The sequence below is a fragment of the Nocardia inohanensis NBRC 100128 genome, assembly GCF_001612945.1.
Classification (GTDB): domain Bacteria; phylum Actinomycetota; class Actinomycetes; order Mycobacteriales; family Mycobacteriaceae; genus Nocardia; species Nocardia inohanensis.
The window spans coordinates 57,328-111,974 of record NZ_BDBK01000012.1 but is presented as its reverse complement, the minus strand read 5'-3'; the positions used below and the strand labels follow the sequence as shown (position 1 = coordinate 111,974).

Below are 54,647 nucleotides of genomic sequence, written 5' to 3'. Positions count from 1 at the left end.
GCACGAGCAGGCGGGCGGCCTCGGTCTGCTCGGCCTGGGGTTCCCCGAATCAGCCGGTGGCGCGGGCGATTACATCGACCTGGCAATCCTGATCGAAGAACTGATCGTCAACGGCGGCAGCCCCGGGCTGTGCGGATCGCTGCTGACCCACACCATCGCCGCACCCCACATCGCGGCTGCCGGTGATCCGGACCAGATCGCGAAGTACGTGACGCCGACCTTGGAAGGCACCAAGATCGGCGCGCTCGGCATCACCGAACCGGGTACCGGCTCCGATGTCGCGGCGGTGCGCACCACCGCCGTTCGCGACGGTGACCATTACATCGTCAACGGCGCGAAGACCTACATCACCTCCGGGGCCCGCGCCGACTATGTGACCACGGTGGTGCGCACCGGCGGCCCCGGGCATCGCGGGCTGTCGCTGCTCATCGTGGACACCGACACTCCGGGCTTCACTGTCGGCCGCACCCTGGAGAAGATGGGCTGCCTCTGCTCGGACACCGCGGAACTGTCCTACGACAATGTCCGGGTACCGGCCGCGAACCTGGTCGGCGCGGAGGGAACCGCGTTCGCGCAGTTGATGACCCGGCTCGACGGTGAACGATTGAACCTCGCCGTGCAGGGCTATTCGACCGCCCAGCGCGCCCTCGATCTCACCCTGCCGTGGGTACGGGACCGGGTGACCTTCGGTGAGCCGCTGGCGCACCGGCAGGTGATCCGGCACAAGCTCGCCGAAATGGCCAGGCAGACGACCGTCGCCCGCGTGTACGTGCGCGACGTGCTGACCCGTTACGTCGCGGGCGAATCCGTCGGCGCGGAAGTGGCGATGGCCAAGAACACCGCCGCCGCGGCCTGCGAATTCGTGATCAACGAAGCCGTGCAGATCTTCGGCGGTATGGGCTACATCCGTGAGAACGAGGTGGAGCGCCTCTACCGCGACGGCCGCCTGCTCAGCATCGGCGGCGGGGCGACCGAGATCATGAACGAGGTCATCGCGAAATCCCTGCCGCTCGCTACCCGCTGACCACCGAAATATTCTGTATCCGAAGGGATTTCGCATGGGCCACTACCGGGCCAATGTCCGCGACCTGGAATTCACCCTGTTCGAGGTCTTCGAGCTGGACAAGATCCTCGCCACCGGCGCGTTCGGCGACCTCGACGGCGAGACGGTGCGCACCATGCTCACCGAGGCGGCCCGGCTGGCCGAAGGTCCGGTGGCCGAGGGATTCGCCGACGCCGACCGGCATCCGCCCACCTTCGATCCGGCCACCCACACGGTCACCATCCCCGAATCGTTCAAGCGCTCCCTGCGCGCCTGGCGCGATGCCGAATGGTTCCGGGTCGGGCTGCGACCGGCGGTAGGCGGGGTGCCCGCGCCCTCGATGGTCGCCTGGGCCATCACCGAATTCCTGCTCGGTGCGCAACCGGGCATCTTCTTCTACCTCACCGGCCCGGTCTTCTCCGGTGTGCTGTACGGCATCGGCACCGAGGACCAGAAGCATTGGGCCACACTGGCGGTCGAGCGCGGCTGGGGTACCACCATGGTGCTCACCGAACCCGATGCCGGCTCCGATGTCGGTGCCGCCCGCACCCGGGCGATCCCGCAGGACGACGGCAGCTGGCATCTCGAAGGCGTCAAACGCTTCATCACCTCCGCCGACGCCGACGACCTGTTCGAGAACACCGTGCACCTGGTGCTCGCCCGGCCCGAAGGCGCGGGACCCGGCACCAAGGGGCTGAGCCTGTTCTACGTCCCGAAGTTCCACTTCGATCCCCGCACCGGGGAGCCGGGGGAGCGCAACGGTGTGTTCGTCACCGGCCTCGAACACAAAATGGGCTTGAAGGTCTCGGCCACCTGCGAGGTCACCCTGGGCGGGCACGGCATACCTGCCAAAGGCTGGCTGGTGGGGGAGACCCACAACGGCATCGCGCAGATGTTCCAGATCATCGAAACCGCGCGAATGATGGTGGGCACCAAAGCGATCGCTACCCTGTCCACGGGATACCTCAATGCCCTGGCCTATGCCCGCGAGCGGGTACAGGGCGCGGACCTGACCGCGATGGCCGACAAGACCGCCCCGCGCGTGAGTATCCTGCGCCACCCCGACGTACGGCGCTCCCTGCTCATGCAGAAGGCGTACGCCGAAGGACTGCGCGCCGTCTACCTGTTCACCGCGGCGCACCAGAACCCCGAAGCGGCACAGGTGGTTTCGGGCGCCGATCCCGACCTGGCGGCGCGGGTGAACGACCTGCTGCTCCCGATCGTGAAGGGCGCCGGCTCCGAACGAGCCTTCGCCATGCTCACCGAATCCCTGCAAACCCTGGGCGGCTCCGGCTATCTCCAGGACTACCCGATCGAGCAGTACCTGCGCGACGCCAAGATCGATTCCCTCTACGAGGGCACCACCGCGATCCAAGCCCAGGACTTCTTCTTCCGGAAGATCCTGCGGGACAAGGGCATAGCCTTCGGATTCCTGCTCGACGCGATCACCGAATTCACGGCGAACGTGAACCCGCTGCTGAGCTCCGAAGCCGAGTCACTCCTCGCGGCCACCACCGACGTACGGGCCATGGCTACGGCACTGACCCGCTACGCCACCGACCCCGACCCCGCCATGGTCTACCGGGTGGGACTCGGGTCCGTGCGCTTCCTACTCGCCGTCGGCGACCTGCTGATCGCCTGGCTGCTGCTGCGCCAGGCCGCCGTAGCGCTGGCCTCCGACACCGTGGACGCGGACTACCGGGCCGGAAAACTGGCGGTAGCACGCTTCTTCGCCGCCGAGGTGCTGCCCGGTGTGGCCGCCGCACGCGGGGTGGTCGAGCACCTCGACCACTCGGTCATGGAACTCGACGACGCCGCCTTCTGAGGTCCGTGCTCGCCCGTCTGCCGTCCGGGGTGCGCCCTGGTCGGCACCGGATGCGACCTGGCGCTGGGTGATCGAGTGCATCCCGATGCACCAGACCACGGCGACGTGCCCCGTCGAGCGGCCTCCGCTCGGGCCCAGGACTGTCACAGCTCCTCGGCCACCCGCCGCGCGATCCGGGCGCCGTAGAGGTCGGGATAGCCGCCCGCTGCTTGAACCGCGGCGCTCCAACCACCAACTATGCCGACGAGGTCATCGAATTCGTCGCCGAGTGCCGCTATCGCCGACCGCATCTGACGATCGGTCGCTACTTCGATGCGCTCCCGCGCGTCCCGGCCGGCGGGGGAGAGATGATCGCCGTCGAGGAGGCCACGCTCGCGCAGGCGATGTGCCGCGGCCTCGAGTTGTGTATCGGTCCAGGCTCTGGTGCGCACGTAGGTGCGGGGTGGCAGACCCCAGCGCGCTTCGCTGAGCAGTCCGATCTCGACGGCATCGAATCCGGCGGAGATCCAAGCGGCGGTGTGGGAATCGCCGCGATACTCCCGCAAGCGGTCGGCCAGCGCCCATGCCCGGCCGAGCGGATCGCCGGGAAGGTCGATCGCGCACAGTCCCGCGAACATCGGCCGACCGGCGAGCCGGAGGGGTTCGACTGCGCGAGTGAGCAATCCGATCACCCTGTCGAGCCCATCGGGGCATTCGCCGAGTATCCGCCGCAGCGAGGCGGTCGCGCCGCGCGCGCGGGCCGCGGCGATAGTCGAGGCATCGGTCAGCGCCCACCCGCGCTCGACCGAAGCGGCGACCACGGCCGGGTCGAACACCGCGAACGCGGCCGCGACGACCGCACCGTGCGCTTGCCCGAGCGCCGCACCGCGACCGGTGTTGTAGGCGTCGCGATTCGAGGTGTGCACGCCGCCCGGCAGCGTCCCGCGCCCGCCGCCGAACCCGAGTGCCGCGTACTCGGCGTTCGTCTCGGCGGAGAAGTACACCTGCCCGGCGAACGGTTCGAGCGCGGCCCACAGCATGCGTGCCCGGCGGCTCAGTTCGGCGTCGGAGATCATCGGCTCATCCCTGACGCGTAGCTGACGATGCGCGCCGACTCCCGCTTGTCCGCATCGGTGAGCGCCGGGTAGCCGCCGACCGCTAGTTGTGTGTTCCACCGGTCCAGCGAACTCACGAGCTCATCGAGGTCGTCGCCCAATGCGGCTGTGGCGGCATGCATTTGGTGATCGGTGGCGATCTCGACGGCCTCGCGGGCTCGCGCGCCCCTCTCGGTGAGACCGTCCTCATCGAGGTGGCCGCGCGCTCGGAGCCGATCGTGCGCCGCATCGAGCTGCTCGTTCGTCCATCCTCGCGACCGGACATAGGACCGTGGGGGCAGCCCGCGGATCAGCTCACCGACCAATCCGATCTCCGCCGCGTCGTATCCGGCCGTGATCCAGGCCGCGGTGTGCGAATCGCCGCGATATTCACGCAACCGGTCGGCCAGCCGCCAGGCGCGGCCGATCGTGCTGTCGGGCAAGCCGAGTGCGCACACGCCCGAGAACAACGGACGGCCTTCGGGGCGCAGTGGTTCCACCGCGCGTGCCAGCAGTGTGGTCACGCGTTCGATACCGGATGGCTGTGGTCCGAGCACCCGCTCGAGCTGTGCGATTGCTCCAGCCGTGCGCGCTTCCGCGATCGTTGCCGCATCGGTGAGCCGCCACCCGAGTTCGACTCCCGCCGTGACGATTCCGGGTTCGAACACCGCGAACGCCGCTGCCACCACCGTCCCTGGGACCTGACCCAGCGCTGCTCCCCGGCTCGTGAAATACGCGGCGGCGTCGGGTGTGCTGACATTGCCGAGCCTTCCGGCCGGGGCGAACCCGAGCCGTTCGTAAGCGGCGTGGCATTCGGGCGCGAAGTACACCTGCCCGGCGAAAGGTTCGATCGCGGCCCGTAGCGCGCGTGCCCTGCGGCTCGACTCTTCGATTGCCATTCGCATCCCATCCATCTGGCCACTAGGGCAGACCGTACGTGCAGTCAATAATTCGGCAAAGCGGCAAAATCCGCGATGAAAACCTGAAAATTTCGCAGACTAGCCAACCGTACGGTCAGTGTGATCTACTGTTGGCCGCCAACTCGAGGTGAGTTGTGGCTCACAACGATGCGTAACTCCTATGGCTTCTCCGCCCGTGGATCCGCGTGCGCATCACCAGTTAGATAGCAGGACCGAATGTTCAAAATTCGCCGCTCTTCGCTCGCCTTGCTGGCGGCCGGAGTGCTCATGATCGCGCTCGCGGGAGTGCTCCGCTTCGTGGCGGTGCCCGTGCTGACCAAGCTGCCGGGCGATACCGATACCGTCGCCCATTACGAGGGCACGGCGACGCTGCTGAATTCGGCGGCATTGAAGAGCGGCGATACCGCCCACGCACTTATGAGCAATGTGCCGATCACCGTGGACCGGCATATCTACGTCTCGTCCACATCCGGCGATACCGCCGTGGTCCACGACGAGGCGGTGATCAACGGCCCGAACGGGCTCACCATCAACCAGAAGCACGTGTACGCGCTCGACCGGGTGACGCTGCTGGAAGCACCCGCGCCCGACGGGGCCGAGGTGGAATCGCATACGGGCGTGACGGTCGCGCTGGCGATGGATCCTCCTGCCGACGACTCGCAGAGCTACTGGGATTCGGGTACCCAGGCGGCGGTTCCGTTGCGCTACAAGGGTTCCGATTCCGTCCACGGCCGCGATGTGCAGCGGTACGAGGCATCTGCCCAGGGCGCGCTGAAGAACTCGATGACGCTGAGCACGCTTCCGGCGCAGCTGCCGAAAGCTCTTGTCGAACAGTTGCTTCCCTCGCTGCCGGCCGGCAGTCAGGACGCCCTGCGGACCGCGCTGCCCACCCTGCCCGACCTGGTTCCACTGGCCTACTCCGCATCCAATGCGCTGAACGTCGCCGTGGACAGCGCACTCGGTCTGCCGATCACCGCCGCCCAGCAGCAGAAAGTGGTGGCAGGGGTGGAAGCGGACGGCAAGCGCATCGATCTGCTGCCGGTCATGGCACTCGATATCAAGACCACGGACGCCTCCGCCGACACCAGCGCCGACAAAGCGCGATCCGCCGGCGAGAAACTCAACCTGCTCGCCGACTACATCCCGCTCGCGGCATTGATCCTCGGCGTCGTCGTGATCGTGATCGGCATCGTCCGCCGTCGTCCGGCCTCCGCCGCGTAAACATGGCGAACTGGCTGCGGCGGTGTGCTTTCCGCATACGGAGGCTGGTTCGGCTGCCCGGCAGGCGAGCGGGAATTCGCACGAGGCTGGTGACGATCGTCCTCGTCACCAGCGTCGTCCTGCTCGCAGTCGGGGTCGGCGGCGCCGCCTACCTGGTGAAAACCGGCCGTGATGCCCAGAATTGGGCCGCCCTGGCCAGCCGCATTCTGGATCCGGCCGCGGCGATGGTGCAGGCGTTCCAGGACGAGCGCCTGCATTCGCTGCGCTATCTGGCCGGCGACGCGGACGCCGTCACCGATCTCAGCGCCGCGCGCGGGCGCACCGATACCGCTATCGCGCAGGTGCGGGTGCTCCTGGATGTGGGCCGGGAGATCGATCGCGACGGGTCGGCCGCGGAGATCTCGGGCTATCGCGAACTGTACGAGAAGTTTCCGGCGCTGCGCGGGTCCATCGATGCGCGCCAGACGACCCAGGAACAGACGTTCACGCTCTTCGGCACGGTGATCGACAGCGCGTTCGCCGCCGCCATGATGGCCGCGCGGGTCGCTCCCGATGCCGCGATCGCCGTGCAACTCTCGTACGCGGTCGCGCCCTTGCGCGCCGCCGAAGCGCTCGCTCGCGCCACGGCGCTGGGGTCGGTGATGCTCGCCCGCGACGGCGCGGACGGGCATCGGATGACCGAGTTCGGCGACTATGTGGGTGAGTATCGCCGGGAGGCGGCGTACGCGGCCTCGGTGCTGCGCGGTCCACGACTCGACCAATTGCGCGGTATCACAACGGGTTCCGACTGGCGGCTGCTCTCCGACCGGGCGGATGGTCTCCGCTCCGGGGATTCGCTCACCGCCGCCGAGGCGGCGCGGTGGCAGGCCGCCGGTGGCCGGGTCGGCTCGGCCCTGATGCGACTCTGGCAGGACCAGAGCCGCGACGCGCACGTGCTCGCCGACGCGCACGGCGAACGTATCGCCACCAGATCCCTGTACGTGGGCGCGGCCATGCTGCTGGTGTCGATTTCGGCGTTTCTCATTGCCCTCGGCATGGCGAACCGGGTGGTGGCCCGGATGCGACGGTTGCAGGCGCACACCCTCGAGCTGGCCGATGAGCGACTGCCCGACCTGATGCGCAGGCTCGCGGCGGGCGAAGCGGTGGATCCGGATCGGGAAATCGCCGGCCCGGATTTCGGAACCGATGAATTCGGCCAGGTGGCATCGGCTTTCGGGCGCGCGCAACTGGCTGCCATATCCGCCGCGGTCGCCGAAGCCAAGACCCGCGCGGGCGTGAACGCGGTGTTCTTGAACATCGCTCACCGCAGCCAGATCGTGGTGCATCGCCAGCTGGCCTTGATAGACCAGGCCGAGCGCACCGAGGAGCATCCCGGCCAATTGGATCTGCTGTTCCAACTGGATCACCTGGCCACCCGGGCCCGCCGCAATGCCGAGAACCTGATCATTCTCGGCGGCTCGCAGCCCGGCCGGCGCTGGCGCAAGCCGGTGCCGCTGACCGACGTGGTGCGCGGCGCGGTCGCGGAAAGCCTGGACTACACCAGGATTCGAACCGCCCGCCTGCCCGACCTCCATATCTCCGGCAACGCCGTCGCCGACCTCATCCACACCTTGGCCGAACTGATGGACAACGCCACCGGATTCTCACCGCCGCACGCACAGGTCTCGGTATCGGGCGCGGTCGTCGGTCGTGGCGTGGCCATCGAAATCGAGGACCAGGGGCTCGGCATGTCGCCGTCCGAACTGCTCGAACGCAACGATCTGCTGGCTCATCCGCCCGACTTCAGCGTGGCGGCCCTGACCGACGACATCCGCCTCGGTTTGTTCGTGGTCGCGAAACTCGCTGCCAAACACGGCATCTCGGTCCGGCTCCGCGAATCGGCTTACGGCGGTGTGCAAGCGGTCCTGCTGATCCCCGCCACTTTGCTCACGGACTTCGGGGGACAGGCCAACGACAGCGACATCCCGGCCGCCCGGATCCGGACGCCGGACAACGCTGGATCCCACGATGATTCGTTCCGTCCGAGCGAGCACCGTCCGGAGCTACCGCAACGCGCCCGCCGATCCGGCCCCGTACCACCCGAATCCGAACCCGAGCCGCCACGCGGACGATCCGCCGACGAGGCCCGCGACCGCATCGCGGCGGTCATGGACGCCACGCGCAAGGCACGTCGCCGACCGGACCGATAGCCGCGCACCTCCGCCCACTCCTCCCGACCAAGGAAGCTGATGTCCACCCCCACCAATCTCGACTGGCTGCTCGACGACATGGTCGCCCGCCTTCCGGGCGTCCGCTATGCGGTAGTGCTCTCCACCGACGGCCTCCTGCTCGGCCGTTCCGACGCCATGACCCGCGACGACGCGGAACGCTTCTGCGCCATGGCCTCCGCCCTGCACGGCCTGGCGCGCGGCGCGGGCCACCACTTCGGCGTCGGCGGCGTCTGCCAGACGCTGATCGAACTCGACCGCGGCGCGCTCTTCGTCACGGCCGCGGGCAGCAACGCCTGCCTGGCGCTGCTCGCCGAGGACGACGCGGACCTCGCCATGGCGGCCTACGAGGCCAATCGAACCGTGGATCGAGTCGGCGCACACTTGTCGACCACCGCGCGTCTCGGCCGGGGGTCTGCCTGAGCGAGGTCGCTCTCGCCTATTGACCGCACGTACAGTCAGCCTTAGCATCGGGTTCAGGCCATGCTTTTCAGCTGCCGACGGCCGCACTCTGTCGCAACCCCGCACGAGCGCCGTCCGGCCTTCGCGTGGATGGCGAATCACGAAGGGAAGTACGACGTGCCGACTGAGGCATACATATTCGAGGCGATCCGTACGCCGCGCGGTAAGGGCCGCAAGGGCGCGCTGCATTCGGTGAAGCCGATCGACCTGGTCGTCGGGCTGATCGCCGAAATGCGAAACCGGTTCCCCGGCTTGGACGAGGATCGGATCGCGGATCTGGTGCTGGGTGTGGTGTCGCCGCTCGGGGACCAGGGCGCGGATATCGCGCGCACCGCGGTGCTGGCGGCGAAACTGCCGGACACGGTCGGTGGGGTGCAGCTCAATCGTTTCTGCGGGTCGGGGCTCGAAGCGGTGAATCTGGCTGCGCAGAAGGTGCGTTCGGGATTCGAGGATCTGGTGCTCGCGGGTGGCGTCGAGTCGATGTCGCGGGTGCCGATGGGGTCCGATGGCGGGGCGCTGGTGGCTGATCCGGTGACCAACTACGACATCGGGTTCGTGCCGCAGGGGATCGGGGCCGACCTGATCGCCACGATGGAGGGCTTCAGTCGCGAGGACGTGGACGCCTATGCGGTGCGTTCGCAGCAGCGCGCGCACGCCGCCTGGTCCGCCGGTTACTTCGCTAAGAGCGTGGTTCCGGTCAAGGACATCAATGGCCTCACCGTGCTCGATCGTGACGAGCACATGCGTCCCACAACGACTGTCGAGGATCTGGCGAAGCTCGCGCCCGCGTTCGCCACGCTGGGCGAGTCCGGCGGGTTCGATGCGGTGGCGCTACAGAAGTACCACTTCGTGGAGAAGATCGAGCACGTCCATCACGGCGGCAACAGCTCAGGCATCGTCGACGGGGCCGCACTGGTCCTGGTCGGTTCCGCCGAAGCGGGCGAGGCGTCGGGTCTGCGGCCGCGCGCTCGCGTGGTGGCGACCGCGACCAGTGGAGCGGACGCGACCATCATGCTGACCGGTCCGATGCCCGCGACCGAGAAGGCGCTCGCCAAGGCGGGCTTGACCGTCGAGGACATCGACCTGTTCGAGATCAACGAGGCGTTCGCGTCGGTGGTGCTGAAGTTCCAGAAGGAGCTGAAGATTCCCGACGAGAGGCTCAATGTGAATGGCGGGGCGATCGCCATGGGGCATCCGCTGGGCGCCACCGGCGCGATGATCCTCGGCACGGTCGTCGACGAGCTGGAACGCCGCAATGGCCGCTACGGGCTGCTCACCCTGTGCGTGGCCGGCGGTATGGGTGTTGCGACGATCATCGAGAGGGTTTGATTCGGCATGTCGGACAACATGATTGCGTGGGAGCGGGACGCCGACGGCATCGTCGTGCTGACCATGGACGACCCGAATCAGGGCGCGAACACGATGAACGAGCTGTACCGGCGGTCGATGGCCGCCACCGTGCAGCGGCTCGAAGCCGAACGTGACGACATCACCGGTGTCGTACTCACCTCGGCGAAGAAGACCTTCTTCGCGGGTGGCGATTTGAAGGACATGATCGAGACCACGCCCGATCAGGCGGAGTCGATGATGGCCGAGCTCGGCGAGATCAAGGGCTCGTTGCGCCGGCTCGAACAACTCGGCGTGCCGGTGGTGGCGGCCATCAACGGCGCGGCGCTCGGCGGCGGCCTGGAGATCGCGCTGGCCTGTCACCATCGCATCGCCGCGCAGGTGCGGGGTAGCCAGATCGGTTTGCCCGAGGTCACTCTCGGCCTGCTCCCCGCGGGCGGCGGCATCATCCGCACCGTGCGCCTGCTCGGTATCCAGAACGCGCTGATGGGTGTGCTGCTGCAAGGTCAGCGGCGAAATCCGGCCGCGGCCAAGGAAATCGGCCTGGTCGACGAATTGGTCGGCACCGTCGACGAACTCGTCCCCGCCGCGAAGGCATGGATCAAGGCCAACCCGGACAAGGGCGTACAGCCCTGGGACATCAAGGGATTCGCCATCCCCGGCGGCGGCCCGTCCGCACCGGCGATCGCGGCGAACCTGCCCGCGTTCCCCGCCAACCTGCGCAAACAGCTCAAGGGCGCGAACATGCCCGCACCGCGCGCCATCCTGGCGGCCGCGATCGAAGGCGCACAGGTCGATTTCGACACCGCCTCGCTCATCGAATCGCGCTACTTCGTCTCGCTGCTCACCGGGCCGGTGGCGAAGAACATGATGCAGGCGATCTTCTTCGACCTACAGGCGATCAACAACGGCGGTTCGCGTCCGAAGGACGTGCCGAAGCGGGAGATCAAGAAGATCGGCGTGCTCGGCGCGGGCATGATGGGCGCGGGCATCGCCTACGTCTCCGCGCGGGCCGGATACGAAGTGGTGCTGAAGGACGTCACCATCGAAGCCGCCGAGCGCGGCAAGAACTACAGCGAACGCCTCGAAGCCAAAGCGCTGGCTCGCGGTACGACCAGCGAAGCCGAGTCGAAGGCGCTGCTGGATCGCATCACACCGACCGCTGCGGCGGACGACTTCGCCGGCGTCGACTTCGTCATCGAGGCCGTCTTCGAGAACACCGAGCTGAAACACACTGTGTTCCAAGAGATCGAGAACATCGTCGACCCCGACGCACTGCTCGGCTCGAACACCTCCACCCTGCCGATCACCGGGCTCGCCACCGGCGTGCAGCGGCCGGAGGCCTTCGTCGGTATTCACTTCTTCTCACCGGTCGACAAGATGCCGCTGGTCGAGATCATCAAGGGCGAGAAGACATCCGACGAGGCCCTGGCGCGAGTGTTCGACTACACCCTCGCCATCCGCAAGACCCCGATCGTCGTCAACGACAGTCGCGGCTTCTTCACCTCCCGCGTGATCGGCACCTTCATCCACGAGGCGATCGCCATGCTGGAGGAAGGCATCGAACCGGCCACCATCGAACAGGCCGGGATGCAGGCCGGATACCCGGCCGCCCCATTGCAACTCGCCGACGAACTCAACCTGAAGCTGATGCAGAAGGTCGCGGCCGAAGCGCGCGAAGCAGCCCTGCGGGGCGACTCGACCCTCCCGTCGGACCACCCCGCGCACCGCGTCATGGAATTCATGCTGGCCCAAGGTCGTCCCGGGCGGCTCGAGAAAGCGGGCTTCTACGAATACGACGAGAGCGGCAAGCGGTTGCGGCTGTGGCCCGGTCTGCGCACGCGATACCTCTCCGATGCGGGCGAGCCGGCGCCGATCCGCGACCTGATCGACCGGATGCTGTTCGTCGAGGCGATCGAGACCCAGAAGTGTTTCGACGAGGGTGTGCTGACCGCCTCGGCCGACGCGAATATCGGTTCGATCTTCGGAATCGGCTACCCGGCGTGGACTGGCGGCGTGCATCAATTCGTCGCCGGCTACAACGGCCAGGGCCGAGCCGCGTTCGTGCGGCGTGCGGACGAACTCGCCGCACGCTACGGCGAGCGCTTCCAGGTACCCGCGTCGCTGCGCGGCTGACGATCGAAATCGAAGGCGCTGCGGTTCGCCGCAGCGCCTTTCCCCGTTACGCGGACGCCTGCGGGCGCAGCGCTCCATGTCGCTCGAGCAGGTCGGTGTCGAGCAGCTGCGCCACTCCGTTTCCGATCGACCAGTCCTCCTTGCCGTTCTCGGTCAGGGTGATCACGACATCTTCGCGGCGTACGCCGGCCGCTTCGAGTTCGTCGGCGATGGCGCGATACAGCGCCTGTTTGAGTTCTGTCGAGCGGCCTCGTACCAGTGCGATCTGTACGAAAACCACGTTGCGGTGCTCGATTCCGAGGTACTGCGGCGCATAGATGAGCGCATCGGCCGGACGCGGTTCGATGATCTGGAAGCGGTCGTCCTGCGGGATGCCGATCGCCGAGACCAGCGCTCGGTGCACTCCGTCCGCGATCGCTCGCCGAGTTTCCGCGGTTGTGTCGTCGCGCAACGAGATTCGGACCAGGGGCATGGGATCCGCCTAACTTTCAAAGTAGTAGTCAGGGAATCTTGGCTGACTTTCAAAACGAAAGTCAATAGGATGACGGGATGGAGTGGCACGAGCAAGACACGGTCAACTGCGGCGTCGGCCGCACTCTCGATGTGGTCGGGAAACCGTGGGTGCTGCTGATCCTGCGTGAGATCTTCCGCGGCCTGCATCGATTCCACGACATCGAGCGGCACTTGGCGATCTCGCCGCCGGTGCTGTCTCGCCGCCTCGAGGCCTTGGTCGGTGACGGCTTGCTCTACTCCACGCCCTACCGGCTGCCGGGGCAGCGCGAGCGACACGAGTATCACCTCACACCGGCGGGGCAAGCGCTCATGCCGGTGTTCGCCGCAATGCACGAATGGGGCGACGCCTATCGTGCCGACGAGCGTGGCCCGGCCACGGTGTACCGCCACCGCGACTGCGGCGCCGAAGTCCGCCTGCACCTCGAATGCGCCGACGGGCATCGGCTTGCGACGGGTGAGGTGGTGGCGGAACCGGGAGCCGGAGCGATCGCGCTCATGCGTGACTGAGGTCGCCGGGTCGAGGGGCCCGCTGATCTGGCTGGTCGGCGCGGGTGCGGGTGGCGGTCGGCGTCTCGCCGGTATGCCTGCGGTAGATGCGCCGGAAGGCGGCCGGATCGGCGTAACCGACCGCGCTCGCGATCACGTCGACGGGGTCGCGCGTGGTCGCGAGCAGGGTGGCCGCCTGTCCGACCCGGAGACGTTGCACGTACTCGGTGACGGAGACGCCGAGATGGTCGCGGATGCGGCGGGTCAGGGTGCGCGTGGAAACCGCTGCCACCCCGGCCAATTCGTCGAGCGAGATTTGCCGAGCCAGATTGGCGTGCACGTGCTGTTGCACCGCACGCAGCGCGGGGTCGGTGGTCCGTAGATGCTCGAGCACCATGTAGCGCGACTGCGACATGCGGGCGTCGAGCACCAGGTAATTGGCCACCTGCTCGGCCAGTGCACCGCCGCCGAGGCGGGCGACCAGCGTCAGCATCAGATCCGTGTGCGCGAAAGCCGCACCGGCGGTGACTGTTTCGCCGCAGTCGACCACCATGCGGTCGGCGCGCACGGTCACATCCGGGAAGCGGCGGGCCAGCAGGGGCGCCAGCCACCAGGTGGTGGTGGCGGCCCGGCCGGACAGCAGCCCCGAGGCCGCCAGCACGAAAACGGCCGAGCAGGAGGCGGCTACCGTAGCGCCGGATGCGGCGGCGCGCCGGATGTTTGCGACGGCCTGCGTGGTCTGGGGCCGCATCAGCAGTTCGTCGACACGCGCTTCGCTGGTCGCTGACGGCCCCGGCAGCACCAGTAGGTCGCCGGGTTCGAACCTCGCTGAGCCGAGCGGGGTTTCGGCATCGACGCTGATCGGTCGCCCGCTGCTGGATCGGACCGGCAGCCCGTCGACCGATACGACGCGCTGCCGCAGCCGCCCGCCCGCTGTCTCACCGGCGATCCCAGCCGCCGTGTCGACGATGTCGAGACCGAGACCGAGCGCACCCTCGAGTACACCGTCCAGCGCGAGATGGGTGATCATGTGGCGAGATTAGACCGAAAAGTGTCGATCCCGCCAATGGTGAGGTACCGGCGTGCTGCGGCAGGGTTGCGGGTGTGCAGCAGACTCCCTCGCAGAATTCCCTCGACGACGACCTCGCCGATTTCGTCCCCCGCTCGATCACGCTCGACGGAGCAACCCGCACGGTGTATGTCGGCGGCACCGGACCGGCGGTCATCATCATGGCGGAAATGCCCGGCATCAGCCCCGATGTGGCCCGCTTCGCCCGCTGGGTGCGCGACGCCGGTCTCACCGTCTATCTGCCGTCACTGTTCGGCCGCGACGGCGCCTATCCGGAAGCCGAGGCCGGTATGGAGGTCTTCAAACGAGCCTGTGTCAGTGCGGAATTCCGGGCCTTCGGCGCGGGCAAGTCCAGCCCGATCGCGGTGTGGCTGCGCGCGCTGGCGGCCCTGGCGCATCACGAATGCGGCGGCCTCGGCGTCGGCGCGCTGGGTATGTGCTTCACCGGGAATTTCGCACTCACCATGATGCTCGAGCCCGCGGTGCTGGCGCCGGTGCTGTGCCAGCCGACGCTGCCGCTGGATGAGCCCGGGGGACTGGAGATTTCGCCCGGTGAGCTCGCGGACGTGCGGGAGCGGCTCGATCGCGACGATCTCGTGGTGCGCGCCTACCGCTTCGAGGGCGACCGCTTCTGCACCGAGCAGCGTTTCGCCGCTTATGCCGCGGCGCTGGGCCCGCGTTTCGAGCCGCGGGTGCTGCCCGGTTCGGCAGCGAATCCGGCTCCGCCGCCGTTCTTCTCGCAGATCGTCGGCTGCCCGCACAGCGTGGTCACCGCGCATCTGGTCGATGCGGCAGGGGAGCCGACCGCCGCGGCCCGCGACGAGATCATCGCCTTCCTCGTGGCCCGGCTCAACCCGGTCGAGCCGTGACCCTCACCGTGCGGGCGCCTGCCGCCGGTTCAGCTCGCCGAGCAGTTTCCAGGTGCGCAGCTCGTCGGCTTCGGACGCCAGATCGGTTGAGGTGAGCACGATTTCGGTGGCTCCGGCATCGTAGTAGCGCTGGATCTCGGCCGCCACGGTCTCCTCGTCGCCGATGACGGCCAACTGCCCGGCCCGGTCCACGCCCTCGAGATCGATGACCCGGCGATAGGACGGGATCTGCTCGTAGAAAGCCATCTGCTCGACCGCCTTGGCGCGGGTGGCTTCGACCTCGGCGGTGACCACACCGGGGACGAAGGCCACGATGCGCGGCGCGGTGGACGACGCCCGGGTGATCACCGGGACGATATGTTCGGCCAGGGTGCTGGGCCCGGCCAGGTAGGGCAGGATGCCGTCGGCCAATTCGCCCGCGGCGCGCAGCGACTGCGGACCCATGGCGGCCACCAGCACCGGTATCCGCGGCTCCGCCCCCGGCACGGCCGTCGGCAACGGCGGTGCCGCGGTGAGGAGTTCGCCGTGGAAGTCCGCGGTGCCGGTATCGAGCAATTCCCGCAGCGCGGTCAGGAATTCCCGCAGCCGGGCGATCGGGCGATCGAACGGAACCCCGAAAGCGCCTGCGGCAAAGGCGGATCCCAGCGCGATACCGAGATGGTAGCGACCGCCGGTGGCGGCCTGCGCCGTCTGGGCCTGCGACGAAACCAGCAGCGGATGCCGGCCCGTCACCGGAATCGCGGACGTGCCGACCTGAAGGCCGGGCACCTCGCGGCCCACGATCGCCGCCAGCGCCGCCGAGTCGTAATCCATTCGCTGTCCGAACCACACCGAGGTCAGCCCGTGTTCGGCGGCGACACGCGCCTGCCGCACCGACTCGTCCACATAATTAACGGCATTCGCGAAGGCGAGAGCTACTCCGAGGGTCATGTACCGAAGCAACGGCGTTGTACGCCAACCTGTTCCGATGCCCGGACATGAAACCTTCGTGATCGCAAACCTTGCTCGGGCGCGTCAGCCTTCCGGGTGTCCGTCGTAGACACGGATCTTGTACTCGGTGGTCTCCAGCGCCAGGCCGAGTTCACGGATCTGCCGCCTGATTCGGTCCTGCTGGTCGAGCATGATGCGGCGGCGTTCCGGAATGGTGCCGGGACCCTGCTCGACGAGCGCGATGTAGCGCTTGAGGTCGGTCATGGTCATGCCCGACAGCCGCATTCGGGTGAGGAAGACGAGGCGGCGCAGGTCGAACGCGGAGTACTCGCGGTACCCGGAGGCGTTGCGCGCGGGCCGCACGAGTCCCTCCTGCTCGTAGTACCGGAGGGTGTGCGCCGACAGGCCGACGAGGCGGGCGGCCTCCGCGACGGTCTTGGGTGTCGGCGAGTCCTCGATCGTGGTGTCGTCGAGCAGTTCGTGCAGCGCATCGATCACCGAGGAGGATGGCCCGTCGCCGGCCGCGAGGATGCGTTCGATCAGCGCTTCGGTCGCCATGGATGCAGCCTACGGCGATCAGAACGCGCGCACCGCGGGCGGCATGTCGGGAAAGTCCGCCGACTCGCTCACCGCCGCCCACTTCTCGACGTCGTCGAGCGCACCGCGGTAGACGCGGGTGAGATTGCGAACCGCCTCGGCGCCGAGCGGAAGTCGCAGTGGCGCACCGGGATTGTCGAGCATGTCGCGGATCACCAGGGCGGCGCGTGCCGGGTCGCCCTCCTGGCGGCCGTCGGCCTCGGCCATGTTCGTGCGCACGGCACCGATGGTTTCGTCGTAGGTCGCGCTCGGCTGCGCTGTTCGGAGTACGTCGGCGGCGTTGAACGCGGTACGGAACCGGCTGGGCTCGACGATGAGGACGCGAATGCCGAACGGCGCCACCTCGCCCGCGAGCGCCTCCGACCAGCCCTCGAGCGCGAACTTCCCCGCCGAGTAGCTGCCGACGGCGGGGAACGACATCCGCCCGCCCTGGCTGCTCATCTGCACGATCGCGCCCGAGCGACGCTCCCGGAAGTGGGGCAGCACGGCACGCACATAAGCGGCCGGGCCGAACAGATGCTGCTCGAGCATGTCCCGCAGTGCGGCATCGGTGATCTCCTCGGCGGCACCGACCTGTCCGGCGCCGGCATTGTTGACGAGCACATCGACCCGCCCGAACACCTCCACCGCGCGCTGCACGACCGCCGCCGCTCCCGCCGTATCGCGCACATCGTGTTCGACGGCGAGGAACCGATCTTCGTAACGCGCCGTGAGCCCGTCGAAGCGATCGAGCTGTCGCGCCGTCCCGACCACCTGCTCGCCGGCCGCCAGCGCCGCCTCGGCGAGCGCGCGGCCGAGCCCCGAGCTCGCGCCGGTGATGAGCCATGTCTTGGTCTCGTTCATCTTGTTCATGGCGCCGACGCTAAAGGTTCGAGCGCGCTCGAAGGCAAGCCGCTTGTCGTGCCGTACCCTGGTGGATGGTTCCGGTGATCGCCGAACCGCTCGAGGCCTCTCTGCGGTCCTGTTTCTCGAATCGTGATGCCGCTCGAATCTCTGGGTGAGGCGAATGTGGCAATCAACGCAGGCAAAACGAGTGATCGAGACTTCGCTGGGGATTCGACGCGCGCGTATCTGAAACAGATCGGGCGCGTTCCACTGCTGTCCGCCGCCGAGGAGGTCGATCTCGCGGTCCGGATCGAGGCAGGGTTGTACGCGGCGGAGAAGCTGCGGGCCGAGTCTTGCGAGCCTACGGGTCCGTCGATCGCGCGCCGCCGGGACCTGACCTGGGTCGTACGGGACGGCAACGCCGCGAAAGATCATCTGCTGGAGGCGAATCTGCGTTTGGTGGTGTCGATCGCCAAGCGCTACAGCGGGCGCGGGATGGCCTTCCTCGACCTCATCCAGGAGGGCAATCTGGGTCTGGTGCGGGCGGTCGAAAAGTTCGATTACAGCAAAGGATTCAAGTTCTCGACCTATGCCACCTGGTGGATCCGCCAGGCGATTTCGCGCGCCATGGCCGACCAGTCCCGCACCATCCGGATCCCGGTGCACATGGTGGAGATCATCAACAAACTCGGGCGGGTGGAGCGCGAGCTGTTCCAGCGGCTCGGCCGCGAAGCGACGATCGATGAGCTCGCCGCCGAATTGAGCGTCACGCCCGCGAGGGTCGCCGAGATCCGGCAGATCGCACGGGAACCGATCTCGTTGGACCAGACCCTCGGTGACGAAGGCACCACCCAGTTCGGTGATCTCATCGAGGATTCCGAGGCCGTGGTAGCCATCGACGCGGTGGCGTTCACGCTGTTGCAGGAGCAGTTGCGAGCCATTCTCGACACCTTGAGCGAGCGCGAATCCGGTGTCATGCGCCTGCGTTACGGTTTGGACGACGGTCGGCCCCGAACCCTCGACGACATCGGAAGGGTGTACGGCGTCACCCGCGAGCGGATCCGGCAGATCGAGTCGAAGACGATGTCGAAGCTGCGCCACCCGTCACGGGCGCGATTGCTCCACGACTACCTCGACTAGCCGGTAGCGGCCGAGAGTTGTAAGCCGGTCTCGATCCGGTCGACGCGGACGCGAGCGTCGATGTGTGGTGACTGCGCGTTCGGTCCGCTTTATGGCGTGTTCTGTCCCCGCGCCAGGGCTGTGGCCGCTCCTAGATTCATGGGGTGCGAGCGATGCGGCTCGTACGCCCACTACTGATCGAATTGGAGTGGCGACGCAATGCCTTTCGCGCGCTTGACAATCGCAAATACCGAGATCCCCGCCGATGTCCGCTCGGATCTCGCGGCCGGCATCACCTCGCTCCTGGAGAAAGATCTGCTCAAGGAGCCCGAAGTCACCGTGGTCCACGTGAACTCGGTCCCGCCCGGCGGCTGGTTCGCCTCCGCCGCCGAGCCGGGCCGCTCGACCGGGGTCCACCTGGAGGTCAGCATTACCGCGGGAACGAACACCGCCGCGGAGAAGGCAGCCTTCATCGAGCATGCCTACGCGCTGGTGTCGGACCGGCTCGGCCCACTGCCGGCCGCCGCGTATGTCGCACTCTACGAACTCGACGGCGAGAGCTACGGATACAACGGCGTCACCCAACTGGCCCGCCGCCGGCACGACCCGACGGAAAAGGACTGAAGCAGCCCCGAGCCGCGCGGGTCCCGAATCGCGGCCGGAGCTGTAGTAGCTTGGCTGATTAGCGTTGCTCTGCCGTTGCTGGAGACAAAAGGGGAGCATTCGATGCCGAACTCGACCGCGGGCGGTGTGCGGTGGCTCGCCGCGATTCTGGCCCTGTGCGTGTCGGCGACGACCGCGGGCGCGGTGGCGGCTGGTGCTGATCCGGGTGTCGCGCATCGGTCACCGGCCGCCGCCGGATTCGGGATGAGCGTGTATTCACCGGCGATGGACCGGCTGGTGCCGCTGCGGGTGTTGCTGCCCGCGGACACCTCGACGCCGCGGCCGACGTTGTATCTGCTCGACGGCGTCGATGGGGGAGAGACGGGGTCGGGGTGGCTCGACCGCACCGACGCCGCGTCGTTCCTACAGGACAAGAACGTCAACGTGGTGCTGGTGATGGCGGGCCGGGCGAGTTACTACACGGACTGGGAGCAGGACGACCCGGCGCTGGGCCGCAACAAGTGGGCGACCTTCCTGACGCGGGAGCTGCCGCCGGTGATCGATGCGACCTTCGGCACGAGCGGGCGCAATGCCATTGCGGGACTGTCCATGTCGGCGCTGTCGGTACTGAGTTTGGCGGTGCGCGCGCCCGGGGTGTACCAGGCGGTGGGCTCCTACAGCGGATGCGCGCAGACCAGTGATCCGGTGGCGCAGGCGTACGTGTCGATGATGGTGTCCCGCTACGGGGCGAACCCGGCCAATATGTGGGGGCCGTCGTCGGATCCGGAGTGGGCCGCCAACGATCCGACATTGCACGCGGACATGCTCCGCGGCACGCAACTGTATGTGTCGGCGGGAACCGGCGCGCCCGGGCCGCACGAGTCATTCGAGGATCGGGACGTCGCGGGCAACCCGATAGCGTTCGCCGATCGCGTCCTCATCGGCGGCGGATTCGAATCGGTGGTCAACGGCTGCACCCATCGGCTCGCCGATGCGCTGGCCACGGCCGGTGTGCCGGCCCAGATCGTTTTCCGGCCGAACGGAACCCATGCGTGGGGGTATTGGCAAGACGCCCTGCATGATTCGTGGCCGATGTTCGCGGCCGCGATCGGCGCCTGAGCGCCCGCGCAGGTGACCGGAGCACCTCGCGCTGTATCCACCGCGCACCACGTGTCGGCGGCGAGCCACCCGGTCCCCGGCTGTCGCCAGGTGTTTGCCACGCGTCGGGAAGGGTATCCGCGCGAAAGAGATGTGCCCATTGTCAGCGCCGATCGATATCGACTGGTGGCGACCAGCGCGGCAGCTCCCGGAGAGGATTGATTGCGATGACGGTCGGTCTCGATGTTCGCTCCGAGCGCGCGCGTACCGCCCGCGCGTGCCGCCCGGGGCAGCCGCTGCCCGAATTCCGCTACAGCAGCGACGAGGACGCGTTATGGTCGCGCGTTTTCGCCACGCTCACCGAGATGCACGAGCAGTTCGGTTGCGCGCACTATCTTTCGGCCGCCCGTCAGGTACGGCTTCGCCCCGACGGCGTACCGCAATTGAGCCAGGTGTCGCGCACACTCGGCGCATTGACCGGCTTTGCGCTGGCACCGGCGATCGGAGCGCTGGCAGGCCGCCAGTTCTACGGGCCACTGGCCGACGGAATCCTGCACGCGACCCCCGATGTGCGCCCGCTGACCGAGCAATCTTTCTCCCCCGACCCCGACATCATTCACGAGTTGGTCGGACACGCGGTGATGCTCGCCGATCCCGACTTCGCCGAACTGTATCGCTGCTTCGGGCGAGCCTCGAACGAAGCCGATTCGGACGAGACCAGGACCGCCATCGCGCGCTTGTTCTGGTTCACCCTGGAGGTCGGCGTGGTCGCCGAACAGGGTGAACCACGAGCCTATGGAGCGGCGATCCTGTCCTCGGTCAGCGAGATGGAGTCCTTCGTGCACGCGGATTTGCGGGAATTCCGAGTCCCGGACATCCTCGCCAGCGGCATCGACGACAGCGTGTGCCAGCCGGTGTTGTTCGTCGCCGAGTCGGTCGAAGCCATGATCGATCAGGTCACCGCCTTCCTCATCACCAACTGATGTCCCTGCCAGCGAGAGTTGAGGATTGACGTTGGTCGACCTATCGAGCACCGGGCAGCGCACCACCTCCAATGCGACCTTCTTCGACCTGTCGGTCGCGCAATCCGAATTGTGGCTGGCCCAGCAACTGCATCCGGCGGTCCCGTTCGCCATCGCCCAATACACCGACCTGCACGGTCGTCTCGACCTCGGACTGCTCCAGCAGTGCCTGCGCCGCGCCGGCCGCGAATTGCAGTCTCCGCAGCTGCGATTCGCGATCGTGGACGGCCGGCCGCGCCAATACCTCGACCACGACCTGGACCCCGGATTCGACGTCATCGACCTCAGCGATCACCCCGACCCCGAACACGCCGCGCAGGTGTGGATGGACCACGACCGTCAACGCGGCATCGACCTGACCGGTCCGGAGGTCACGAAGGCGGCGCTGCTGACCCTGGGCCCCGGTCGATACCGGTGCTACGCGCGCAGCCACCACATCGCCGTCGACGGCTTCGGCGCCGCGGCGGTACTGCATCGGACGGCCGAATTACATTCCGCCGCAACCCGAGGCCGGCCCGCGGCCCCGTGCGAGGCGCTGTCGCTGACCGAGATCGTCGCGCTCGAGCAGAGCTATCGATCCTCGCCGCGCTTCGCGGCCGATCGCGAGTACTGGGGCCGGCAGCTGGCCGGGCTCGGACACCCGACACGGCTCGGCGATCGATACGCCGCGCCATCGGTACGACCGCATACCGCGCACGCACCCCTGGACGCGGCGACGATGGGTGCGCTCGCGGCCGCCGCCGGGCGCTACGGCGCCGGTACGGCCGAGACGCTGGTCGCGGCCGTCGCCGCGTTCCTGGCTCTGATGACCGGTGACACCGATGTCACCCTGTCCCTGCCCGTCGCCGCGCGAACCACCGGGGCACTGCGGCATGCGGCGGGGATGGTCTCGAACGTGGTGCCCTTGCGCGTGCGCCGGGTAGCCCAGAGCTCGGTCGGTGACCTGGTCCAGCAGGTACGCCTGAGCATGATCGGCGCATTGCGCCATCAGCTGTACCGGCATGAGGATCTGCTGCGTGACCACGGCCTCGGCCAGGCCCGTCGCCACGGCTACGGGCCGGTGGTCAATGTGCTGTCCCTGCCCGACGGCATCGGTTTCGGCGATATTCGCGGTCGAACCCATCTGCTCTCGGCCGGACCGGTCGATGACCTGGCGATCAGCTGTTATCGATTCGGCAGCGAGCCCTTCATGATCGACTTTCACGCCAATCCCGGGATGTACACCGCTGATGAGGTGGACCGGTACCACCGGCAATTCCTGGAGTGCCTGTCCCGGTTCCTGCGGGCCGACGGCCACGACAAGGTGTTCGCGGTCACCGCCGACCGGCGCACCATCGCCGCCCCGGAACGGCACGAGCAGCGATTGCTGCCCGAGTTGCTCGCCGCCGGAATCGGTACCGGAGAGCGGATCGCGCTGAGCGAGCCGGGCCGGACGGTGTCCTATCGCGAACTCGACGAGACGACCGCGCGGTGGGCGCGTGAGTTGATCGCGCACGGGGCCGGACCGGAAGTCGTTGTCGCCGTGGCGTTGTCCCGATCGGTGCACGCGGTCATGGCGTTGTGGGCGGTGGCCAGGACCGGGGCGGTGTTCTTCCCCGTGAACCCCGCCGATCCGCCCGCGCGCGTGACCAAACTGATCGCCGATTCCGGTGCGACACTGGGAATCACGCTGAACAAGTGGCATACACCGCTGGCCGACACGGGGGTCGAATGGCTGACCCTCGACAGCGCGGAGTTCATCGACGCCGCCGCGTCCCGGTCGGCCGAGGCGGTCACCGATGCCGATCGCAGCGGGCGGCTGCGTGCGGCTCACCCCGCCTATCTGATCTATACCTCCGGATCCACCGGAGAGCCCAAAGGCGTGCTCAGCACCCACGAGGGTCTGGCAACGCTGGCGCGGGACCTGTGCACCCGCAATCGCATCAGCAGCGAATCGATAGTGCTGCAAGCACATTCACCCTACTGCGACGCCTCGATGCTGGAATACCTCTCCGCCTTCGCCGCCGGGGCCGGACTGGTCGCGCTCGCCCCGGATATCGTCGCCGGTGAACGGCTTTCGCAGGTCATGCGGGACGAGGCGGTCACCCATCTGGTGGTCACACCCGCCATCCTGGCCACGCTCGACCCGGACCGACTGCCGGCGCTGCGCACCGTCACCGTCGGCGGCGACAAATGCCCGCCCGCCTTGGCCGCCCGCTGGGCAGGGCGACTGCCGATGTTCAACTCCTACGGCCCGACCGAAGCCACCGTCGTGGTGACCCAGACCGAACCGCTCGAGCCGAACACCCCGATCACCATCGGGCGGGGATTGCCCGGGGTACAGACCCTCGTACTGGACACCCGGCTGCACCCCGCTCCGCGCGGGGCCCGCGGCGATTTGTATCTCGCCGGTGACGCGCTGGCCCGCGGATATCTGGGACGGCCCGGGATCACCGCACAGTCCTTCGTGGCGAATCCATACGGGCGCAACGGATCACGCATGTACCGCACCGGTGATATCGTCCGCGAGCAGGCCGGGGGCGCGCTGGAATACCTGGGCCGAGGCGATATTCAGATCTCGCTGCGTGGACAGCGCATCGAGCCGTCCGAGGTCGAGCGCGCGCTGGCGGCGGACGCGGCGATCAGCCAGGCCGCGGTACGGATATGGTCATCCGAGGCACTCGGGGATCGGCTGATCGGCTACGTCGTCCCGGCGCGGGCCGAACACTTCGACCGTGCCACGGTACTGGCGCGGATGCGCACCGTCCTGCCGCCGGCGATGGTTCCCGCGGTGCTGGTACCGCTGCGGGAGATACCGATCAATCCCAGCAGCGGCAAAACCGATCGATCCGCCCTGCCCGATCCACAACAACTGCCGCGTCCGGTCTTTCGCGCGCCGGTCTCGCCGCTCGAGCACACCGTGGCGGCGGCGATCGCCGAAGTGACCGGAGAATCCCGAATCGGCCTGGACGACAACTTCTTCGAACTCGGCGGCAACTCGCTACTCGGTGTCGAACTGTGCCGGCGACTCTCGGAGCGGACCGGCGTCGCGGTGCCGATCTCGCTGCTTTTCACCCCGACCGTGCAGACCCTGTCCGCCGCAATCGAATCCGCCGCGCACGGCGCCGACAGCGCAGTGACAGCGGACAGTTCGGCGCTGAACACCGTTCTTCGGTTGCGTAGCAGCGGTTCCGGGACGCCGCTGATCTGCCTGCATTCAGCGGTTCCGCTGGCGTGGTGCTACTCGGGCTTGCTGCGCTACATCACCGATCGGCCCGTCTACGGACTGCAATCCCCGCTGATCTCCGGACATCCCGGGCGATATCGGAGCGTCGAGGAGCTCACCGAGGTGTACCTGGATGAGCTCACGCGCATACAACCCGAGGGGCCCTATCATCTGCTGGGCTGGTCTCTGGGCGGGCAGCTCGCGCACGCGCTGGCCATCGCGCTGCGTGCACGCGGGCAGACCGTGGATTCGCTCGTCATGCTCGACAGCGTGGCCTTCGCCGACGGCGCGCCCCCGCCGCCGGAACCCACCATCCGCGACCTGGTCACCCACCTTCAGGGCAATGAGGCGGCCACCCCGGACACCCGGCCGCTCACCCTCGACGAGGCGGTCGATCTGCTCGCGGACAGCACCGGGCCCGGTCGTGGATTGACCCGCCCGCAACTGCAAGCCCTGCACCAGGGGTACGTCGACTGCGTCGCAATGTCCACCAACCATCGCCCCGCGCGCTACGACGGCGATCTGCTGTATTTCTCTGCCCGCCAGGGTATTACCGGCGAGCTGACCGGTGAGATGTGGCGACCCTACGTCACCGGACAGATCACCCAGCATTTCCTCGACCTCACACATGCGCAAATGACCAATCCCGAGGCGCTCGCGGTGATCGGGCCGATCCTCGAGGCCGCGCTACATCGGCAAGCCGAAGGGGAGCTCCGGTGAACAAACCCTCCGCCGGTCTCATCGCTGCGCTGATCTCGGCCGCGTCCTCGATCCTGGTGACCGCGCGCCCGGTGACGGTGTTCGGACTGCGGCTGCCGCGGCCGGTCCTGGCCGCCACCGCCGCACTCTCATTGGCGATCGCCGCCAACGAGAGCGCCGGCAAGCCGGTGATGTTCCTGCGATGGTCGTACCTGCGGTTCCTGTTCGGCCTACCGCATATGGGCGCTACCTGGCAGGTCGGTGACGGCCGCGAACAAGCCCTGGCCGACTACGTGTGCGCCCATGCGCGCAAAGGCGATATCGACGATGTCATCCGAGCGATCGACGAGTTCTGCTACACCAAGAGCTATCTGATCAATATCGGTGACGAGAAAGGAATGATCCTCGACCGCGCCGTCGCGGCGGCACACCCGCACCGACTGCTCGAGCTCGGAACCTACTGCGGTTACAGCGCATTGCGCATCGCGCGCGTCATGCCCGCCGACGCCACCCTGTACTCCATCGAATTCAATCCGGCCAACGCCGCCGTCGCCCGGCGAATCTGGGACCACGCGGGCATCGGCGACCGCGTCACCGTCATCGTCGGCACCCTCGGCGATAACGAGCACACCCTCACCGCCCTGCGCGACACTCACCAATTCGCCCCCGGCACACTCGATTTCGTCTTCCTCGACCACGAGAAGGACGACTATCTCCCCGATCTCCGCCGAATCCTGGACCGCTCCTGGCTACACCCCGGCTCGGTCGTCGTCGCGGACAACGTCAAATACCCGGGCGCCCCGCGGTACCGCAACTTCATGCGCTACAACGAAGGCACCCACTGGCGCACCCGAGAACACCACACCCACGCCGAATACCAGAAGCTTCTCAAAGACCTCGTCCTCGAATCCACCTACCTCGGCTGACCACAACGCGCGCGGCCTACTCTCGGTACCGACCGTGAAAACCGGAGCAAAACCTGAATCTGGAGGCCGCTTAACGCAACCGCAACGCGCTGACCTTGACGTTCGGCGGGTTCAGGGCGTATCAACCTGGGTACTGCTACCGATGTAGTACCTGAGGCGACGCTGCGGAATGAGGTGGTCCAGGTGTCGATGCCATCTTCGTTGTCGTCGCGCCTTTGGCAGGTGCGGCCCTGGAATACCAATCCGCTGATGCGTGTGTCGGATCGGCTGGAGTTCCTGGTGCGGGCGCTGGCGGTGCTCGTGGTGGTGGCGGCGGTGCCGTTGGCGGGGGCCATCGGGACCGTCAGCTATACGGGGGCCGCGGAGCGGATCGCTACCGAGGATGCGGGGAAGACTTGGCTGGAAGCGCGGTTGACTTCGGATGCGCAGCGGTTGCGGGAGGCCGATCGGTACGGGGCGCATCAAGAGCGGTATACGGCTGCGGTGCAATGGGATTCCGCGGGGAAGAGCGGGAGTGCGACGGTGGATGTGCCGGGGCCGCAGACGGCAGGGAGCACGGTTTCGTTGTGGATCGGGCGGGATGGGAAGCCGGCCGCCGCGCCGGCACGGGCGGGGTCCGCGGCCGCCGAGGGTGTGGGGACCGGGTTGGCGGTGCTGGTCGAGAGTTGGTGTGCGGCTGCGGCTTCGGTGTGGTTGACCGCGACGGTGCTGGATGCGCGGCGCAATGCGCGGTGGGAGCGCGAGTGGAAGTTGCTGAACCGGCCGATCGGTAAGGACACGTTGTAGAGCGGGGTCAGTATTCGTCGTGTACCAGGTTGCGCGGCGGTTTTCCGGCCAGGTAGTCCTGGAGACCTTCCACGGCGATGGCCCAGCCGCGTTGCATGCTGCCGCGGCTGCTGCCGCCCACGTGCGGGGTGAGCAGCAGGCCGGGAGCGTCCCAGAGCGCATGCCCGGCGGGGAGCGGCTCCGGGTCGGTCACATCGAGAATGGCTCGTAGCCTGCGGTTTCGCAGTTCGGTGAGCAGGTCGTCGGTGCGGACGACGGGACCGCGCGCGGCATTGACCAGGATCGCGCCGTCGGACATGTGGGACAGGAACTGCGCGTCCACCATGCCGATGGTCTTGCTGGTGACGGGCACCATGAGCACCACGGCATCGAAATGCGGTAGCAATTGCGGCAATTCGTCCACACCGTGCACGCCGTCGCGGGCGTGACTGCCGACCAGCGTCACGGTGGTGTCGAACGGGGCGAGCAGGCGGCGCAGTTCCTCGGCCAGATTGCCCGCGCCCACAATGAGAATGCGCTTGCCGTGCAGGGTGTCGGTCTGGTGCTGGGTCCAGCGGTGCTCGCGCTGCGCCAGCGCGAACTCGGGGAATTCCCGGTACACCGAGAGCAATCCGGTGATGGCCCACTCCGCGGTGCTGGCCCCGTGCGCACCGCGGGCGATGGCCAGCTGAACCCCCTCGGGCAGCTTGCCCACCCACGCTTCGGCGCCCGCGGTGAGCAGCTGCACCAGGCGCAGTTTCGGTAGCTCCCAGGTCATCCGGACAGCTTCGGGGCCGACGAGGAAACCGGGTATCAATACCTCGGCCTCGTCGGCCCCAGCGGGCAATGGTTCCGCCATTTTGAAACGCAGAGCCCGCACGCCTTCCAAGCGCTCGACCGCCGCGAGCCCGTAATCATCCGGAACCAGCACCGTCACCGTCATGGCTTCGACGCTAGCGGATGCGGTCCGCGGCGGTCGTGCGCGTCACGCGCCTACGACGGCGCTAGTAATACCAGCGCCTGCCTCCGACCGGACGGCCGACCTGGCCGAGCAGCATCAGAATCAGGCCGACCACCAAGGCGATGATGCCCAGGGTGGTTAGCAGGGGAACGCCGAGCAGCCACCCGGCGACTATCAGGATCAGACCCAGAATAATCATTTCGAATTCCTTGCGTGTGGAGCTGTTCGGCTACTTGGCGACGGTCTCGGCCTCGGCTGCCGATCCGCCCGGTCGATGCATGAACTTGTTGAACGACCAGGTCGGTTTCTGTGCCGGCACAGGTGTTTTCGGCGCGTGCTGCCCCGAGGCCGGCGTTTCGGGGAGCGGTTTGGCCAGTTCCTTACGCGCCGCGGCCATCTCCTTCTTGGATTGCCGCAGTTCGCGTCGGGCCAGCATGCCGCGCCGGGACGAAGCCCAGGTGCCGGCGAGCAGCATGATCAGCCCGCAGGTCCCCACGGCCCCGATCAGAATCCCGTAGGCGAACAACAGTCCCGACGACCCCGTATAGGTGTGGTCGAAGACCGTGAACCCATTGGTGAGCGTATGGCTGTCACCGGTATTGGCCTGAATACCGGCCACCCCCACGGCTACGGCGCCGATGAGGGCGATGAGCCCGATGATGATGAACATATCGAGGCGATTCCCGCCGATCGAGACCCCAAACCCCCGGTCCGGCGCGTCGGTTTGGGCACGCCGGTTTCGGTCTATGGCTCGAACGTATCCGCAACCCACTACCGAGGAGGAACCCGGCATGGGCACCTACACCTACGAACTCCCCAACTACGCCACCGAGGCGGACCTGGCCGAACGCGCCCTGTACGGCATGGATTCGGTGAGCAATGTCAACCGCGACAACGCTTCCGAGACCATCACGGTCAACTCCACGCTGACCCACGGCGAGGTCCTCGACGCGATTCGGCAGCAGGGTATTTCGGCCAAGTAGATGCGACAGCGCGCCGGGCGGCGTGGCGGAACACGGATAACGGCTATCAACTGGCAAACTCGCGGGCATGTCCCTGTTGCCCGGATGCCGGCGGGGGAAGTAGCCCACCGTGGCAGCGCCGCGCCGCCCGGTTCCCGCGCCCATGCTGGCCGTCGGCGGTGCGCCGCCGGGCGGGCCGGAGTGGGCGGTGGAGATGAAGTGGGACGGGGTGCGGGTGATCGCCGCCTGCGCGGGCGGGGAGTGCGCGCTCTACAGCCGCAACGCCAATGACGTCAGCGGCAGCTATCCCGAGCTGGTCGCGAGCCTGAAGGCGCTGGCGGGCAAGGGAACTCTGATTCTCGACGGAGAGATCGTCGCCCAGGATCCCGATGGCGCGCCGTCGTTCGGCCGTTTGCAGCGGCGTATGCATGTGGCGCGGCCGGGGGAGCAGTTGATCGCGGAGGTCCCGGTCCGGCTGTTCGCCTTCGACGTGCTCGCGATCGGCGACCGGGAGCTGACCGGCGAGCCCTATCTCGACCGGCGTGAACGCCTGGCCGAACTCGACTTCCGGACCCCGCTGTCGGCGCCCCCGCACTGGATCGGGATGGATGCCGGTGAGTTGCTGAAGGTGGCGGGGGAGCATCGCCTGGAGGGCATCGTCTCCAAGCGCGTGGATTCGGTGTACCTGCCGGGCAAGCGTTCCGGCTGGTGGGTGAAGACCCCGCTCCGCCATCGCACCGAGGTGGTGGTCGCGGGCTGGACCCCCGGCGCCGGCGGGTTCGGCGCCACCTTCGGCTCACTGGTGCTCGGCGCCTACGACGAAACCGGCCGCTTCGTATTCATCGGCTTGGCGGGGACCGGCTTCACCCACACCGCGCGCCGGATAATCCGCGCCACCCTCGACGAGATCGAGCTTTCCGCCTGCCCTTTCGCACAGCGGCCACCGGAAGCGATTGCGGGGCGCTGGCATTGGGTGGAACCGATCCTGGTCGGCGATGTGGAGTACCGCGAATTCTCCGGCGAACGACTGCGCATGCCGAGCTGGAAGGGACTGCGCACCGACAAGACCCCGGAGCAGGTGACCGTACCCCGGATCGACCCGCGCCCGGCGGGTTGAGTATTGCCCGGCGAACCACGGGTTGCGGCAACACAATTGGCGTATTCGTACGGTTTCGACCACAATCGGAGGAATGGGCGGCGATGGGGCACGAAAGCTGCGCGCGCTCTCGGCTGCCGATTCGCTTCGACGGCTCGCGAGTGCGCACTACGGTCGAATTGTGTATGCGCGGCGCGGAACTCCGATAATCCGGCCGGTCAACCACATTGTGGAGGAAGACGCGGTGGTGGTGCGGGCGCATCTGGGCGCAGGCATATTGCGGGGTGACGGGCAGGTAGTGGCGTACGAGGTGGATTCTTTCGACGAGAAGACGCGGCGCGGCTGGAGCGTGATCGTGACCGGGGTGGCGCGGGTGGTGGACGATCCGGAACAGGTGAAGCGGTACGAATCGCTGCTGGATCCGTGGATCAAACTGCCGACCGATCACGTGATCCGGATCGAGACCGAAGTGGTGACCGGGCTCGAGCTGGTCGACGACTGGAGTTGACCGGTCGGTCGTCCGACACCCGCGGGGGTGGACTGTGACGCCCGATACCTTCCGGTAGCGTGACACGCCGTTGGGCCGAGCTCGGCAATCCGCCGGCAAGCTCGGCGCGGCCCCGGTATCCGGCCTACGAGAGCCCGGACGCTGTGCGGCCGCACGCACGTGAAGGGAAGAGCATGACAGCCTTTGACAGGCAGCAAACGGAGCCGGCGCTAGCCGAGGCGACACCCGAGGACGAGGGGTACTCCCGGGGTCTGTCGCCGCGCACCATTCAGATGATCGCGATCGGCGGGGCCATCGGCACCGGCCTGTTCTACGGGGCGGGCGGGGCCATCGAGCAGGCCGGACCGGCCCTCATCCTGGCCTATCTGGCCGCGGGCCTGGCCATCTTCGTCATCATGCGGGCACTGGGCGAGCTGCTCACCTACCGGCCCGTCACCGGCAGCTTCGCCGAGTACGCGAACGAATTCCTGGGCCGCTTCGCCGGCTTCGCCACCGGCTGGACCTATTGGGCGGTCTGGGTCAGTACCTGCATGGCCGAGATCACCGTCGCCGGTAAATACGTGCAGTACTGGTTCGACATTCCGCAGTGGGTGACCGCACTCGTGGTGCTGGGCATCATGTTCACCGCCAACCTGGTTTCGGTGAAGCTGTTCGGCGAGGGCGAATTCTGGTTCTCCGCCATCAAGGTGACCGCCATCGTCGCCATGATCCTCATCGGAATCGGCGTGCTGCTCTTCCATTTCGGGCATGCGGCCAATCCGACCGTCACCAACCTGTGGGCCGACGGCGGAGTGTTCCCCAATGGATTCGGGCAGGCGCTGCTGGCCTTGCAAATCGTGGTATTCGCCTATGTCGGTGTCGAATTGGTAGGCGTCACGGCCGGCGAGGCCCGCGATCCGAAGCAGACGCTGCGCAAGGCGATCAATACGCTGCCTTTCCGAATCGGTCTGTTCTACATCGGCGCGCTGATCGTCATCATGTCGGTCTCCAGCTGGCGCAATTTCCATGCCGGGCGCAGTCCGTTCGTGGAGGTGTTCGAGCAGATCGGTATTCCGGGCGCGGCGGGCATCATCAATTTCGTGCTGCTCACCGCGGCGCTGTCCTCCTGCAACTCAGGCATCTACTCCACCGGCCGCATGCTGCGCAGCCTCGCCCAGCGCGAGGAGGCCCCGGCCGGGCTGGGCACGATGAGCAAGCGGGCGGTGCCGGCCACCGGTATCGCGGTCTCGGCGGCGGTCATGGTGATCGGCGTGGGCGTCAACTACTTCTCGCCGGAGAAGGCGTTCGGGTACGTCACCTCGGTCTCCACCATGGGCATCATCTTCGTGTGGGGCATGATCCTGGTCTGCCATCTGATGTACCGGGCCAAGGTCGCCAAGGGTCTGCTGCCGGCCAGCGACTACCGGCTGCCGGGCGCGCCGTTCACCAGCGTGCTGGCGTTGATCTTCCTGGGGCTGGTCGTGGTGCTGCTGTTCTGCAACGAGTCCGGGCGCACCGCCATCGTCGTCGGCGTGGTGTGGGCGGTGCTGGTCTGCATCGGCTATCCGCTGCTGTCGCGTAAGCATGTGAAGGCGTAACCGCCTGCTTCCCAGCGCGGTTCGCGCGAAACGAGTACGCCCGCCGTAACGGCGGGCGTACTTTGCTTTGCAGAGGGTTCGGCTGCGAGCGCCCTCTGCCGAAGCGATTGCAGGAGCGCGCATGAACGATCCTCGACGGTATGTGGTGATCGGGGGCGGGCTCGCGGGTCTGGCTTCGGCGGTCTGGCTGGCCGAGGCGGGGAAGCGGGTCACGCTGCTGGAGCGGCGGGGACGGCTGGGCGGGCGCACCCACGCGCTGGAAGTGCCGGCGCTGCGCGATATTCCGGACAACGGGCAGCATGTGATCGCCAGCGGATACGACCATCTGTTCCGGTACCTGACCAGTGTGGGGACCCGGCAATACGTGGCGTTCCCGCATCGAGGCGTGCTGCGCTGGCCCGGCGGGCGCACCACCATCATGGGTACCAAGGGGATTCGGGCGTTGCGGAGCCTGTTCGGCGCGCATCCCGACGCGAGCATCGCGGATCGTTTACGGGCCGCCGCGGCGACCACACGGATGGGTTTCGAATGCCTGCGCCAGCCCGCCGATCTGGCGGAGATCAGCACCGAGCAGTGGTTCCAGCGGCTCGGCATGCCGGCCACCGCCCGGGAGGCGCTGTGGGATTGGCTGGCGCTGGGCATCGCCGCCGAACCGGTCGCGCAGGAGTCGGCGAAGGTGTTCGCGGATGTGCTGGCGACCGGAATCCGGTTGGGCCTCAGGCATCGTGAACCCGTCAGCATCGGCTATCCGACCACCGATCTGGACACCCTCTTCGTCGATGGTGCGCTGCGGGTGTTCGAACGGTACGGCGTCGAGGTGCGCTACCGGGCGGTGGCGCGGCGCGTCCTGATCGAGGACGATGCGGTGACCGGGGTGCGCCTGGAAGAGGGCGAGGTGGTGCCCGCCGACGCGGTGGTGTGCGCGGTGCCCAATTCCTATATCGGCGGCCTGCTCGACCAGCTGCCCGAACACGACGAGATCTACGCGGCCGCCGACAAATTGGGGTACACGCCGATCGTCAGCACCAATCTGTATCTGGATCGGCCGCTCGGCACCGAGGGGGCGATGGAGGCCCTGATCGGTGGCGCGGGCGTCATCGACGAGGTGTTCGACCGGCAGCGAATGCACGGGCGCGGCACCCTGAACGGCTGGCTGTACTGCCTGACCACCAGCGGCGCGTACGAGCAGATCCACAAACCGCACCACGAGGTGATCGACGAGCAACTGGCCCTGCTGCGCCGCTACTATCCCGCCGCCGCCGAGGCGAAAGTGCTGCACGCCCAGGTGGTTCCGATGCCGCGCGCCACCTTCTCGCAGGTGGTCGGCACGGATGGGCTGCGGCCCGCGCAGCGCACGTCGGTGCCGACGCTGGTGCTGGCGGGGGATTGGACCCGTACCGACTGGTCGGCCACCATGGAGAGCGCCGCCCAGAGCGCATCCCGCGCGGTGGATCTCCTGCTCGCCCTGCCCGCGCCCGCACTCGCATTCGACTCGCACACCGACCGAGCCGAATGATCGATGCGGGTCAGCGGAAGAAGTTGAGTACCAGGCGGGTGATGTCGGACAGGAAGCGTTCGCGCGGGATCGGCGGGCCGTCCAGCAGATAGCGGATGGTCAGGTGCTCGACCGCGCGCACCAGCATCCACGCGGCGGCATCGGAATCGACGTCGGCGGGCACCGCGTCCGCGCGCATGCTCAGCGCCACCCGCGCCAATTCGCCGATCTGCTGTTCGAAGGCGAGCACGGTCGCCCCGGTGGACAGGCGCGGGGTCTGCTCCACCACCGCGCGCAGCAGCTCCCGGTCGTCGCCGAGCGCGTCCAGGAGTTCGGAAATGGTCTCGGGCACCGCGACTTCCGGCGGGCGGGTGAGGTTCGCGAGCACCCGACCTCGGACCCGGTCCGCGAGGCGCGCGGTATAGCGTTCGATCACCGCCGCGACGATCGAGTCCTTGTCCGGGAAGTACTGATACAGCGACCCGGGACTGATCCCGGCCGCCGCGGCGATGCGATTGGTGGACGCGCCGTCGTAGCCGTGCGCGATCAGCACCGCCTGCCCGGCATCGACGATGCGCGCCACCATGGCACGGGACCGATCCTGCTGCGGCGCCTTCCGCGGCGGCGCCGGCGCTTTCCGCGCTGTCGCAGGCGATTTCGGGGTCCGACGTTTCGGGGTCATAGCGTTCCAGCGGCGATTCGAAATGCGAATTGAATGCGAGCGATTATTCGTGTCAGCGTGAAGGCATGGTGTCACACAGCGCAACGGCGCGCGACCCACGACCGGATCCGGAGCCGCTCGGCCCCGATTCGCTGACGTGGCGGATCTTCGGATCGGTGTTCTACGCGCCGACCGGACTGTTCATCGGCATGGTGCAGAACATGCACCCCGGGCTGGGGGCGGGCGTGGAATTCCACTCCGAGATCCAGGACGAGTTCTATCAGCGGGTGGCGCGGTCGCTGTATCCCATCGCCGGGGTGGTGTACGACGGGCCGCGCGCACGGCAGACCGCACGCGAGATCGTCGGGTATCACCGCACCATCAAGGGGGTGGACGGGCAGGGGCGCAAATATCACGCGCTGGATCCGGGGACCTTCTATTGGGCGCACGCGGTGTTCTTCATGCAGACGGTGCGGGCGGCCGAACTGTTCATGGGCGGGCTGAGTGACGAACAGCGCGAACAGCTCTGGCGCGAGCACTATCAGTGGTACGAGCTGTACGGCATGAGCATGCGGGTGGTGCCCGAGAGCTGGGCGGAGTTCCGGAAGTACTGGAATGACATGTGCCGCGACACTCTCGAACCGACCAAGGCGGCGTGGGATGTCTACCGTCTCGCCGAGAACGCGCCGGTGCCGCCGTTCCCGGTGCTGCGGCAGCTGCCGCAACCCTTGTGGCAGTGGGTGCTTCGACCGGCGGGAGCGCGGTTCTATCAGTTCATGACCGTCGGCATGTGCGATCCGGCGATTCGGCGCACCATGGGGTTCACCTGGACCGAACGCGACCGAACGCGGTTCGATCGGATCTGCCGGGCGCTGACGATGCTGAACCGGGTGACGCCCGACGAGGTCCGCTACGCCCTGCCTCGGGTGCGTGCCGCGCGCCGGCGGGTGGCCGGGAAGCGACCGGCGTGGATGCCACCGCCCGAGGCCCCCGAAATGTTCTGGCCCGCACCGGAACACCGCGACGACCCCAAGCATTACTGCCCGGTGCACGCGAACCCCGGACGCGATGCCCTCACCGAATTCCGTCAACTGACAGGGTTCTGACGATGCACGAGTACGACTATTACTACCGCCCCGGCATGGCATTGCGCCCGCCGCCGCCCCGGGCGGTGCCGTCGGAGCTGTGGCTGGAACCGCGCAAGGCCATGCTCTCGCCGTGGCTGGAGGTGCGGCCCGAACCCGTCGAAACTCCGCGCACCCGATTGATGGCCGACCATCTGTGGCAGGGCGACGAACCCATGGACCGCGTGGTGGCCTCGTTCCGGCAGCTGGGGTCGGCGGGTGGGCGGCGCATGTTGAATCAGGCTCTCGCACAGGGCATCGACAGCGTGGCGGATCCGACGCCGGAGCTGGTGGAGCTGTTCGCGCGCCTGGACAATCCACCGGACTGGTACGACCCGGACCTGTGGGAGTACGGCCGCCGCCGCTGGATCAACGTCTCCACCGCCGGGAAAATGGCCATGGGCATCCAGGATTTCATGGGCACCTTCGTCGGTGCGGAGGTCGCGTCGGCGGTGGGCGCGACGGGCCGCTTCGTGCGCGATCCCTACCGGCGCGGCCTGGAGAGCGCGGTCTGGTTCCGCAATGTCACCGCGCCCGGTGCGATGGACCGCCGTTCACCGGTGTTCGCCGACACCATCCGCGTGCGGCTCATGCACGCCCAAGTGCGCGCCATGCTGCGCCGCCGCTGGGGTGACGAACACTTCGCCCGGCACGGCAGTCCCATCTCCAATGCCACCACCATGGGCGCGGCGGTCACCTTCGGGCTCAATCCCATCTGCTTCGACCACGTGCACGGAAGGCGTTCCACCACCGCGCAATTGGATGCGGTCATGCACTACTGGGCGTATATCGCCTACATCTTCGGCGTTTCGGAGGCGCTGATCCCGCATTCGGCGGCCGAAGGCATGGAGATGGCCGACTATATGGTCGCGACCGCCGGGGTCGCACCGAGCTGGACCGCGATCATGACCGGCGCGGCCACCGCCCGCTTCACCGACGCCACCGCGGCGGGGCGACTCCGGATCGCCGCTACCGCACCACTGTTCGGCATGCTCGCCTATTACAGCAGCCCGGCCTTGGTGCGAACCCTGCTCGCGGACACGCCTTTACGCGCTGTCCCGGTGCAACCGTGGTCGGCCCTCACCGGGCTGGCGGCGAGTGCGGCCGTGCGGCTGCGCGCGATGGACGATCACCTGCCGGGCGCGCGCGCCCGTCGTATCCGCCGGGCCCGCGAAATCGACCCGTTCTGGGAGCGCAATACCCGCGTCGCGCGCTTCCTGGCCGCGCGGGCCGGCATTCGCGGCACGCCCTACGACCATCACGACGCCTCCGCCGACAGTGTGCCGCGCTGCCCGGTCTAAGCCCCGGACCCGCCCTCGATGCTCAGGTAGACGACCATGAGCGTGAACAGGAACCAGCCCGCGCCCTGCCAGATCGGCCAGGCCCGCCCGGCCCGCCACTCGCGCAAGGTCATCACGAACGCCCCGATACCGCCGAACAACAGCACCAGCCCGGGACCGAGCCCGACCGTCAGCCGGGCCGCGGCATCGCACAGCATGACGTCGTCGAGGCATTGCGCGCGCTGTGAAGCCCACACCAGCGTGACGACGGCGACCAGCGCGGCCACCGCCAGCACAGCCAGCACATAGCGCACGGCGCGCCGGAAGACCGGCGGATCGTTCCAGCTCTTACCGACGTCATCGGACACCGCGCACACCTCCTCGCTGAGAAAGTACCCGTTCAGCGCGTTACGAACCGGTAGGCAGGTTTCACCGCGCGACCGCCGCCCGCCCATCCCGAATGGACCGCTGCAAGAACAACGCCGTCGCGGGCCCTGGAATGGCGGCCAGAATCAAGCACGCCGGCATGAACGCGGGAAGCGCGTGAACCCAGTGCGGCATATCCCGATGCTGCCAGGCCGGACTCGGGCCGTACTACCGGATTCGTGCGGCCGCGCGGGGCGGGAGCCACCTTCTCAGTGACGTCCGGGCACGGCGAGGTAGTCCGTGCCGCCGACGTAGACGGTGTGTCCGGCCGCCGTGCCGGTACTGGTGGCGTCGGCGACGGCGGTGGCGAATTCCTCGACGGTCGGCAGTGCGCCTTCGTCGCGGCGTGCGGTCACCGCATCCGGATCGCGGCGCTCCAGCAGGCGGACGATGATGGTGCCGTCGATCATGTCGCCGGAGACGACCGCGAAACCGATTCCGCGGCGGTCGAATTCGGGGATCATGCCGCGCAGGACGTCTTCGCCGGCTCGTTTGCTGGCGGCGATCGGTTCGTAGCCGGTGGGGACGGGGCGAGTGGGGGAGAAGTGGGCTTGGTGGCTGGTGACGAAGACGATGCGGCCGCCCGAGGGGAGGTGGGGGAGGGCCAGTTCGGTCAGGCGGGCCTGGGCGTCGCGGTTGATCGACATGGCGTAATCGGGGGCGGCGTCGCGTTCGAGTCCGCCGGATGCGTTGAGCACCAGCACATCCAGTCGCCCGAACTCGGCGACCACGGTGTCGATGAGGTTGCGCGCGCCGTCCGGGGCGCTGATGTCCGCGCCCGCGAGAGAGGCGCTGCCGCCCGCCGCGACGATCTCCGCTCGCAGCGTCTCGGCGCGTTTGCGCTTCTCGCGGTAGTTGATGACCACGTGGTCGCCGCGGGCCGCCAGGACGCGCGCCGTCTCGGCCCCGATACCGCGAGAAGCCCCGGTGATCACCACGATTCGCCGCCCGCCCTCCACCGTCGTGTCGCTGCCGTGCATGCCGCTTCCTCCTACCCACCCGACCACTTCTAATTCAGAACCAATATGGTGGTTCGAAATGAGAAGCGCAACTCAGCCGCCGCTCGCGGCCATGGATCTGCTCGGTCAGCGGTGGATGCTGCGCATCGTGTGGGAGCTACAGCCCGGACCGCAGGGGTTTCTGGGGCTGCGGCGGCGCATGGACAACTGCTCGTCGAGCATGCTCTCGGTGCGGTTGCAGCGGTTGCAGGAGGCCGGCGTGCTTGTCAAGCGCGAGGACAAGGCGTACGAATTGACCACGGCCGGAACCGAACTCGCGACCGCGCTGGAACCGCTGTGGCAGTGGTCGAGGGAGCGCCTGTGAAGCGCCGATGGCTGCGGCGCAGGCTGCTCGTCTGGTCGGCCGCGGTCGTCGTCCTGCTGCTGGTGGTGGGCGCGGGGCTCTACGTACTGATGAATTCGCGCACCTATCAGGTGGCGGGCCGGCTGATCTCGCGGGCGGAGACCGACGAGAAAGTGGTCGCCCTGACCTTCGACGACGGGCCCACCGGGCACACGCCCGAGATCCTGAAAGCGCTGGCGGACGGGGGAATTCCGGCCACCTTCTATCTGATCGGCAGCGAACTGGCCGACCATCCCGAACCGGGCCGGGCCATCGCGGCCGCCGGGCACGAGATCGGCAATCACAGCTACCACCATCGGCGCATGGTGTTCGTGACCCCGGGCACCGTGCGCGAGGAGATCGAGCGCACCGACGCCGAGATCGCGAAAACCGGTTATCGGGGCCCGGTCACCTTCCGCCCGCCCTATGGCAAGAAGCTCATCGCGCTCCCGCGATACCTGTCCGCGCACGACCGCACCACCGTCATGTGGGATGTGGAACCGGACTCTGGCAAGCGCCCGACCACCGACGAGATCGTCGCCGAAACCCTGGACCGGGTCCGCCCGGGCTCGATCATCCTGTTGCACGCCATGTACGACGGCGGCGCCGCCGCATTGGCCGCCATTCCGCGCATCGCGGCCGAACTGACCGCACGCGGCTATCGCTTCGTCACGGTCTCGAAGTTGCCGGGGATATAGCCGATGCGCCGGTGAATCCGAGAACTGTGCAGTTGACTTGATAACCACATACACTGTCTGGGACGTAAACAAGGTTTGGAGAGGTGCACGATGGGAGAGCGGACGGTAGTCGCCGACGTCGCCGACGAACTGGCGCGTCGCGTGGCATCCGGGCAGTACAGCCCCGGGGGACTGATGCCGTCCGTTCGTCAGGTGGCCGACGAGTTCGAATTGAATCGCGCTACGGCACAGCTGATTCTGGGCCGCCTGGAATCCTACGGTTTCGTGGACGCGCACCGCGGCAAGGGTTTCGTGATCCGCGATGTGCGCGCCGAAGGCGGCGTGGACGTGTACCGGCGGCTGTTCCGGCTCTCCATGCCGGATCCCGAGACGGCCGCGGATATGTTCGGCCATATCGTCGACGAGGAACGCGGCATCGCCCTGGAGGCCCTGCTGGCCTACACCGGCAGTGAGCGCGAGATCGACCCGGCCGAATTCAAGACCGATATCGACGAGCTGGAAACCCTTGCGCGCGGTGCGGATCCGGACCCGGAGCAGATGCTGCGCCTGGAGCTGGGCCTGCTGCGCCGGTTGCTGACCGCGCTGGGGCTTTCGGTGCAGCGCGCGGTGCTCAACTCCATCGGCGAGATGGTGCTCGAGGTGCCGGAGGCGGTGCGAGCCTACTTCGCGGTCTCGCCGGACCTGCACGTGCTGGTGTGGCGGGCACTGGTCGCCGTCTGGGAGTCGGACGCCGGCCCGAGCGAGGCGCAGCTGGCGCTCTTCGAGGATCTGTTCGGCATGTACCACCAGAAGGTGGTGGCCCGCTTCGAAGAGCTGGTCGGTGTGGACTCGACCGGCGGCGAAGTACTGCCGCAGGTCGCGTCCGCCTGAACTTCGAGCGATCCGCCGGATAACCGACGGATCGGTTTCGTCTCAGACAACATGGGCTCGGGACCGGGCGCCTAGACGCCGATGGCGGCATTCATGATGGTGCCTGCACTGGTGGCGACGATCCCGCCGATGAGCGCTCCGGCTACCTGTTTCGGCGACTGGAGCGCCCCGCCGCTCCACTTCTCCCAGGCGAACCGGCCGCCCGCGTAAATGATTGCGAGCGTGCCGGATAAGAGCACGAACCAGGTGAAGTAGCGGACCAGCCGCAGCAGTTTGTCTGCGGCGGGCGGTGTTTCGGGTGTCGGATCGAAGACCTGGGCCAACAGGTCGTGCGCGGTGGTGGCAGCGGTGAGAAGCATCTCGGCGCTCTTCCGTGTGACGGCAGTTCCCTCTCCGGGGTACCCGCCACTCGCCTACTTGCGCAAGCGGATTCGGACGATCAGTCGACGTCGTTGTCCGCGGAGAGATACGCGATGGCGGCTAAATACTGCCGGCAGGCGAAATGCTGATCATGTTTGCGCAGAATGGCGCGGGCCGAGCGATAAGTAAGACCACGCGGTTCGATTTCGCAATCGTCACCGGGGATATCAGTACAAGGGGCGAGCATCTGGGTCATTTGATGCCTCTGGCCGTTGGGATAGTGCTCCGAGTTTAGGAGTCCGCATCGTGCAAATGCAAGTACATCTGCACGATCGGTTCGCCGCGTCGGGGGAGCATTCGTCTCGTTCGGTGTTGTTGTGGCATCAGGGTTTACGCGCCACGCCGCCATAGGCCGATATGTCCGAAACGGGGGCGCTGGACTCCGATGTCGAGGAGACTACCGGTCGCCAGCGGGGTAGTGGAACGAACCCCGGTTCCAGTAATTCCAGGCCCTCGAAGACCGCGCGCAGTTCTTCCTTCGGCCGCGGGTCGTAGGGCAGGCCACCGGACTTGGCGTACTCCGCGCAGAGCCGCACGTAGGCGTCGCTGTCCACGGTGCCGTCCCAGAAGACCAGATAGCTGCCGGACGGCAGCTCCGCCATGGTCTCGCGGACGATGCGCAGCACTTCGGCGTAGCTCTCCGCGTGCCCGAGTACCCCCATGAACATCACCGCGACGGGGCGGGTGAGATCGAGGACTTCGCGCGCCCGGTCGAGAATCCGGCCGGGAGAACGGAAGTCGGCCTCCAGGCAGGCGGCGACGCCCTGGGCGCTGCTGGCCTGGGCGCGCACGTGCGCCACCACGAGCGGGTCGTTGTCGACGTAGAGCACCCGGGATTCGGGCGCCTGCGCCTGGGCCACCTCGTGGGTGTTGTCCATGCTGGGCAGGCCGGTGCCGATGTCGAGGAATTGGGTGATGCCGTGTTCGCCGGCGAGCAGGCGCACCGCACGGGTCAGGAAGCGCCGGGATTCGACCGCCATGGTCGCGATCTCCGGATCGATGGCCAGGCTGGCATCGCCGACCGACCGGTCGATCTCGTAATTGTCCTTACCGCCCATCCAGTAGTTCCAGACGCGCGCCGAGTGCGGAACATCGGTCCGAATCGCGGGGTGACGGGTTTCAGGCATGGCGGGAACTCCTCGACGACAGCTTGCGCGCGTGTTAGGTCCGATCTGTCAAGTGACAGTACAAGATTCGAGTACCGGGCATCCGGCGCTTGGTTGGCGGGACGTGGAATTTATGGAACCGACCAGTCCGGTTTGTCCTTTTCGCTTCGCAACTTCGCACGGACCTGCGGTTTTCCAAGATCAAAGCTGTTGTGTTGCAAAGGATGTGACGCAGACAAGCCATCGATGCCGGGCAATCTGCGTGCTATCGTCATGTTGCGGTTGCAACTGTAAGAACATTTGACCGAACATTTGCAAGTACTGGACCACCGTCTGCGGGCGGTACTAGCAAGGAGTCTGCAATGACCGAAACATCCGCAACCCGGATCGATCCCTCGACACTCGCGTGGCGTAAGAGCACTTTCAGTAATCCCAGTGGTAACTGTGTAGAACTGGCAGAGCTCACCGATGGTCAAGTGGCCATGCGGAACTCGCGGGACCCGCTCGGGTCGGTGCTGGTCTACACCCGCCCCGAGATCGACGCGTTTCTGCAAGGCGCCAAGAGCGGAGAGTTCGACTACTTGGCACGCTGAGCGGTAGCATTGGCAATCGGCGCGGTGGTTCCGACGTTACGGTTGTGAGTCCACTGCCGGCATACCCGAGCAACGGAGTGGAAACTCATGGTCGCAGAACCCGTAGCACACGGACTGGCGGATTCCGCTGTCGCCGAACGCGGTCCGACCGCAGTACGGATCGCTGTCGGTAGCCAATTGCGGAAGCTGCGGGAATCCAAGAACATCACGAGGGAAGCCGCGGGTGACCATATTCGCGGCTCCCACGCCAAGATCAGTCGGCTCGAACTCGGCCGGACCGGATTCAAGGAGCGTGACATCCGGGATCTGTTGAGCCTCTACGAGGTCAACGATCCCGGCGAACGCGCGCAGATCATGGACCTGGTCCGCAAGGCCAACGAACCGGGCTGGTGGCATCGCTACAGTGACCTGTTGCCGCAGTGGTTCGAGACCTATCTGGGTCTCGAGCACGCGGCCAAGTCGATCAGAACCTATGAGGGGCAACTGGTTCCGGGTCTGCTCCAGACCCAGGACTATGCCCGCTCCATGGTTTCCCTCGGTCATGACGCCGACGGCGAGCGACGCGTATCGCTACGCCGCCGGCGCCAAGAGCTGTTGACGCGCCCCGGCGCGCCGAGCTTCTGGGCCGTGCTGGACGAGGCGGTGCTGCACCGCCCGATCGGCGGACAGAGCGTACTGCGCGACCAGATCTCGTTCCTGATCGAGATGTCGAACCTGCCCAATATCACCATTCAGGTGCTGCCCTTCTCGGCGGGCGGGCATGCGGCCGCGGGGAGTTCGTTCACCATGCTGCGCTTCGCGGAGCCCGAATTGCCCGATATCGTGTACCTGGAGCAACTGACCAGTTCGCTTTACCTGGATCGCCGCCAGGATCTCGAGCTCTACCGTCAGGTCATGGATCAGCTCAGCGTGCAGGCGGAGCCGCCGGAACGCTCGCGCAAGCTCATGGAGAAGCTCGCCGCGCAGGCGGAGTGATGCAGGCGGAGTGACGGAGTGCGATAGTTCGCGCGGAGAAATCCGCGAATGCGGAAGAAGTGCAAGCTGATTGCCCAGGGGAGCCTGGCATCGCCATAAGTGAAAACGGCATAACGGGGCCCCGTGAGGGGCCCCTGCTGGTTATTGCGACCTCATTGCCGAATGAAGCTGGACGCGATCCGCCAGAATGCATCGGGCTGCATCATGTGCAGATCCCAATCGTTCACCATGGCATGTGCGGTAGTGACTATCCGGTCGATATCGAAATCGTACCGGGTGGCCGCTCCAGTGGATTCGACCTGCCTGATGACGAAAGCGGTTGCCGTCTCCCGGGAATAGGATTGTGCCGGTGTGCTTCTCTCGGCAAACCCAAGTCGGCTGAGGTTGATTGGCTGATTCATGCGAACGCCCCTGACGCCAGGCCGACGGCTAAGCGATGGCGAGGAATCGCCGGTGATTCACCGCTCGGCGCTCTGGTTGTCCCCTATTGATGCCTTGCACTTGCAGGAACGAGTCTATGACCGTGCTATGCGCAAATGCAAGTGCATCTGCAACCTCGAATACGCAGGCAGAGCGGTGTTTTGGGGATGCTAAAAGTTTGCGCCGGGGGCGGCGGCGAACGCTATTTCGGAACGAATACTCCGGTGAGGTCCGCCTTCTTGATCGGCGTATCCGGGTTGGCCTGCGCCTCACACATGAGTTTTATGGTGGCGATGGCGGTATCGACGGTGTCGGAGTCCGGTTCGGTGGTCCGGTTCTGCTCTTGTTCCAGGAATTTGCGGGTAGTCACCCGCTGCTTTTCGGCGTCCTGCTGAACGAATTCACTACAGGGTGTGTCGCCGCCCTTGTTCACGACCTTCTCGGCTTCGGAGCAGCCGGCGAGCGCCGCACCGGCCACTCCGATGGCCAGTGCGAGCGCCGCGGCGGCGCGGGGAACGGTGCGCATGACGGTTCTCCTAGAACCCGGCCAGACCATCGGCCAGGCTGTCGATTTCGAGGGCCTGGATGGCATCCTGGCGTACGTCCGGGCATTGGCTGGTGGTGACCTGGTCCACCACGCTCCGATCGCGCATGACGGCGACATTGATGCCGTTGTTGCGCAGCGCCCAATTGTGCACGGTGCCGTTGAACGCGACCCGGCCGATCGTCGGCCCCTGATCGCGCCATTTGGAGACCTCGGGCTTGATCATCTCGCAGAGCTGCTGGGCCGCCTCGGTCGAGACCGCGGGTGCGCCGTCGGAGGTGATGACCGGCGTGCGTTCGGTGACAGTCGTTCCGGGCGAACCGGATTCGGTGCTGTTGGAACAGGCGAGGGCGGCGGTCAGCAACCCCGCGGCGAGCAGCGCGCCGCCGGCCCGGCGTCGAATTCTCATCACTGCTCCTCCTGGTCGAGGCGTTCGATCCGGCGATGCTCGAGCACCACCTGGGTGATGCCGGAGCCCAGCAACAGCACGCTGACCACGCCGCCGATGAAGGCCCAGCCCTCGAAGCCGTAGCCGGCGGCCGTCAAGGTCAATGCCACGGCGACGATTCCGAGGCCGGCCAGAATCAGCCCCGGCCAATTGCGGCTGTCCTCGAGCGCCTCACCGGCGTGCGGCCGGATGGTGCGATGGTGGTCGGGCCGATAGCCGTCTGCGTCCTCATCGGAAAGACCGAGTGCGGCGGACCGGGAATTGTCGTGTGCGGCAGGCATCATCGCTGTCCTCTCTGTGCGGGTCCTGATAACGGGCGGGTACCCGGTACCGGCAGCGATAAGCGCCTCGGCGGTCGCCGCCGTGGTGCCGGGTGCGTCGGCCGCCTCGGGATCAGGTGGCCGAGGCCGGTTCCCGAGCCGGCTGCGACGCCGGGTCGGGATGGGTGGTGTGAGCCGACGGCGGGTGCAGGTCGTATACGGCGAAGGCCGCCCGGATCACCGGCTGGGCCACGTTGCGCACCCGGGTGCCGCCGGGGGTGGTGCCGCGCTCGCAGCCGTGATGGGCGTGCCCGTGCACCGCCAGCTGCGGCCGGCAGGCGTCGATGGCCTCACCGAGCAGATAGGAGCCCAGGAACGGATAGATCTCGAGGGGTTCGCCGTGCAGGGTGTCGCCGATGGGGGAGTAGTGGGTGAGGGCGACCGTCACATCCGTAGTCAAACCGGACAGAGCGGTATGTAGACCATCGGCGAGATCGACGGTGTGCGAGGCGAACTCGCGCATCTGCCGTTCGCCGAACACGCTCGCGCATTTGCCGGCGAATCCACCGCCGAAGCCCTTGGTTCCGGCCACACCGAGCGTCAACCCCCGCACCGGCACGGTCGCCGTGGAGCCCTCCAGCACCGTGATGCCATGGTCGGTCAGGAGTGCGGTGATCTCCTCGGGCGCATCGCCGTGATGGTCGTGATTGCCGAGCACCGCGATCACCGGCACCGCCAGATCCGCGAATTCGGCCGCCACCACCCGGCCCTCCTCAACGGTGCCGTGCCGGGTCAGATCACCGGCCAGCAGCAGTACGTCCGCGCAGTCGGGCAGCTCCTCCAGCGCGGGGCGCAGGCTGCCGCCGGAATCGGTGCCCAGATGCACATCCCCGACGGCCGCGACCCGCACGCAGGCATCACCGGGCGTGGCGGTCCCACCCGGATCCGGCCCGTTCAACTCAGGTCCTCGTGCTCGGTGGGCGCGTTCGAGTTGATCACCCGAACGTCGTTGTGCACCCGCAGTTTCGGTGCGAGCTCGTGTACCACCGCCTCGAGTTCACGGCGGCGCGCCGTACCCATCACCTCGCCGCTGAGCACCACCACATCGCCACGCAGGGTTACCTGCACGCCCAGTTCGGCGGTGCGCGGGTCCTCGGCGAAGGCGCGGCGCAGATTCGCGACCAGATACTGCGGCAGGATCGCCTCGGTGCGCCGTTCGATCGGATCGGTCATATCGGAAGCCTCCCGTTGCTCGGTGATTCCGAGATCGTCGAGCAGGCCCAGGAAGGCCCGCGCGTACGGCGACATCTCGGTTTCGGTGCGCACCCGCGCCCAGTCCACCTGCTCGCGCAGATCCCGGGCGATGTGCAGCAGCCGGGTGAAATCGAGGCGGTGCGGGTCGAGCACCATGAGTTTGTCCACCAGCAGATCGGTCCCGCTGACCACCGGCGCCGCCGTGGGCCCGATGCGCAGCCAGGCCGCCCGCCCCAGCAGTTCGTCGGTGACGGTCCGGTAATTGGGCCGGAAGATCAGGTCCACCAGGGTGTCCCCGTCGTAGACCTTGGTCAGCCAGTCCTCGGCCGGGTCCACCGGCCGCAGCCCCGCCGCGGTGAGCGTGGCCCGCGCCCGATAGGCGTCCACCGGCTTGACGAAAATGTCCACATCGTGGTCCGAGGCCGGTCCGCCGCGCGCGTAGACCGCGCAGCCGCCACCCACCGCGAAGGGAATCTCGTTGTCCAGCAACGTATTCACCACGCGGGTCAGCGTGTCGAGCAGGCGCTCGATGGTCTGGACCATGCCGTAGGCATACCCGCCCGGCGACGGGCTAATCGGCGCGCGATTGGGCGGGCGCGGGGTGGGTAAGGCGTGTTTACGAAGGGATGCCGATATGCCGAAGAGCATGGACCGGGAGTGGGATCGGGCGGTGCGGCACGAGACGGAAACCGAACAGCTCGATCGCAATTGGAACACCTTGATCCAAGAGACCAGGGTGGTACAGACCGGAGTGCAATTGCTCACCGGATTTCTGCTGACCGTGCCTTTCCAATCGCGTTTCCAGGAACTCTCCGATTGGCAGCGCGGGCTTTATCTGGCGACCGTGCTGGCCTCCATCGGCGCCACCATTTTCCTGGTCGCACCGGTATCCGCGCATCGAATCCTGTTTCGCCGCCACCGTATCGACAAAGTGGTCCAGTCGGCGCACCGCTACGCGATCACCGGGCTGGCATTGCTGGCGGTGGCCCTGGTCGGGGTGGCGGTATTGATCTTCGATGTGGTGACCGGCCCGGTATCCGCCGCGCTCGCCGGCGGCGGACTGGCGCTGCTGTTCGCGCTGTGCTGGGTGATTCTGCCATGGCGGCAGCGTGCCGGTATCCCCGGCGAGCGGACCGGAAATTCGGATGATGAAGTACCGCAGCGTGTTTCGAGTCCGATTCGCCGGGTACCGCCGCAATGTCAGTTGAACACCGACACCGTGGAGGTGAATCTCTTGTCCGAGCACGAGAAGAGCGGATTCCGTGAGGGCTTCGAAGGCACCGTGGAAGACGCGAAGGGCAAGGCCAAGGAAGCCGCCGGTACCGTCTTCGGCAATGAGAACTTGCGCGACGAGGGCCGCGTCCAGCAGGAGCGCGCGCAGAATCAGCGCGATGCGGCCAAGCACGAGGCCCAGGCCGAGAAGGATCGTGCCGAAGCCGAGCTGGAAGAAAAGCGCCAGCGCGCCTACCAAGAAGGCCGATAACGCTTAAGCAAGGCCGATAACCCCTAGCAAGGCAATGCCCGGCGGCACTCCCGCCGGGCATTCGCTTGTCCGCCTTCCAGACAGCGGGGTGTGGGAAACGCCACCCGGCCCGGACGGGACCCGCTGTTGAAACGGGTTTCAGCGGTGTGTTAGCTCTGGGAACAGTGATTTCGATCAGCTGAACCGGACAGGAGCCGTACACCGCGATGGATGTGCCCGCGTATTTCGACGAGGTGGACGGTGGTTTCCAGCCGACCCGGTTCTCGGCCAGCCAATGGTCCGCCGCGCAGGTGGTCGGCCCCGCCCTCTGCGGGTTGATGGCCCGCGAACTCGAGCGCGCACACGCCACCGACGGTTTCGTGCCGGTCCGGCTGACCGTGGACATGTTCAGCGCCGCGCGTTTCGAGCACACCGTGCTGCCCACCGTGCGGGTGCGCGACGGCAAGCGGATCCGGGTCGCCGATGTCATCGTGGAGCAGAGCGGGAAGATTGCCGCCCGCGCTTCGGCGGTACTGCTGCGCCCCTCCGAACAGCCGCCGGGCACGCTGTGGCGGCGCGATCGGGAACCGCAGCCGCCGTCGGTGGAGCAGGCGCCGCCCTCGGCGCTGCCCCGGGTACCGCTGTTCGGCAGCGCCGGCGACTGGTCCCCGCTGCCCACCGAGCACCAGAACGACAGCCGGAAACGCACCTGGCAGAACCCGATTCGCGTGGTCACCGGCGAGGAGCTGTCACCGTTCGTGCGGGCCGCCATCGTCGGCGAAGCCACCAGCATGATGACCAACTGGGGCGATGCCGGGATCGGCTTCATCAATACCGATATGACCCTGGCCCTGGTCCGCATGCCCGAGGGCTACGAAATCGGCGTGGAGGCGGACAGTCACTTCAGCGAGCGGGGTCTCGCGGTAGGCACCGCCACCCTGTTCGACCGGCGCGGCTCCTTCGGCAGCGCCATGGTGACCTCGGTGTCCAACGCGGGCCGGCAGATCAGCAACGCGCAGTTGGATATCGCCGTGTCGGCGCGTATCTAGGGGTTTGCCGGCGCGCCGATTCGCGGAACCTTGTGACAGATCCCGCCGCGCATGACAGAATGTGAATCAGGTTGAGACTGCAGCCGCCCCGGTTCACGCCCGGGACCGCTCCCACTGGCGAGCGCGGTAGTGGTATCGCCTTCCGGCATATCGTCGACGCGCTGCTATTCTTCCGCCCTCGTAGGTGCGGTACCCATGCGCAGACCGGACATTCCCTCCCAGGAGGTTAGTCATGTCCGCAATTGCCGTTCTCCAGCGTGGCGTCGAAGACGACGCCGCCGCCTCAGGTACGAAACCCGATCGCCCCGACCATCATCCACCGTCGCGCCACGACTCGGCGCGTTCCCACGCCGTCGTGCGAGTGGAGGGTGAACTGGACGCCGCGGTGCTACCCGAATTCATCGAGGCACTGGAGCGGGCGGTGGCATCCGGTCCGTCTGCGGTGGTCGTCGACTTCCGTCAAACCAGCTTCCTCAGTATCGGCGGCGCCTCGGCACTGGCCGCGGCCAAGCAGTCCGCCGAAGCGGCCGGGGTGGATCTGCGAGTGGTGGCCTGCCGCCGGGAAATCGAGCGCGTGCTCGAGGTGACCGGCATGCGGCAGCTGTTCTTCTCCTACAGGTCCGTTCAGGCCGCATTGGAGGCATAGTTGCCGATGAAGGTCGGGTGGGACCGGGCCGGTTCCGGTCCCACCGATCCACTGCCGGAGCGCGGTTCCGGGGCGGATACTCGTGAGGTGACAACAGGTGGTGAGCTTTCGTCCCACGAAGCTCAGGCGATCGATCAAGTGATCGGCAGCGGACACGCCCAGCACGTCGGCAGTTTCCGCTTCTGGTTCGCCGACGAACGCTGGGAATGGTCCGACGAGGTAGCGCTCATGCACGGCTACGCACCCGGGACCGTGGAACCCACCACCGCACTGCTGCTCGAGCACAAGCATCCCGAAGATCGAGAGCAGGTGGCCACCTCGCTGGCCCGGGCGCTGGAGAACGGTGATCCGTTCTCCAGCCGGCATCGGATCTTCGATACGCGCGGCACTGTGCACCACGTGATCGTGGTGGGTGACCATATGGTTGACGAAAAAGACAACGTGGTCGGTACGACCGGCTACTACATCGATGTGACCGACACTCTCGCCGAACATCGGCAGGAGACCTTGGACGACACCCTGCCCGAGCTGTACCGGGCCCGCGCGGTGATCGAACAGGCCAAGGGCGCGCTCATGCTCGTCTACGGAATCAATGCCGAACAGGCATTCCGGGTGTTGACCTGGCGTTCGCAGGAGACCAACACCAAACTTCGCGTCCTGGCCGGGCAATTGGTAGCCGAGCTGACCGCCATGGGCGGCACCGCGGTCGAATTACGCACCCGCTTCGATCACCTGTTGCTGACGGTTCACCAGCGACTCGAGTCGTAGCCGGCCGAGAAACTTCCGGCGTGACGGGTTTCCCCGCCCCGGCGGGGGGTATCGCGGCGATAATGCGACGGACGAACGGATCAAACAACGGCCGGGCGCGGCGTATCTCGTCACGGTCGCTCGGCGACGGAGTAGCGGAGATACGCATGACGGAGTGGATTTCCCGGCCGGCCACCGACACCAGTACTGTCGGGCTTCGGGTACCAGCGGAGCTCGACCAATTGACCATGCTGCGGGCGCTTGCCGAAACCGTGGCGCTGATCGCCGATTTCGCGCTCGACGAGGTGACCGATATCCGGGTCGCGCTCGACGAGGTGGCCACCGCGCTCATCGTGGCGGCCGTGCCGGGCAGCTATGTCGCCTGCGATTTCGACTTCGACGAACAGCGCATGCAGGTGCGGGTCGGCGGCACCTGCACCGGCCCGGATGCCCTGGACGAGAACGGCTTCGGCTGGCATGTCCTCGACACCATCACCGAAGACCTGACCGCGCACCATCAGCCCTACGATCCGGCCTCCGGCGGGTACCCCACGGTTGTCGAATTCAGCCGTTTGCGAGGTAGCGCCGATGACGGATCATGAGCCGAAGCCGCGCGCGCCGGCGCGCTCCCGCAGCCGCGGCGACAGCTACGACAATATCGAACCGATGTTCAAGGAGCTGGCCGATATCGATCCGGCCGACCCGCAGCGAGAACGGGTGCGGGAGAAGCTGATCGGGCGCTGCATGCCGCTCGCCGACCATATCGCGCGCAAGTTCTCCGGGCGCGGGGAATCCTTCGACGACCTGCTCCAGGTGGCCCGGGTCGGGCTGGTCCAGGCGGTGGACCGGTTCGATGTCACGCGCGGTTCATCGTTCCTGTCCTTCGCGGTGCCCACCGTGATGGGCGAGGTGCGGCGGCACTTCCGCGACAACACCTGGGCGGTGCGGGTGCCGCGCCGTACCAAGGAGATCCAGCTCTCCATCGGCGGGGCCATCGATACCCTCTCGCAGCGGCTGGGCCGGCTGCCCAAGGCCCGGGAGATCGCCGCCGAACTCGAGGTGGACCTGGTCGAGGTGACCCAGGCGCTGATCGCCGGCAATGCCTATCAGCTGGCCTCCCTGGACGCGGTCGGGGGCGACGACAGCGAGAACACGCCGCTGTCGCTGATGGAGGTGCTCGGCGAGGTGGAGCCGCGCTACGACCGGGTGGACGAGTTCATGGCGGTCAAACCGCTCATCGGCGAACTGCCCGAACGCGAGCAGCAGATTCTGATCATGCGATTCTTCGAGGCCAAGACCCAGACCCAGATCGCCGACGAGCTCGGCATCTCGCAGATGCATGTGTCCCGCATCCTCGCCAAGACCCTGAGCTGGTTGCGCGAGGAGGCATTGCGGGACTGATCCGCTCACACCGGATTCGGCGGGGCGGGCGGCGGACTCGGAACGGGCGGAACGGGTTCCGGGCGCGGCTGCGGGGGAATCGGTTCCGGCTGCGGCTGGCCGGGAATCGGCTCGGGCTGCGGCAGCGGTGGTGTCGGCGGCGTCGGCGGGATCGGATTCGGCACCGGATGGGGTTGCGGGGCAATGGGTTCCGGTTCGGTGATGCGAACTGGCATGGCGTCCTCCTTCGGGCCGCGTTCGAATGCGGCGGTCAGTATTCGTGGAGCAGCGCGCCCACCCCGTCCGGCAGGGTCAGGCGGCCGGTGAGCGGCAGGATCTCACTGCCGCCCGCGAGCGCCGCGATCGGCAGCGCCTCGTCGGCGCGGCGGACCTCGGCGGGGCCGTCGAGATCGTGTGCGCTGGTCGCCACGTCGGTGTGGGCGGCGCCCCGCAACACCCGGCGGTCCTCGAGCGAGGCGCCGTCGATGAGCAGGCAGGACACCCGGACTTCGCGCAGCGCGGCGGTGGTTTCGGCAATGCCGCCGGTGGTGGGTCCGCCGAAGCGGCCGCGCTCGCGGCGATAGCGCTCCAGGACCGCGTCGCAATGGGTCTCCGCGGTCTCGGTGACGACCTTGCGGATCTGTTCGCGGACGGTTTCGGTCTCGCCGTCCACTTCGACCAGGCGGCGGTGCTCGCGATCCGGCGCGTCGCCGTCCACCGTGGTGCCCGCGCCCAAACGGATCTCGATCGCGGTGCGCAGCCCGGCCCGTATGGTCGGCTCGCCGCCGACCAAAATCAGCATGGCGTTCACCCGATCGGCGAGTTCCAGGACGCGCACTGCCACGATGTCGAGGGTGCGGCGGATGGCATCAGGTCCGCGATCGCGCATGGAGCGCTGCCCGCGCGCGCCGCGAGTGGGCAGCGGGGGCTGGCCGAGGCGGCCGGTCAGGTGGGCCACCGTATCGCCGTTGCGGTCCACACCGGACAGGCGCGCACCGGCGCGATCCACCAGGGCGGCGACGTGCGGGATCATGGGCGCGCGCTGCTCCAGCAGCGGCAGCAGGTTCGGCAGCGGCGAGACGCGAACGATATCGCGGGGCGGCGGGGCGGGCAGCTGCTCGTCGACCAGCACCGTGCGCTGATCGGCGATGAGTGCTCGCCCCGACCGTCCGGGCGCCGGCGGTCCCGCCGCCACCACGATCCCCAGCGCGCCGAGCTGCTGCTCGGAAGCGCCTGCCGCGCTGAGCTTTTCGCGAATCGAGCGATATCGGTGCTCCAGCTGCCGCTCGGTGTCCTCGGTATCCTGCGAGGTGTCGAAGTACACCGAGGCGAACGGGCCGGGCCGATCGATCAATTCCCGGAGACTTGTCCTGGCCACATTGGGCGGGTACCCCCGCATTTTCCGGGCAATCCTGCAAATCTCTTCCGGCACGGAGTTTTCCACTCGGTGTGCTCCAGCGAACCGGACATTCGGACTGGTCGTTCGGGCGAAAATTCGGGGGTTCGGCGGCCGACACCCGTGAAAAACCACCCCGTGGCGATCTGCGCGCCCCGGCGCGGGCGGCCGGAGCGTTCGGCTCGATCCGAATCCCGGTCGGGTACGGTGGTCGGCAAATACGTGGCATCCGGGTCGACGCGGGCCGGAGCGGCCACGGTACCGCGAGGCCGAGGCCGGGTTCGCGGCGTCGCCGCGCGGCAATCGGCACGGACCGGTCTCGATGTGGCTTCGAACCGACCACTACCGGGTGTCGCGCCGGGGCGCCCGATTAGGCTCGGGTGCGCTCGGGATGAGGGGGACGTCCAACCGTCGATCTTGTTGGGGGTGCTGTGCTTCGATGGCTGCGAATTCTCGCCGCTGCCTTGATGTTCGGGTGTATCGCGGCGCAGGCGCAGGCACAGCCGGTCGATACCGGGGGCGGACAGCAACCGCCGGGATCGCCGAATCCGCCCGCGCTCGATCTGCCCGGCTTACAGCAGTGGATCGACCGGCTGGTGCCCGCGCCGCCGCTGCTGCCCGCCTCGCAATTGCCCCTGGTGGCGGCCGGTGGGCTGGCGCCGGACCTGGCGGCGTTCCGGGCCGCGACCATGCCCGCCGCCATCGGTGACTGGTTCGTCGACGACTGGCCGGAAGGGCTGGACGAGCTGGCGCCCGGCGATGTGGTGGCGTGGCGGGATGTGACCGCGACGGCCGCGCCGACGCTGCTCACGCCGGTGCAGCAGGTGCTGCAATTGAAGTACCGGACCACCGATTCGCACCAGCTGGCCTCGTATGCCGTTGCGACGCTGGTGCTTCCGATCGGGCAGTGGGAGGGCCCGGGCACGCGCCCGGTGGTGCTGAACAATCTGCCGATCAATGCGCTCGGGCGGGACTGCAATCCCAGCTACACGCTCTCGCACGGCTTCAACAGCAAGACGAACCTGGCGGAGTATCTGCTGCCCACCACGCAGCTGGCGGTGCTGCGCGGGTACGCGGTGCTGATCGTGGATCACGAGGGGCCGCGGATGGCCTACGCCGAACCGTACGTGGCGGGGCACGCGATCCTGGACGGGATCCGGGCGGTGCGCAATCAGCTGCCGATCCAGTTGGGGGAGAGCCGATTCGGCATGATCGGGTACTCGGGCGGGGCCATCGCCACACACGGGGCGGTCAAGCTGATGAACGAGTACGCGCCCGAACTCGCCGATGTGGTGGTGGGGGCGGCGCTGGGCGGGGTGCCCGCGGATTTCGAGATCCTCTCGCGCAGCATGAACGCCAACCTGGCGTCGGGGGTGTTCATGGCGGCGACCTTCGCCATCGGCCGGGAGCGACCCGAAATCCTGTCCCGCATGAACCATCTGGCGCAATGGGCGGCGGTGTCGGCGCTGAAGGACCTGTGCATGTCCTCGTACTCGTGGCCGGGCTTGCTGCAACTGCCCATGGACATCGCCGCGAACTTCCCCGACCCGCTGCGCAGTTCGCTGGCGGAGGAGATCTATCAGCTCAGCCGCATCGAGGGCCGGAAATCGGCTGTGCCGCTGTACATCTACAACGGCGAGCAGGAGTTCTGGGTGCCGGCGGAGGGGGCGAAGAAGCTCTATGCCGAGCAGTGCTCGCTCGGTGCGACGGCGATCTATCGCAGCGTGTTCGGTGAGCACATCATCGCGGCTTTCACCGGCTACCCGGATTCGCTCTCCTGGCTGGATCAGCGACTTCAGGGCGTGCCCGCACCCAACGAATGCTGAACGGCCGGTTCGGGATTCGCGGGACGAGAGCTTGCGCGCCCGTCCCGCGAGATCCCTATTACATCGGGTAGAGGTTGTGCTTGCGCGGGTTCGGCTTGCGCACCGCGCCCTTGTCGCGCAGCAACCGCAGCGCCTTGCGGATCTCGAGGCGGGTGGCCGACGG

At 67.4% G+C, this 54,647-nt stretch carries 59 protein-coding genes and 1 pseudogene (2 of these 60 only partly in view); 35 read left to right on the top strand and 25 right to left on the bottom strand.

The window, feature by feature from the left end; all coding sequences use genetic code 11:
• A protein-coding gene (locus tag NI1_RS23170) for an acyl-CoA dehydrogenase family protein (RefSeq protein WP_067824603.1) crosses the window boundary here: on the top strand, positions 1-1,024 show its 3' portion. 125 nt of this gene lie to the left of the window's left edge; the window shows 1,024 of its 1,149 coding nt (coding positions 126-1,149); its start codon lies off the left edge, out of view; its stop codon occupies positions 1,022-1,024.
• Positions 1,025-1,058: 34 nt separating this feature from the next.
• Positions 1,059-2,867 (top strand): acyl-CoA dehydrogenase, encoded by a 1,809-nt coding sequence (locus NI1_RS23165; RefSeq protein ID WP_067824601.1) that lies wholly within the window; start codon positions 1,059-1,061, stop codon positions 2,865-2,867.
• Between the two features lie 143 nt (positions 2,868-3,010).
• On the opposite strand, the gene NI1_RS23160 is transcribed toward NI1_RS23165, so the two are convergent.
• Both NI1_RS23160 and NI1_RS23155 read right to left on the bottom strand, forming a co-directional pair.
• The gene (locus tag NI1_RS23160) at positions 3,011-3,922 is read right to left on the bottom strand and encodes an SCO6745 family protein (RefSeq protein WP_067824598.1); all 912 of its coding nucleotides are present in this window, start codon (positions 3,920-3,922) and stop codon (positions 3,011-3,013) included.
• Positions 3,919-4,839 (bottom strand): SCO6745 family protein, encoded by a 921-nt coding sequence (locus tag NI1_RS23155; protein ID WP_174564520.1) that lies wholly within the window; start codon positions 4,837-4,839, stop codon positions 3,919-3,921. The genes NI1_RS23160 and NI1_RS23155 overlap by 4 nt, the downstream gene beginning before the upstream one ends.
• A 237-nt stretch (positions 4,840-5,076) precedes the next feature.
• Here NI1_RS23155 and NI1_RS23150 point away from each other — a divergent pair, with 237 nt between their 5' ends.
• The 5 genes from NI1_RS23150 to NI1_RS23130 all read left to right on the top strand — a co-directional run bounded on the left by NI1_RS23150 (position 5,077) and on the right by NI1_RS23130 (position 12,233).
• Positions 5,077-6,081, top strand: a complete 1,005-nt coding sequence (locus NI1_RS23150; protein ID WP_067824595.1) for a porin PorA family protein — start codon at positions 5,077-5,079, stop codon at positions 6,079-6,081.
• An 89-nt stretch (positions 6,082-6,170) separates the two neighbouring features.
• Complete coding sequence (locus tag NI1_RS23145) at positions 6,171-8,270, top strand: sensor histidine kinase (protein WP_169815619.1); 2,100 nt, start codon at positions 6,171-6,173, stop codon at positions 8,268-8,270.
• A gap of 39 nt (positions 8,271-8,309) precedes the next feature.
• Positions 8,310-8,711 (top strand): roadblock/LC7 domain-containing protein, encoded by a 402-nt coding sequence (locus NI1_RS23140; protein ID WP_067824593.1) that lies wholly within the window; start codon positions 8,310-8,312, stop codon positions 8,709-8,711.
• Positions 8,712-8,867: 156 nt separating this feature from the next.
• Entirely contained in the window at positions 8,868-10,079 is a 1,212-nt protein-coding gene (locus tag NI1_RS23135) for an acetyl-CoA C-acetyltransferase (RefSeq protein WP_067825261.1), read from the top strand.
• A gap of 6 nt (positions 10,080-10,085) precedes the next feature.
• Positions 10,086-12,233, top strand: a complete 2,148-nt coding sequence (locus tag NI1_RS23130) for a 3-hydroxyacyl-CoA dehydrogenase NAD-binding domain-containing protein (protein WP_067824591.1) — start codon at positions 10,086-10,088, stop codon at positions 12,231-12,233.
• Positions 12,234-12,279: 46 nt separating this feature from the next.
• Here the strand turns inward: NI1_RS23130 and NI1_RS23125 are convergent, their stop codons facing one another.
• Positions 12,280-12,705, bottom strand: coding sequence for a tautomerase family protein (locus NI1_RS23125; RefSeq protein ID WP_067824589.1), 426 nt, complete (start codon positions 12,703-12,705; stop codon positions 12,280-12,282).
• A 77-nt stretch (positions 12,706-12,782) separates the two neighbouring features.
• On the opposite strand from NI1_RS23125, the gene NI1_RS23120 reads away from it, so the two are divergent.
• Positions 12,783-13,253 carry a winged helix-turn-helix transcriptional regulator gene (locus NI1_RS23120; protein WP_067824587.1) on the top strand — a complete coding sequence of 157 codons (471 nt, stop codon included), beginning with the start codon at positions 12,783-12,785 and terminating at the stop codon, positions 13,251-13,253.
• Here the strand turns inward: NI1_RS23120 and NI1_RS23115 are convergent.
• Positions 13,240-14,262 (bottom strand): GlxA family transcriptional regulator, encoded by a 1,023-nt coding sequence (locus NI1_RS23115; protein ID WP_067824585.1) that lies wholly within the window; start codon positions 14,260-14,262, stop codon positions 13,240-13,242. The genes NI1_RS23120 and NI1_RS23115 overlap by 14 nt on opposite strands.
• A gap of 74 nt (positions 14,263-14,336) precedes the next feature.
• Between NI1_RS23115 and NI1_RS23110 the strand changes: the two genes are divergently transcribed.
• Positions 14,337-15,170: a dienelactone hydrolase family protein gene (locus NI1_RS23110; RefSeq protein WP_067824583.1), complete on the top strand. Its 834-nt coding sequence runs from the start codon at positions 14,337-14,339 to the stop codon at positions 15,168-15,170.
• Between the two features lie 3 nt (positions 15,171-15,173).
• Here NI1_RS23110 and NI1_RS23105 read toward each other — a convergent pair whose 3' ends face one another.
• The 3 genes from NI1_RS23105 to NI1_RS23095 all read right to left on the bottom strand — a co-directional run bounded on the left by NI1_RS23105 (position 15,174) and on the right by NI1_RS23095 (position 17,549).
• Positions 15,174-16,100 carry a TIGR03564 family F420-dependent LLM class oxidoreductase gene (locus NI1_RS23105; protein ID WP_067824581.1) on the bottom strand — a complete coding sequence of 309 codons (927 nt, stop codon included), beginning with the start codon at positions 16,098-16,100 and terminating at the stop codon, positions 15,174-15,176.
• An 84-nt stretch (positions 16,101-16,184) separates the two neighbouring features.
• Positions 16,185-16,658: a MerR family transcriptional regulator gene (locus NI1_RS23100; RefSeq protein WP_067824580.1), complete on the bottom strand. Its 474-nt coding sequence runs from the start codon at positions 16,656-16,658 to the stop codon at positions 16,185-16,187.
• 18 nt (positions 16,659-16,676) lie between these two features.
• Complete coding sequence (locus NI1_RS23095) at positions 16,677-17,549, bottom strand: SDR family NAD(P)-dependent oxidoreductase (protein ID WP_067824578.1); 873 nt, start codon at positions 17,547-17,549, stop codon at positions 16,677-16,679.
• A 201-nt stretch (positions 17,550-17,750) separates the two neighbouring features.
• On the opposite strand from NI1_RS23095, the pseudogene NI1_RS23090 reads away from it, so the two are divergent.
• From NI1_RS23090 to NI1_RS23060, 7 genes and pseudogenes are all read left to right on the top strand, one after another.
• Positions 17,751-18,662 (top strand): annotated as a pseudogene (locus NI1_RS23090) (RNA polymerase sigma factor); the annotation flags it as partial.
• Between the two features lie 213 nt (positions 18,663-18,875).
• A complete protein-coding gene (locus NI1_RS23085) occupies positions 18,876-19,265 on the top strand; it encodes a tautomerase family protein (protein ID WP_157535281.1) in 390 nt (129 codons plus the stop codon).
• 102 nt (positions 19,266-19,367) lie between these two features.
• Positions 19,368-20,363, top strand: coding sequence for an alpha/beta hydrolase (locus tag NI1_RS23080; protein ID WP_067824574.1), 996 nt, complete (start codon positions 19,368-19,370; stop codon positions 20,361-20,363).
• Between the two features lie 206 nt (positions 20,364-20,569).
• On the top strand, positions 20,570-21,325 hold the full coding sequence (locus tag NI1_RS23075) for an amino acid hydroxylase (protein WP_067824572.1): 756 nt from the start codon (positions 20,570-20,572) through the stop codon (positions 21,323-21,325).
• 25 nt (positions 21,326-21,350) lie between these two features.
• The gene (locus tag NI1_RS23070; protein ID WP_245663369.1) at positions 21,351-25,289 is read left to right on the top strand and encodes a non-ribosomal peptide synthetase; all 3,939 of its coding nucleotides are present in this window, start codon (positions 21,351-21,353) and stop codon (positions 25,287-25,289) included.
• A gap of 170 nt (positions 25,290-25,459) precedes the next feature.
• Positions 25,460-26,194 carry an O-methyltransferase gene (locus tag NI1_RS23065; RefSeq protein ID WP_067825257.1) on the top strand — a complete coding sequence of 245 codons (735 nt, stop codon included), beginning with the start codon at positions 25,460-25,462 and terminating at the stop codon, positions 26,192-26,194.
• Between the two features lie 189 nt (positions 26,195-26,383).
• Entirely contained in the window at positions 26,384-26,980 is a 597-nt protein-coding gene (locus NI1_RS23060) for an Rv1733c family protein (RefSeq protein WP_439957296.1), read from the top strand.
• 7 nt (positions 26,981-26,987) lie between these two features.
• On the opposite strand, the gene NI1_RS23055 is transcribed toward NI1_RS23060, so the two are convergent.
• From NI1_RS23055 to NI1_RS23050, 3 genes are all read right to left on the bottom strand, one after another.
• Positions 26,988-27,902: a 2-hydroxyacid dehydrogenase gene (locus NI1_RS23055; protein ID WP_067824568.1), complete on the bottom strand. Its 915-nt coding sequence runs from the start codon at positions 27,900-27,902 to the stop codon at positions 26,988-26,990.
• A 61-nt stretch (positions 27,903-27,963) separates the two neighbouring features.
• Positions 27,964-28,119 carry a DUF6131 family protein gene (locus tag NI1_RS38550; protein ID WP_169815618.1) on the bottom strand — a complete coding sequence of 52 codons (156 nt, stop codon included), beginning with the start codon at positions 28,117-28,119 and terminating at the stop codon, positions 27,964-27,966.
• A gap of 30 nt (positions 28,120-28,149) precedes the next feature.
• A complete protein-coding gene (locus NI1_RS23050; protein WP_067824566.1) occupies positions 28,150-28,590 on the bottom strand; it encodes a LapA family protein in 441 nt (146 codons plus the stop codon).
• A 121-nt stretch (positions 28,591-28,711) separates the two neighbouring features.
• Here NI1_RS23050 and NI1_RS23045 point away from each other — a divergent pair, with 121 nt between their 5' ends.
• From NI1_RS23045 to NI1_RS23025, 5 genes are all read left to right on the top strand, one after another.
• Complete coding sequence (locus NI1_RS23045) at positions 28,712-28,903, top strand: hypothetical protein (protein WP_157535279.1); 192 nt, start codon at positions 28,712-28,714, stop codon at positions 28,901-28,903.
• 109 nt (positions 28,904-29,012) lie between these two features.
• Positions 29,013-29,999 carry a non-homologous end-joining DNA ligase gene (gene ligD, locus NI1_RS23040; RefSeq protein WP_067824562.1) on the top strand — a complete coding sequence of 329 codons (987 nt, stop codon included), beginning with the start codon at positions 29,013-29,015 and terminating at the stop codon, positions 29,997-29,999.
• Between the two features lie 73 nt (positions 30,000-30,072).
• Positions 30,073-30,486, top strand: a complete 414-nt coding sequence (locus tag NI1_RS23035) for a pyridoxamine 5'-phosphate oxidase family protein (protein WP_067824561.1) — start codon at positions 30,073-30,075, stop codon at positions 30,484-30,486.
• Positions 30,487-30,659: 173 nt separating this feature from the next.
• A complete protein-coding gene (locus NI1_RS23030; RefSeq protein ID WP_067825255.1) occupies positions 30,660-32,063 on the top strand; it encodes an amino acid permease in 1,404 nt (467 codons plus the stop codon).
• Between the two features lie 121 nt (positions 32,064-32,184).
• Positions 32,185-33,579 (top strand): hydroxysqualene dehydroxylase, encoded by a 1,395-nt coding sequence (locus NI1_RS23025; RefSeq protein ID WP_067824558.1) that lies wholly within the window; start codon positions 32,185-32,187, stop codon positions 33,577-33,579.
• 10 nt (positions 33,580-33,589) lie between these two features.
• On the opposite strand, the gene NI1_RS23020 is transcribed toward NI1_RS23025, so the two are convergent.
• Positions 33,590-34,144: a TetR/AcrR family transcriptional regulator gene (locus NI1_RS23020; protein ID WP_067824556.1), complete on the bottom strand. Its 555-nt coding sequence runs from the start codon at positions 34,142-34,144 to the stop codon at positions 33,590-33,592.
• Positions 34,145-34,305: 161 nt separating this feature from the next.
• On the opposite strand from NI1_RS23020, the gene NI1_RS23015 reads away from it, so the two are divergent.
• Positions 34,306-35,325 (top strand): oxygenase MpaB family protein, encoded by a 1,020-nt coding sequence (locus NI1_RS23015; protein ID WP_067824554.1) that lies wholly within the window; start codon positions 34,306-34,308, stop codon positions 35,323-35,325.
• 2 nt (positions 35,326-35,327) lie between these two features.
• Positions 35,328-36,644, top strand: coding sequence for an oxygenase MpaB family protein (locus tag NI1_RS23010; protein WP_067824553.1), 1,317 nt, complete (start codon positions 35,328-35,330; stop codon positions 36,642-36,644).
• Here the strand turns inward: NI1_RS23010 and NI1_RS23005 are convergent.
• Together NI1_RS23005 and NI1_RS23000 are read right to left on the bottom strand one after the other, a co-directional pair.
• A complete protein-coding gene (locus NI1_RS23005) occupies positions 36,641-36,991 on the bottom strand; it encodes a hypothetical protein (protein WP_067825253.1) in 351 nt (116 codons plus the stop codon). The two genes, NI1_RS23010 and NI1_RS23005, sit on opposite strands and share 4 nt — an antisense overlap.
• A gap of 267 nt (positions 36,992-37,258) precedes the next feature.
• Positions 37,259-38,029 carry an SDR family oxidoreductase gene (locus tag NI1_RS23000; protein ID WP_067824551.1) on the bottom strand — a complete coding sequence of 257 codons (771 nt, stop codon included), beginning with the start codon at positions 38,027-38,029 and terminating at the stop codon, positions 37,259-37,261.
• Between the two features lie 58 nt (positions 38,030-38,087).
• On the opposite strand from NI1_RS23000, the gene NI1_RS22995 reads away from it, so the two are divergent.
• The 3 genes from NI1_RS22995 (at position 38,088) to NI1_RS22985 (ending at position 39,958) form a co-directional block, all read left to right on the top strand.
• The gene (locus tag NI1_RS22995) at positions 38,088-38,372 is read left to right on the top strand and encodes a winged helix-turn-helix transcriptional regulator (protein WP_067824549.1); all 285 of its coding nucleotides are present in this window, start codon (positions 38,088-38,090) and stop codon (positions 38,370-38,372) included.
• Between the two features lie 11 nt (positions 38,373-38,383).
• Positions 38,384-39,088, top strand: a complete 705-nt coding sequence (locus tag NI1_RS22990; protein WP_067825251.1) for a polysaccharide deacetylase family protein — start codon at positions 38,384-38,386, stop codon at positions 39,086-39,088.
• A gap of 90 nt (positions 39,089-39,178) precedes the next feature.
• The gene (locus tag NI1_RS22985) at positions 39,179-39,958 is read left to right on the top strand and encodes a GntR family transcriptional regulator (RefSeq protein WP_067824547.1); all 780 of its coding nucleotides are present in this window, start codon (positions 39,179-39,181) and stop codon (positions 39,956-39,958) included.
• 71 nt (positions 39,959-40,029) lie between these two features.
• On the opposite strand, the gene NI1_RS22980 is transcribed toward NI1_RS22985, so the two are convergent.
• From NI1_RS22980 to NI1_RS22975, 3 genes are all read right to left on the bottom strand, one after another.
• Positions 40,030-40,317 (bottom strand): hypothetical protein, encoded by a 288-nt coding sequence (locus NI1_RS22980; protein WP_067824545.1) that lies wholly within the window; start codon positions 40,315-40,317, stop codon positions 40,030-40,032.
• 80 nt (positions 40,318-40,397) lie between these two features.
• A complete protein-coding gene (locus tag NI1_RS38105; protein WP_157535278.1) occupies positions 40,398-40,574 on the bottom strand; it encodes a hypothetical protein in 177 nt (58 codons plus the stop codon).
• 127 nt (positions 40,575-40,701) lie between these two features.
• A complete protein-coding gene (locus tag NI1_RS22975) occupies positions 40,702-41,505 on the bottom strand; it encodes an SAM-dependent methyltransferase (protein ID WP_067824543.1) in 804 nt (267 codons plus the stop codon).
• Between the two features lie 341 nt (positions 41,506-41,846).
• Between NI1_RS22975 and NI1_RS22970 the strand changes: the two genes are divergently transcribed.
• Together NI1_RS22970 and NI1_RS22965 are read left to right on the top strand one after the other, a co-directional pair.
• Complete coding sequence (locus tag NI1_RS22970) at positions 41,847-42,077, top strand: DUF397 domain-containing protein (RefSeq protein WP_067824541.1); 231 nt, start codon at positions 41,847-41,849, stop codon at positions 42,075-42,077.
• Positions 42,078-42,164: 87 nt separating this feature from the next.
• A complete protein-coding gene (locus NI1_RS22965) occupies positions 42,165-43,052 on the top strand; it encodes a Sco1979 family transcriptional regulator (RefSeq protein WP_067824539.1) in 888 nt (295 codons plus the stop codon).
• Between the two features lie 152 nt (positions 43,053-43,204).
• Here NI1_RS22965 and NI1_RS22960 read toward each other — a convergent pair whose 3' ends face one another.
• The 6 genes from NI1_RS22960 to NI1_RS22935 form a co-directional block, all read right to left on the bottom strand.
• Positions 43,205-43,453: a hypothetical protein gene (locus NI1_RS22960; protein WP_067824537.1), complete on the bottom strand. Its 249-nt coding sequence runs from the start codon at positions 43,451-43,453 to the stop codon at positions 43,205-43,207.
• A gap of 221 nt (positions 43,454-43,674) precedes the next feature.
• Positions 43,675-43,998, bottom strand: a complete 324-nt coding sequence (locus tag NI1_RS22955) for a hypothetical protein (RefSeq protein ID WP_067824535.1) — start codon at positions 43,996-43,998, stop codon at positions 43,675-43,677.
• Between the two features lie 10 nt (positions 43,999-44,008).
• A complete protein-coding gene (locus NI1_RS39490) occupies positions 44,009-44,425 on the bottom strand; it encodes a hypothetical protein (protein ID WP_067824533.1) in 417 nt (138 codons plus the stop codon).
• Positions 44,425-44,745 (bottom strand): hypothetical protein, encoded by a 321-nt coding sequence (locus NI1_RS22945; protein WP_067825249.1) that lies wholly within the window; start codon positions 44,743-44,745, stop codon positions 44,425-44,427. Before NI1_RS22945 ends, NI1_RS39490 begins: the two co-directional genes overlap by 1 nt.
• A gap of 112 nt (positions 44,746-44,857) precedes the next feature.
• Positions 44,858-45,634, bottom strand: coding sequence for a metallophosphoesterase family protein (locus NI1_RS22940; protein ID WP_067825247.1), 777 nt, complete (start codon positions 45,632-45,634; stop codon positions 44,858-44,860).
• A 44-nt stretch (positions 45,635-45,678) separates the two neighbouring features.
• Positions 45,679-46,521 carry a hypothetical protein gene (locus NI1_RS22935; protein WP_067824531.1) on the bottom strand — a complete coding sequence of 281 codons (843 nt, stop codon included), beginning with the start codon at positions 46,519-46,521 and terminating at the stop codon, positions 45,679-45,681.
• A 91-nt stretch (positions 46,522-46,612) separates the two neighbouring features.
• Here NI1_RS22935 and mbp1 point away from each other — a divergent pair, with 91 nt between their 5' ends.
• The 6 genes from mbp1 to NI1_RS22905 all read left to right on the top strand — a co-directional run bounded on the left by mbp1 (position 46,613) and on the right by NI1_RS22905 (position 51,283).
• Positions 46,613-47,461: a microaggregate-binding protein 1 gene (gene mbp1, locus NI1_RS40155; protein WP_067824529.1), complete on the top strand. Its 849-nt coding sequence runs from the start codon at positions 46,613-46,615 to the stop codon at positions 47,459-47,461.
• 206 nt (positions 47,462-47,667) lie between these two features.
• Entirely contained in the window at positions 47,668-48,489 is an 822-nt protein-coding gene (locus NI1_RS22925) for a thioesterase family protein (protein WP_067824528.1), read from the top strand.
• Positions 48,490-48,721: 232 nt separating this feature from the next.
• Positions 48,722-49,135: an STAS domain-containing protein gene (locus NI1_RS22920; protein WP_084523575.1), complete on the top strand. Its 414-nt coding sequence runs from the start codon at positions 48,722-48,724 to the stop codon at positions 49,133-49,135.
• An 87-nt stretch (positions 49,136-49,222) separates the two neighbouring features.
• Positions 49,223-49,903, top strand: coding sequence for a PAS and ANTAR domain-containing protein (locus tag NI1_RS22915; RefSeq protein WP_067825245.1), 681 nt, complete (start codon positions 49,223-49,225; stop codon positions 49,901-49,903).
• Positions 49,904-50,049: 146 nt separating this feature from the next.
• Entirely contained in the window at positions 50,050-50,484 is a 435-nt protein-coding gene (locus NI1_RS22910; RefSeq protein WP_067824525.1) for an ATP-binding protein, read from the top strand.
• On the top strand, positions 50,471-51,283 hold the full coding sequence (locus NI1_RS22905; RefSeq protein ID WP_067824523.1) for an RNA polymerase sigma factor SigF: 813 nt from the start codon (positions 50,471-50,473) through the stop codon (positions 51,281-51,283). The genes NI1_RS22910 and NI1_RS22905 overlap by 14 nt, the downstream gene beginning before the upstream one ends.
• A 5-nt stretch (positions 51,284-51,288) precedes the next feature.
• Here the strand turns inward: NI1_RS22905 and NI1_RS22900 are convergent, their stop codons facing one another.
• Positions 51,289-51,498 carry a hypothetical protein gene (locus NI1_RS22900; RefSeq protein WP_067824521.1) on the bottom strand — a complete coding sequence of 70 codons (210 nt, stop codon included), beginning with the start codon at positions 51,496-51,498 and terminating at the stop codon, positions 51,289-51,291.
• A 35-nt stretch (positions 51,499-51,533) separates the two neighbouring features.
• Positions 51,534-52,661, bottom strand: a complete 1,128-nt coding sequence (locus NI1_RS22895; RefSeq protein WP_157535277.1) for a baeRF2 domain-containing protein — start codon at positions 52,659-52,661, stop codon at positions 51,534-51,536.
• Between the two features lie 464 nt (positions 52,662-53,125).
• On the opposite strand from NI1_RS22895, the gene NI1_RS22890 reads away from it, so the two are divergent.
• The gene (locus tag NI1_RS22890) at positions 53,126-54,484 is read left to right on the top strand and encodes a lipase family protein (RefSeq protein ID WP_084523573.1); all 1,359 of its coding nucleotides are present in this window, start codon (positions 53,126-53,128) and stop codon (positions 54,482-54,484) included.
• Between the two features lie 58 nt (positions 54,485-54,542).
• Here the strand turns inward: NI1_RS22890 and NI1_RS22885 are convergent, their stop codons facing one another.
• Positions 54,543-54,647: the end of an acyl-CoA carboxylase subunit beta gene (locus NI1_RS22885; RefSeq protein WP_067824518.1), read on the bottom strand. It continues 1,446 nt past the right edge of the window; only the last 105 of its 1,551 coding nucleotides appear in the window; its start codon lies off the right edge, out of view — the gene reads right to left on this strand; its stop codon occupies positions 54,543-54,545.

What these genes read in the sequence shown, in the direction of transcription:
- NI1_RS23165 (WP_067824601.1), top strand. Translation starts at nt 1,059, where the DNA reads ATGGGCCACTACCGGGCCAATGTCCGCGACCTGGAATTCACCCTGTTC.
- NI1_RS23160 (WP_067824598.1), bottom strand. Translation starts at nt 3,922, where the DNA reads ATGATCTCCGACGCCGAACTGAGCCGCCGGGCACGCATGCTGTGGGCC.
- NI1_RS23155 (WP_174564520.1), bottom strand. Translation starts at nt 4,839, where the DNA reads ATGGCAATCGAAGAGTCGAGCCGCAGGGCACGCGCGCTACGGGCCGCG.
- NI1_RS23150 (WP_067824595.1), top strand. Translation starts at nt 5,077, where the DNA reads ATGTTCAAAATTCGCCGCTCTTCGCTCGCCTTGCTGGCGGCCGGAGTG.
- NI1_RS23140 (WP_067824593.1), top strand. Translation starts at nt 8,310, where the DNA reads ATGTCCACCCCCACCAATCTCGACTGGCTGCTCGACGACATGGTCGCC.
- NI1_RS23130 (WP_067824591.1), top strand. Translation starts at nt 10,086, where the DNA reads ATGTCGGACAACATGATTGCGTGGGAGCGGGACGCCGACGGCATCGTC.
- NI1_RS23125 (WP_067824589.1), bottom strand. Translation starts at nt 12,705, where the DNA reads ATGCCCCTGGTCCGAATCTCGTTGCGCGACGACACAACCGCGGAAACT.
- NI1_RS23120 (WP_067824587.1), top strand. Translation starts at nt 12,783, where the DNA reads ATGGAGTGGCACGAGCAAGACACGGTCAACTGCGGCGTCGGCCGCACT.
- NI1_RS23115 (WP_067824585.1), bottom strand. Translation starts at nt 14,262, where the DNA reads ATGATCACCCATCTCGCGCTGGACGGTGTACTCGAGGGTGCGCTCGGT.
- NI1_RS23105 (WP_067824581.1), bottom strand. Translation starts at nt 16,100, where the DNA reads ATGACCCTCGGAGTAGCTCTCGCCTTCGCGAATGCCGTTAATTATGTG.
- NI1_RS23100 (WP_067824580.1), bottom strand. Translation starts at nt 16,658, where the DNA reads ATGGCGACCGAAGCGCTGATCGAACGCATCCTCGCGGCCGGCGACGGG.
- NI1_RS23095 (WP_067824578.1), bottom strand. Translation starts at nt 17,549, where the DNA reads ATGAACAAGATGAACGAGACCAAGACATGGCTCATCACCGGCGCGAGC.
- NI1_RS23080 (WP_067824574.1), top strand. Translation starts at nt 19,368, where the DNA reads ATGCCGAACTCGACCGCGGGCGGTGTGCGGTGGCTCGCCGCGATTCTG.
- NI1_RS23075 (WP_067824572.1), top strand. Translation starts at nt 20,570, where the DNA reads ATGACGGTCGGTCTCGATGTTCGCTCCGAGCGCGCGCGTACCGCCCGC.
- NI1_RS23065 (WP_067825257.1), top strand. Translation starts at nt 25,460, where the DNA reads ATGTTCCTGCGATGGTCGTACCTGCGGTTCCTGTTCGGCCTACCGCAT.
- NI1_RS23060 (WP_439957296.1), top strand. Translation starts at nt 26,384, where the DNA reads ATGCCATCTTCGTTGTCGTCGCGCCTTTGGCAGGTGCGGCCCTGGAAT.
- NI1_RS23055 (WP_067824568.1), bottom strand. Translation starts at nt 27,902, where the DNA reads ATGACGGTGACGGTGCTGGTTCCGGATGATTACGGGCTCGCGGCGGTC.
- NI1_RS38550 (WP_169815618.1), bottom strand. Translation starts at nt 28,119, where the DNA reads ATGATTATTCTGGGTCTGATCCTGATAGTCGCCGGGTGGCTGCTCGGC.
- NI1_RS23050 (WP_067824566.1), bottom strand. Translation starts at nt 28,590, where the DNA reads ATGTTCATCATCATCGGGCTCATCGCCCTCATCGGCGCCGTAGCCGTG.
- NI1_RS23045 (WP_157535279.1), top strand. Translation starts at nt 28,712, where the DNA reads ATGGGCACCTACACCTACGAACTCCCCAACTACGCCACCGAGGCGGAC.
- NI1_RS23035 (WP_067824561.1), top strand. Translation starts at nt 30,073, where the DNA reads ATGGGCGGCGATGGGGCACGAAAGCTGCGCGCGCTCTCGGCTGCCGAT.
- NI1_RS23030 (WP_067825255.1), top strand. Translation starts at nt 30,660, where the DNA reads ATGACAGCCTTTGACAGGCAGCAAACGGAGCCGGCGCTAGCCGAGGCG.
- NI1_RS23025 (WP_067824558.1), top strand. Translation starts at nt 32,185, where the DNA reads ATGAACGATCCTCGACGGTATGTGGTGATCGGGGGCGGGCTCGCGGGT.
- NI1_RS23020 (WP_067824556.1), bottom strand. Translation starts at nt 34,144, where the DNA reads ATGGTGGCGCGCATCGTCGATGCCGGGCAGGCGGTGCTGATCGCGCAC.
- NI1_RS23015 (WP_067824554.1), top strand. Translation starts at nt 34,306, where the DNA reads ATGGTGTCACACAGCGCAACGGCGCGCGACCCACGACCGGATCCGGAG.
- NI1_RS23010 (WP_067824553.1), top strand. Translation starts at nt 35,328, where the DNA reads ATGCACGAGTACGACTATTACTACCGCCCCGGCATGGCATTGCGCCCG.
- NI1_RS23000 (WP_067824551.1), bottom strand. Translation starts at nt 38,029, where the DNA reads ATGCACGGCAGCGACACGACGGTGGAGGGCGGGCGGCGAATCGTGGTG.
- NI1_RS22995 (WP_067824549.1), top strand. Translation starts at nt 38,088, where the DNA reads ATGAGAAGCGCAACTCAGCCGCCGCTCGCGGCCATGGATCTGCTCGGT.
- NI1_RS22985 (WP_067824547.1), top strand. Translation starts at nt 39,179, where the DNA reads ATGGGAGAGCGGACGGTAGTCGCCGACGTCGCCGACGAACTGGCGCGT.
- NI1_RS22980 (WP_067824545.1), bottom strand. Translation starts at nt 40,317, where the DNA reads ATGCTTCTCACCGCTGCCACCACCGCGCACGACCTGTTGGCCCAGGTC.
- NI1_RS38105 (WP_157535278.1), bottom strand. Translation starts at nt 40,574, where the DNA reads ATGACCCAGATGCTCGCCCCTTGTACTGATATCCCCGGTGACGATTGC.
- NI1_RS22975 (WP_067824543.1), bottom strand. Translation starts at nt 41,505, where the DNA reads ATGCCTGAAACCCGTCACCCCGCGATTCGGACCGATGTTCCGCACTCG.
- NI1_RS22970 (WP_067824541.1), top strand. Translation starts at nt 41,847, where the DNA reads ATGACCGAAACATCCGCAACCCGGATCGATCCCTCGACACTCGCGTGG.
- NI1_RS22965 (WP_067824539.1), top strand. Translation starts at nt 42,165, where the DNA reads ATGGTCGCAGAACCCGTAGCACACGGACTGGCGGATTCCGCTGTCGCC.
- NI1_RS22960 (WP_067824537.1), bottom strand. Translation starts at nt 43,453, where the DNA reads ATGAATCAGCCAATCAACCTCAGCCGACTTGGGTTTGCCGAGAGAAGC.
- NI1_RS22955 (WP_067824535.1), bottom strand. Translation starts at nt 43,998, where the DNA reads ATGCGCACCGTTCCCCGCGCCGCCGCGGCGCTCGCACTGGCCATCGGA.
- NI1_RS39490 (WP_067824533.1), bottom strand. Translation starts at nt 44,425, where the DNA reads ATGAGAATTCGACGCCGGGCCGGCGGCGCGCTGCTCGCCGCGGGGTTG.
- NI1_RS22945 (WP_067825249.1), bottom strand. Translation starts at nt 44,745, where the DNA reads ATGCCTGCCGCACACGACAATTCCCGGTCCGCCGCACTCGGTCTTTCC.
- NI1_RS22935 (WP_067824531.1), bottom strand. Translation starts at nt 46,521, where the DNA reads ATGGTCCAGACCATCGAGCGCCTGCTCGACACGCTGACCCGCGTGGTG.
- mbp1 (WP_067824529.1), top strand. Translation starts at nt 46,613, where the DNA reads ATGCCGAAGAGCATGGACCGGGAGTGGGATCGGGCGGTGCGGCACGAG.
- NI1_RS22925 (WP_067824528.1), top strand. Translation starts at nt 47,668, where the DNA reads ATGGATGTGCCCGCGTATTTCGACGAGGTGGACGGTGGTTTCCAGCCG.
- NI1_RS22920 (WP_084523575.1), top strand. Translation starts at nt 48,722, where the DNA reads ATGTCCGCAATTGCCGTTCTCCAGCGTGGCGTCGAAGACGACGCCGCC.
- NI1_RS22910 (WP_067824525.1), top strand. Translation starts at nt 50,050, where the DNA reads ATGACGGAGTGGATTTCCCGGCCGGCCACCGACACCAGTACTGTCGGG.
- NI1_RS22905 (WP_067824523.1), top strand. Translation starts at nt 50,471, where the DNA reads ATGACGGATCATGAGCCGAAGCCGCGCGCGCCGGCGCGCTCCCGCAGC.
- NI1_RS22900 (WP_067824521.1), bottom strand. Translation starts at nt 51,498, where the DNA reads ATGCCAGTTCGCATCACCGAACCGGAACCCATTGCCCCGCAACCCCAT.
- NI1_RS22895 (WP_157535277.1), bottom strand. Translation starts at nt 52,661, where the DNA reads ATGCGGGGGTACCCGCCCAATGTGGCCAGGACAAGTCTCCGGGAATTG.
- NI1_RS22890 (WP_084523573.1), top strand. Translation starts at nt 53,126, where the DNA reads ATGTTCGGGTGTATCGCGGCGCAGGCGCAGGCACAGCCGGTCGATACC.